This window comes from Roseibium sp. AS2 (assembly GCF_038900065.1).
In the GTDB taxonomy this organism is placed as follows: Bacteria; Pseudomonadota; Alphaproteobacteria; order Rhizobiales; family Stappiaceae; genus Roseibium.
Genome location: NZ_JBBMQN010000002.1, coordinates 57,012 through 113,306, shown reverse-complemented (window position 1 = coordinate 113,306; position 56,295 = coordinate 57,012). Strand labels below are relative to the sequence as shown.

Here is a 56,295-nt window from a genome sequence, read left to right as displayed (position 1 = left end):
CACCACCGCGCTGAAGGCCGAAGCCGACGGCTTCAAGGTCATGACCGTGGCGGACGCCGCGGCCTGGGCCGACCTGATGATGATGGCAACCCCGGACGAGCTCCAGGCCGACATCTACAAGGACCATATCGCCGACAACATCCGCGACGGCGCGGCGATCGCCTTCGCCCATGGCCTGAACATCCATTTCGGCCTGATCGAGGCGAAAGCCTCCGTCGACGTCCTGATGGTCGCGCCGAAAGGCCCGGGCCATACGGTGCGCAGCGAATACGAAAAGGGCGGCGGCGTGCCGTGCCTGATCGCCGTTCACCAGGACGCATCGGGCAATGCCCAGGATCTCGGCCTGTCCTACGCCTGCGGCGTCGGCGGCGGACGCTCCGGCATCATCGAAACCACCTTCAAGGAAGAGTGCGAAACCGACCTCTTCGGCGAACAGGCGGTTCTGTGCGGCGGTCTGGTCGAACTGATCCGCGCCGGTTTCGAAACCCTGGTCGAAGCCGGTTACGCACCGGAAATGGCCTATTTCGAGTGCCTGCACGAAGTCAAGCTGATCGTGGACCTGATCTACGAAGGCGGCATCGCCAACATGAACTACTCCATCTCCAATACCGCGGAATGGGGCGAATATGTCACCGGTCCGCGCATCGTGACCTCCGAGACCAAGGCGGAAATGAAGCGCGTCCTGACCGACATCCAGACCGGCAAGTTCACGTCCGACTGGATGCAGGAATACCGGGCCGGCGCCGCCAAGTTCAAGGCAACCCGCCGTCTCAACGACGCCCACCAGATCGAGGAAGTCGGCGAGAAGCTGCGCGGCATGATGCCGTGGATCAAGTCCAACGCACTGGTCGACAAGACCAAGAACTGATCGATCAGATCTGAACGAAAAAAGAGCCCCGCTGGCGACAGCGGGGCTTATTTGTTCGAGGCGAGACCTTCAGCCTTCGAGTTCCGATGTAACTGCGTCGACAATGTCGTCCAGCAGCGGTTTGGCGATACCCTTCAAGGCGTCATTTGCGGTTTTGGCGAGTTTCCCCGCATTCGCCGAACTTCCGGTTTCCACGACATTGACGGCGATCGCAAGAGCTGTGGCATTCGAGGGCGGATTGGCAATCAGCGCCGACGAATTGGCGCAAAGGGGCTTACCCTTGACAACCACACAGCCATTCGTGATGAGCTTGCCGAGCTCAAGAGCGCCACTGTCCATTGCAATCGCGCCGACATCGACAATACCGTGTCTACGGGTGCGCGCATTATAGCGGACAGCCTGAATGGCAAGGCCGACCCCGACCTTGATAAAGGCCGGTTTTTCAGATGTGCCTTTTCGGGTCAGGGCGACAGAGTTGTTTGCGATTGCGATCCTGGGAACAAGAACCGATGCCTCGCCATACTCCTCTTTCCGGAACATCAGGAGCAACCCGGTCTTTTCCGATCCTTCTTCATAGCGTCGCACGATCACGCATCTCACGTTCCGCCACCTGTCGGCCAGTTCCTCCTTGAACGCAAAACGCAGAGTTGTCGTGGCAACCGAGGCTTTCGCAATGCGCTTGGCCCGGGTTGAGATACTGTCCTGCACGTAAAGGTAGGCCGCACTCACCGCAGCTGAAATCAGGGGGCCTGCAACGGCGATTTCGGCAATGAACTTTTGGGAAGGAGGCTGGAAAAGTTCCGGAGGGCTGCCGGCGGTATTGTTGCAATACTGGATCTCGCTGCGGACCTGCGGGAAGGCGTCGTAAACGTCGCGCACATCCGCACCCTCGAAACGCCTGCCGGTACCTTTCCCGCCATCCTTGTTTTTCGAGATGAAAAGAACCTCGGTCTTTTGCTTCTTCAGCCCGCTGTTCGGATCGGGCTGGAATGAAAGAAGCTCATAACTCTCCTGAATACTTCCACAAGCGCCGACCGCAAGAATCAGCCAAACGCCCAGAAACATCTTTAAAAATCTCATCGCCCCTACCTGTTGAACAGGAATGACGCTTGGTTTTTATTTGCGCCATTCCGAGGAAAAGAATTTTGTCATATACAACCAGAGATAAAGCCTGATCGGAATAGCCTATCAATTTTTCGCATAATGAAAAATACCGAGGGCAGAAGCAGGGGCTGACGGAGACGCAATCGTCTTACGAATAGCTTTCGATCAGCCGCGTGACTTCCCGGTCCCGGGCCGCTTCGCTTTTCCCGCCCATCACGACGACGATCAACTGCCGGCCGCCGCGGTTGGCGGTCGCGACCAGATTGTAGCCGGACATGCGAATGTAGCCCGTCTTCAGGCCGTCGACGCCCGCGACCGTGCCGATGAGGTTGTTGGTGGCCCGGAACGAACGACCGTTGTAGGAAAACGACTTGGCCCTGTAGTAGCTGCCATATTGCGGAAAACGCCGTTTCAGCGCCAGGCCGACCCTGGCCATGTCCCGGGCCGTCGTCACCTGGCCCGGATCCGGCAGACCCGTGGCGTTGACGAAGCGTGTCCGGGTCAGGCCAAGCGCCCGTGCCTGCTGCGTCATCTGCCGGGCGAAGGCCGTTTCGCTTCCGGCCAGGTTTTCTGCGATCGCAACGGCAACATCGTTGGCCGACTTGACCGCAAGCGCCCGCGCGGCCTGCTCCACCGTGATGGTCGACCCCGCCTTGAGCCCGATCTTGGCCGGCGGCCGGGACGCGGCCCGAGCCGACACCGTCAGCGGCGAGGACAGGGAATAACGTCCGTCCGACACGGCCTCAAACAGGAGATACAGCGTCATCATCTTGCTGAGCGACGCCGGAAAGCGCGCACCATCCGCATCGACCGCGTAAAGCTCCTCGCCGCTCGCCGCATTGACAACAAGGGCAGAGAACCCGCGCTCAACGGCGGTTGCCGGTGCATGACTGACGACCGGAAGCGGCGTGCTCTCGATCGCCCCGGCGGCACCGGGACCGGATGGAGCCGTGGACGGCACCGTCTGGCAGGCGGCCAGCAGTCCGGCAACAACAAAGACAGCGGTGCGTTTCAGCAAGAAAGTCCAGCGCATTCCAAACCCATCCATCAGAGGCCGGTGCTCAAGGCTTCAGGCGGTAACCGGTCCTGAATATCCAGTGCACAATGGCCAGCGACCCTGCAAGAAAGATCAAGGTCGCCAGCAGCGACAGCCACAGGCTGACATCCGCCTGACCATAGAAACTCCAGCGGAAACCGGAGATCAGGTAGACGACCGGATTGACCAGGGTGATCTTCTGCCAGATTTCCGGCAGCATGTTGATGGAATAGAAGCTGCCGCCCAGGAAAGCCAGCGGCGTGACGATCAGAAGCGGCACAAATTGAAGTTTCTCGAAATTGTCCGCCCAGATACCGATGATAAAGCCGAGCAAGGCGAAGGTGACCGCGGTCAGCAGGAAAAACGCCGCCATCCAGAACGGGTGCTGGATTTCGAGCGGCACGAAGAAATTCGCCGTGATCAGGATGATCAGGCCGACGAGGATCGATTTGGTCGCCGCCGCGCCGACATAGGCGACGGTGATTTCGAGGAACGACACCGGAGCGGACAGGATCTCGAAGATGGTGCCGGTGAAGCGCGGAAAATAAATTCCGAAGGCAGCATTCGAGAGGCTCTGGGTCATCAGCGACAGCATGATCAGGCCGGGCACGATGAATGCACCGTAACTGACGCCGTCAACTTCCGATATGCGTGAGCCGATCGCAGCGCCGAACACCACGAAATAGAGCACGGTGGAGATCACCGGCGAAATGATGCTCTGCATGATGGTGCGCTGCGTGCGCGCCATCTCCGCCACGTAGATTGATTTGACCGCTTCGAAATTCATGTGCCCGCGTACCCCGCATCCAGGATCAGTTCCATCCGGGGCAAAGTGCGTCCCGGGATCGAGCCGGACGGAGTCCGGCCTGTGGTTTGAAAGCCCATGCGGGCATAAAACGGTTCGGCGAAGGGATCCGCATCCAGGCCGATCCGGGTCAGTTGAAGCTCTCGTGCCCGCTTCAGCAACACGTCGAACAGGCCCTGCCCCACACGCTTGCCCTGCCACTGCGGATCGACAAAACAGGTCTCGAGTTCACCCGAGACGCGGTCCGCGCCGGTCGACAGGCGGATGCATCCGACCGGTTTCCCGTCCGGCCCTTCCGCCAGCCAGAAGTCGTCGTCCTCGATCCAGCTGTCGCGTACCCGCAATTCGTCGGCGCATAGGGCCATGAAGGCATCGTCATAGCCATTGGACTGCTTGGACCGCATGCACAGGTCGCTGAGCGCGTCCCTGTCCGCCGGTTCCGCCTTGCGGATGGTGAATTGCCTGGTCATCGGCCCCTCATCCCTGCTTGACAAGGTCGACGAAAATGTCCTCGAGCGTGGACTGGTCCGTCTGCAGATCCTGAAAGCGCACCCCGGAAGCAGCAAGGTCGGTGAGCAGCGCCGTGATACCTGTCCGTTCGGCCTGACTGTCATAGGTGTAGACCAGACTGGAACCGCTGTCCTCGAGCCTCAGACCGTAGCTCGCCAGATTGTCCGGGACGGCTTCCAGAGGTTCGTTCAAGCTGAGGGTCAGAAGCTTGCGGCCGAGCTTGCGCATCAGTTCGGCCTTGTTCTCGACAAGGACGATCTCGCCATTGTTGATCACGCCGACCCGGTCGGCCATTTCCTCTGCTTCTTCGATATAATGCGTCGTCAGGATAATCGTGACACCCTTGTCGCGAAGGTCTCCGACGATGCGCCACATGTCGTGCCTGAGTTCAACATCGACCCCGGCCGTCGGCTCGTCCAGGAACAGGATCTTCGGCTCATGCGCCAGCGCCTTGGCGACCAGAAGCCGCCGCTTCATGCCGCCGGACAGCGCCATGATCGCGTTGTCGCGCTTGTCCCAGAGGGTCAGGTCCTTCAGAATCCTGTCGACCAGATCGCGGTCGGGCCGCAGGCCGAACAGGCCGCGACTGAAGGCCACCGTGTCGCCGACCAGTTCGAACGGGGCCGTCGGCATTTCCTGGGGCACCAGGCCGATCAGCTGACGCGCCTTCCGGTAGTCCTTCAGGGCGTCATGGCCACCGACATGAATGGTGCCCGAGGTCGGCTGCACCAGCCCGCAAATCGTGCTGATCAGGGTCGTCTTGCCGGCACCATTCGGTCCGAGCAACGCGAACACCTCGCCTTCGGCGATGTCCAGGGACACCGATTTGAGCGCCTGGAAACCACCGTCATAGGTCTTTTCCAGATCGCGTACGGACAGTATCGGAGCCATCAGTTTCAACCGGTTTGAATGTGGGATTTGACCAGATGGCCAACAGGCGAGCACACTTGCATGTGGGCAGGGCCGCCGCAAGATGCAAGGCCGCGCGGATCGGCCTGGAACGGTCGCCGGCCGGCTGCACCGCTCAGCCATTGTTTCGGCTCATGAAACACTGCGTTTGGCCGAACCGGTCTGGGTTTCACGGCCCCCGCCGCTATAGTGTTCTGTGTAACAACGCCCAGAGCAGGAACCCGTCATGTCCATCCGCCCCGTCACGCATATCGGCACCACGCAACCGACCATGGAAGGCGCGGGCGTCAAGTTGGAACGCGTGTTCGGTTTCCGGGACCCGGAGATGCTGGACCCGTTTCTCCTGCTCGACGACTTCCGCAACGAGCGTCCCGAAGACTATCTGAAGGGCTTTCCCTGGCATCCGCACCGGGGCATCGAGACGATCACCTATGTGCTTGCCGGCACGGTCGAACACGGCGACAGCCTGGGCAACACCGGAAACCTGAGCGCGGGCGACGTGCAATGGATGACCGCGGGCCGCGGTATCATGCATCAGGAAATGCCCAAGGGCGACGCAACCGGCCGCATGCACGGTTTCCAGCTCTGGGCCAACCTGCCGTCCTCCCTCAAGATGAGCGAACCGCGCTACCAGGACGTCACGGCCCCGGACATTCCCGTGGTCATCGACGACGACGGCAGCTCGGCCAGGGTCATCTGCGGCGAATTCTGGGGCAAACGCGGCCCCGTCGACGGCATCGCCGCCGACCCGCAATATCTCGACATCCATGTCCCGGCGGGAACAAAAAAGCGCTTCAAGGTGGACACCTACAAGCAGACCTTTGCCTATATCTTCGAAGGCTCAGGCACCTTCGAGGGCGCTTCCGACCCGTTCGGCGTGCTGACGGAGAAAGAATTCGGCGGCGAGGAGCTGAAATTCCGCGACCGAACAGGCAACCGCTCCCTGGTCATCTTCGGCTCCGGCGACGAGATCGTGGTCCAGGCAGGCGCGCAGGGCATCCGTTTCCTGCTGGTCTCCGGCGCCCCGATCCGTGAGCCGGTTGCCTGGCACGGCCCGATCGTGATGAACACCCGCCAGGAGCTGATGCAGGCCGTCAGCGAACTTCAGAACGGCACGTTCATCAAATAGGCCGACGTCGACATTGGACATTCCCGGTGCTTTCGGGCGGGACGACCGGTTGGCGGAAGCTCCGGGCAGGCGCATGTGTTTCCGCTTGCCTTTGAACCTTCACAATGACCGGTTACGCCTGCGCATCGCCCACCAAGCCGGACTGCCCATGCCCCTGAAACTCCGCCCTGCCACAATCGCCGATGCCCCCGCACTCACCGACATTCTCCGTTCCGCAAAGACCACCCGGGGCTTTGCGGAAGACCAGATGGCGGAATGCCGGAATTCCCGGAACATAACCGAAGCGACGATCCGGTCTCTTCATGTGACTGTGGCCGAGCAGGACGGTAAACCGGTTGCCTTTTCCGGCCTGAGCCAGCAAGGCGCGGACACCCTGCGCATCGACTTTCTGGTCGTCGCACCCGAGACCCGGCGCCTTGGCATAGGAAACCTGCTCCTGACGCGCGCAGAGGATGATGCCAGAAACCGGGGTCTGCTACGCCTCTTTCTGGAGACCGGCCCGCAGGCGGATCCATTTTATGAGACCCGGGGGTTTCGAACCATTGCCACAAGGCGAAGCGAATTGTCACCGGACACCGACATTTCGCTAATGGAAAAGCGGTTATCGCAAGGTGTGCACAAGGTCCGGGCCCTGGATATCGGTGTGTCGTCTACTCCATGGGCTTTCGAGATGGACAATGAACAGGAAATCCTGAGCCATTTCGAGGATGCCAAAAAACGCATCGCCCTCCTGTGGAACGGACGCACCTTGAAGCTGACAGGGTTCCGCTTCGAGGACGGTGTCTTCAGCGGGAGCTGTTGTGAAAGTTCATTCGCCGCCCATCTTGCCTGGCGCGACTGGGGAGCTCCGGACACGTCTGCCTTCAATCTCTTTGGGTCCGCGATCCTGAGATCCGGTGACGGAGCACTTCTCTATGGTGTCATGTCCGCGCGTACAGCCACCGGCGGTCTGATCTATCCGCCGGGCGGAAATCTGGATCTCTCCGATCTCACCCCGGATGGCAAGGTCGATGCGGTTGGGGCAATCTATCGTGAACTGGAAGAAGAAACCGGTCTCACCGACAAGGACGTTCGACCGCGCGAACTCCTGATTGCTTTCGACGGCCCGCGCATTTCAATTGCACAACTGTTCGACATTGACGGAAAAGCGGAGAACCTGCGGGAGCGTATCCTGCGCTTTTCCGAAGCGAGCGAAGAGCAGGAACTGGCCGATATCCGTATCATCCGCCACCGGAAAGACCTCGAAGACCCCTCGATGGTGCCTTTTGCCCGCGCCATCGGCGATTATCTGCTTCCGCACCCAAACTTCCCCCGGTGAACCGGTCCTGGGGACGCAGGCGGCGTGATCCGCTTCGGAATGCGTGGTCCCTGCGGCAAGCTTTTGTTCACCATGATAGACCGATAGGCACTGGCAGGACTTGCCCAGACATGCAAAAGTCCGCTCACCTCAGGAACCGTTGCCGGATCAATCGCCAGGGAGAACGTAAATATGGGCCGTCGCTACGCGATACTGGATGTCTTCACCAACACCAGCCTCGCCGGGAATCCCCTGGCCGTGGTTCTGGACTCCGAAGGCCTGAGCGACGAGCAGATGCTGAAGATCGCCGGCGAGTTCAATCTTTCCGAAACGGTCTTTGTCTTTCCTCCCGACAAACCCGGCCAGTCCGCCAGCATGCGCATTTTCACGCCGAAACTGGAATTGCCCTTTGCAGGGCATCCGACAGTGGGAACAGCCATACTGATTGCCATGGAACGCTTCGGCGATGTGTCCGGCGAACAGGACTCCGTGGTTGTTCTGAAGCAGGCAATCGGTCCCGTTCGCTGCGCGGTGATCCTGCGTGAAAACGCGGCTGCCTTCGCCGAATTCGATGTTCCGAGCCTGCCGGAGCCGGCCGGCCCCACGCACAATACCGAGTTGATCGCAGCCGCCCTCAACCTGGAGCCCACCGATATCGGCTTCGAGAACCATGCCCCGTCGCGCTTCCGGGTCGGCCCGCCCTTCACATTTGTGCCGGTGCGCGATCTCGATGCGCTGGCCCGGGCCAAGCCAGTGCCGTCCATGTGGAAGGCCGGGTTCGGCAAGAATGGCAACAACGACAACACCGGCGATCACAACGACGCCTATGTCTATTGCCGCGAGACCCGTTCCCACGACAGCGCGTTCCATGCACGCCTGTTTGCTCCGGACATGGGCATTCCGGAGGATCCGGCCACCGGGTCGGCTGCCGCAGCGTTTGCGGGCGTGGTCGACTATTACGACGACCTGCCCAACGGCACGCATCACATCCGGATCGAACAGGGCTTTGAAATGGGCCGGCCTTCCCTGATCGATCTGGAAATCGATATCGAGGGCGGTGCGATGCATGCCGTCCGCATCGGTGGCCAGGCCACCCTTGTCGCGCGTGGAGAACTGTTCCTCTGACCCTGTTGCCGGCGGCCCGGATGCGGGCCGCCGGCAAGGTCGCGTTCCGCCCGACTATTCCGCCGCTTCGGCGAGGGCCCGTGGTGCCGTGGCACTCCACGACGGCACGTCTTCCAGACGCTGATACCAAGCCTTGATGTTCGGATAATCGTCCAGGGGAACCTGCGATCCCGGATGCATCGCCAGTGCCGAGTGCGAGCCGACGGCGAAATCCGCCACCGTCAGCCTGTCCCCGAGAACGAAGTCGCGGCTCTCCAGGTGGCTTTCCAGGACGGCCGCAAACCGGTGGTAGTTTTCCAGGGCGGCATCGATCTTTTCCTGGTCGGGCGCGCCCAGGCCGAAACCCGCCTTGGCCACCGTTTCCCAGACGATTTCACCCAGCGCCTTGTTGTAGTGAAGGACCTCCCAGGACATCCAGCGCAGAACCTCGATCCGCCCGATCCGGTCCGTCGGACAGAACTCCCCGGCCCCCTGTCGCTCACACAGATAGATCATGATGGGATTGGATTCCCAGAGTTTCAGATCGCCATCGACCAGGACCGGAACTTTCTGGTTGGGGTTGAGAGCGCGAAACTCCTCGGTCCGGTGTTCTCCCTTCATCAGGTCGAATTTGCGGATCCGGGTTTCCCCTTCAAGTCCCAGATGACCAATGGCCGCCAGAACACGGCGGCTGTTGGGGGACACGTCGGTCACATAAAGCTGCATCATCATTCCCTCTCCTGCTTGGCACTTGCGCGGCATTGCCGCGGGCCGGTCGGTCAATGATCGAAAGTCGGTCATTTACTCAACCTTATGGTTGACTATAATGAAAGCAGATGTTAGTCAACCAAAAGGTTCACTTTATGACAGCGACGGACATGCCCCAACTCGACCAGACCTTTTCCGCCCTCAGCGACGGCACCCGCCGCGCCATCGTTGCCCGGCTGGCCGACGGAGAAACATCCCTGTCCGATCTGGCGGAACCGTTCGACATGTCCCTGACCGCGGTGTCCAAGCACCTTCGGGTCCTGTCCGATGCGGGTCTGGTCGACATCGAAAAACGCGGCCGCACCCGCCATTGCCGCCTGCGCGGCGCTCCGATCAAGGAGGCCGTCGACTGGCTCGGAAAATACGAAGCGTTCTGGATCGATCGCTTCGACGCCCTCGCCCGACATCTCGCCAATGAGGATCGTGAAAAATGACCGTTCAACAACCTGCCCGTGAATTTCTGAAATCGTCCCCCGGACTGGAGCCGATCATCGTGGAGGGCCTGTTCCGCGCTGCGCCTGCCCGGGTATTCCGGGCCTTCACCGAGCCGGAAGAGGTCCGCTGCTGGTTCGTGCCCAAGGGCGGCAACCTCGTTTCGGCGGAAATCGACCTGAAGGTTGGCGGCCGCTGGCGCTTCGTCATCGAAAGGACCGGGGAAAAGCAGATCCATTTCGAGGGCGAGTACCTGGCGATCGATGCCCCCAACCGGCTGGAATTCAGCTGGCGGCACGTCCAGGAATTCGCCAACGGCGAAAGGGACGCGACCGACAGCTCGAAGGTCATCGTCACATTCCTGGAGGCCGGCAAGGCAACGGAAGTGAAGCTGCGCCACGAAGCCATCAAGTCCGAGGATGCGCGCCGCGGTGTCGGCGGCGGCTGGAACGGCTGCTTCGGCCGCCTGGCGGACTTCGTCGCGGCGTGAGGCGCTGAGCGAAACGCACAACCGGTGGGCTTCGCAATCGACAAAACTTTGGTTCAACACGCTGAAATGCGAGTGGGCTCCGGATCTGCGCTGCGCTGGTCCGGGGTGACACCCGGGTTCAAACCAGGCAGGGAGAAAGCCATGACCACCCCGAAAATCGTCAGCCACGAGGACTGGCTGGAAGCACGCAAGGCATTTCTGAAAAAGGAAAAGGCCTTTACCAAGGAGCGCGACGCACTTTCCGCCGCGCGCCGGGATCTGCCCATGGTGATCGTCGAGAAGGACTATGTCTTCGACACGCCGGAAGGCAGCAAAACGCTTGCGGATCTGTTCGGCCCGCACCCGCAACTGCTGATCTATCATTTCATGTTCGGCGAAACCTGGCAGGAAGGCTGTCCGAGCTGTTCCTTCTGGGCGGATAACTTCGACCGGCTCGACGTGCATCTGGCCGCACGCGACACGGCTTTCGTCGCGGTCTCAAATGCTTCACTTGAGAAGCTCGAAAACTACAAGAAACGCCTGAACTGGAGCTTCAACTGGGTTTCGACCGCCCAGAACGGTCATGGCAACGGCTTTGGCGCCGATTTCGGCGTGACGTTTCCGGACAGGAAGGATCCTACAGGGCTCGGCTACAATTACACCGGCCGTGTCTTCGGTGAGGAAATGCCGGGCGTCAGCGCCTTCCTGAAGCTGCCTGACGGCCGTATCGCCCATACCTATTCCACCTATGGCCGTGGCGTCGACGGCCTGAACATGGCCTACAACTTCCTCGATCTCACCGCAATGGGCCGTCACGAGGGCGATCTGCCTCAACCGATGGCCTGGGTGCGCCGGCGGGACGTGTACGGGGCGGAAGGGTAAGACCCCGGCCGAAGGCCTCGGCTTGCTGAAACTCGCGACCGCCGCTTCCACAGCGCGCTCCGGCCAACAGCCGGAGCGCATGTCGCAGCACCGGAAATCACAGGCGGCACGCTCTGTCTCCGGGATCTGCCTGGCCAGACAAAAGCCGGTTGCATCGTTTTCCATCCTGACTTAAAAACAAGAACCGTTAACCGCCGGGTCACGCTTTTGCGTCACGCTCGACGGACTGCCGAAATACAGACAACCGATCTGAAGACGACCGAAGGCCCAAGACAGACCCATGATCGCGCCCCGCGACATCTCCGGTTTTTCTTACGACGCGCGAACCGAGCGCGGCGGCCTCATCCTACTTGGCGATCTCCTCCTTCTTAGATGCCCCTGAGCGTCGGCTGATCCGCGTTTTTGTTGCGGAACGGGCACTTGGGGGAGAGTTTTTCAAAAAAACCGCATCACGAACACCGGATCGCACCGCCCGCGCCAACACCGTTTACGGGACAGATCCAAGCCAGGACAAAACACCATGACCGCCACATCCCAGAAGGATCAGATACGGATCTTCGACACCACCTTGCGCGACGGCGAACAGTCGCCCGGCGCGTCGATGACACTGGAAGAAAAGCTGCAGATCGCCGAAATCCTCGACGACATGGGCGTCGACATCATCGAGGCCGGCTTCCCGATCGCGTCCAATGGCGACTTTGAAGCCGTCAGCGAGATCTCCAAACGCTCCAGAAATTCCGTGATCGCCGGGCTGGCGCGCGCCATCCACGCCGACATCGATCGCTGCGGCGACGCCGTCAAACATGCCGGCAAGGGCCGCATCCACACCTTTGTCTCGACCTCGCCGATCCATCTGAAGTTCCAGATGAACAAGACGGAAGAACAGGTTCTGGACATCATCACCGACACGGTGACCCGCTCGCGCAACCTGATCGACGACGTCGAATGGTCGGCGATGGACGCAACGCGCACCCCGATCGACTATCTGTGCCGCTGCGTGGAGGCCGCCATCAAGTGCGGCGCAACCACCATCAACCTGCCGGACACGGTCGGCTATGCCACGCCGGACGAATACAAGGCCATGTTCGAGCAGATCCGCGAACGGGTGCCGGACAGCGACAAGGCGATCTTCTCCGTCCATTGCCATGACGACCTGGGGCTCGCTGTGGCCAATTCCCTGGCCGGTGTGGCCGGCGGCGCCCGCCAGATCGAGTGCACCATCAACGGCCTCGGCGAGCGCGCGGGCAATGCGGCGCTGGAAGAGATCGTCATGGCAGTGCGGACCCGCGGCGACGCACTGCCCTTCGAGACCCGGATCGATCCGAAATTCCTGGTGCGCGCATCCAAGATGGTCGCCGGCGCGTCGGGCTTCGCGGTCCAGTACAACAAGGCCATCGTCGGCAAGAATGCCTTCGCCCACGAGAGCGGCATTCACCAGGACGGCATGTTGAAGAATGCGGAGACCTACGAAATCATGCGCCCGGAAGATGTCGGCGTGAAAGCCACATCGCTGGTCATGGGCAAGCATTCCGGACGTCATGCCTTCCGCGACAAGCTGAAGGAGCTGGGCTTCGATCTGGGCGACAATGCCCTGCAGGATGCCTTCCGCCGCTTCAAGGACCTCGCCGACCGCAAGAAGCATGTCTATGACGAGGACATCGAGGCCCTGGTCGAGGATGAAATCAGCGTCCTGGGCGAAAGCACCAAGGTGATCGCGCTGACGGTCATTGCGGGCACCGGCGGGCCGCAGAAGGCAATCCTGACCATGGATGTCAATGGCCAGCACATCACCAAGGAAGCCACCGGCGACGGCCCGGTCGACGCCACCTTCAACGCGATCAAGTCGATCGTGCCGCATGAGGCGACCCTGTCGCTCTATCAGGTTCATGCGGTGACCGAAGGCACGGACGCGCAGGCGGAAGTCTCCGTGCGCCTGGAAGCCGGCGGCCGGATCGCCACCGGCAAGGGCGCTGACACCGACACGCTGGTCGCCTCGGCCCGCGCCTATGTCTCGGCCATGAACAAGCTGGCCCTGCGCCAGCAGACCGGGAACCCGGGCGCCTTGCAGGCGGTGTAACAGCCGAACCGCAGACCGTCATCTGAAAGGGCCGCGCAAGCGGCCCTCAAACGGCTGACAAACCCCTGGCGTCATTCCGGCCGGTCTGCAGCGCAACTGCATGGCCAGAGCCGGAATCCAGCCCATACTTCGCGCTGCAGGCGCGTTATTGCTTCTTGTTTCAGATGTTTGACTTGCTCAGGTGCTCGCTTTCGCTCGCGCTGACACGCTGGATCCCGGATCAGCGCGCAGCGTCGTTGCGCTTGTCCGCGTTGTCCGACTGAGAACCTGTCCACATGCCGAGGGCCGCGCGAGCGGCCCTTTTCAGTATGTGTGGGTATGGGTGGGCAGTCCGTCTCAGGCGCTCAGAAGGTAGGACTGCATCGAGGGACTGAAAAGCTGGAAGACATCGGCCTGCATGCCTTCGATCACCTTGCTTTCCCGGTGACGGAATCCGCTGTCCTGAACCACTTCGCGCATCGACCGGTTGTCGGTGCGCACCACGGCGACCAGGTGAGAGAAATAGGTGTTCTCGAAAAACCATTCGGACAGCGACCGGCACAGGCGTTTGGGCAGGTCCTGATCGCGCTCAAGCAGATCGTGGCGCAGGCAATAGTTCAGGCTGATTTCAGAAGTCTCGCTGACCGGTGTGAACCCGGCCCAGCCCTGGAACGCCTCATCGGCCGAAATCGCCTTCCATTTCGCGAAGCCCAGATCGTCCTGTGTCTGCTGTGCGGACCGCACCAGTTCGGCGGCATCCACGACGGAGCAGTTGGTCGAAAACTCCGTACACCGGTTTCCAAAAGGATCGGAATGAAGGTCCTTGAGCAGATTGATATCGGCCGGAGCGAATGGGACAAGCCGCACCGAACCGCATTCGAGAAAGATCGTCTGCACAGTGTTCTCCCAGAATTGAAATCCACGCAGCGGGCACTGCCTCCGCAAAAGCGGCTCCGGCTGCGTACCGGATTTATGTAACCCTGAATTGTGCCATCCCCATGGCAGTCGCCAGCATACTGTCAAAAGAGGCAAAAATATATCCGCAGTACCAACAGGTTAAGGTGATACTCCCGCTGCACCGCACATCGTCGAAGTTGCCATTGTCATCTCATGAAAGGCGCTGAAATCGGTCCAGATTGATTTCGTCCGAAGGATCAACCCGTTGCCAGTCACCCATCTGATTCCGGAACCACGTCTCCTGACGTTTCGCGTATTGCCGCGTTGCAACAGTGAGCCTGTGGATCGTTTCCGCGCGATCGGCCTTGCCGGCCAGAAAGGCGCCGATTTCCGGAACGCCGATGGCGCGCATGGCCGGCAGCGTGGCCGGCAAGTGTCGTTCCAGCAAGGCCCGCACTTCCGCAATCCCCTCTTCGGAAAGCATCAGCTCCGCGCGCCGTGCAATCCGCTCATGCAGCCACGGCCGCGGCGGAGCCAGCACGACACGCTGGCACATCTCTGCCGCAAGCAGCGGCTCCGACTGATGCGCGCTCTGCCAGCGGGCCAGCGGCGTGCCGGTTGCCATCAGCACTTCCAGCGCCCGCGCAAGACGCTGTGGATCGCCAAGGCGTGCGGCCGTCTCCTCATCGCCCCGGGCGGCAAGCTCCCGGCGAAGCCCCTCGATTCCCTCCCTGTCGGCAAGGTCCCTGGCCTCCGCCCGAATGGCGTCAGGCACTTCGGGCATGTCGGCGAAGCCTTCCGTCAGACCCTTGAAATAGAGCCCCGTGCCGCCGATCAGGATCGGCAGGCGGCCCGCGTCACCGGCCGCCTGAAGCTCCCCGGCGGCAAGACGCAGCCAGGCGCCCGTGGAAAACGCGGTCGACGCCGGCAGCACCCCGTAGAGCCGGTGCGGAACCTCGGCCTCTTCTTCGGCAGAAGGCCGCGCGCTGACCACGCGCAGATCCCGATAGAGCTGCATGGAGTCGGCATTGATGATGACGCCATTCAACGATTTGGCCAGCGACAGCGCCAATGCGGACTTGCCGCTGGCCGTCGGCCCGGCTATCAGAATGGCGCGTTTGCCCAAAGCCTTTGTCCCGCTGCCTTTCAAGGAATCGTCCATGTCACTCGTCGCCACCTTGGTGTCCACACCAACAGCGCCCGCCGTCGATACGGACCTTGTCCGCAGGGCGTCCGACGCTCTTGGCGTATCGGGGACAACCACCGTTCTGAGCCCCGGACTTGCAGCCGATATCCGGTTTTCAGGACAAGATACAAGCTCCGCGGCAGCGGAACTGCGCTCCGTCGTCGGCCAGGCCCCCGTTGACGTCTTTGTGCAGCCTGAGAGCGGCCGCCGCAAGCGCTTGCTGATCGCGGACATGGATTCCACCATGATTCGCCAGGAATGCATTGACGAGCTGGCCGCCGAACTTGGTCTGAAAGACCGGATTTCGGCAATCACGGAGCGGGCCATGCGCGGCGAGATCGAATTCGAGCCAGCCCTGCGCGAACGCGTTGCCCTCCTGAAAGGCCTCCCGGTCTCGGCCATAGACACGGTTCTCAGCGAGCGCATCCAGCTTATGCCGGGCGGCCGCACCCTGGTACAGACCATGAAGGCGAACGGTGCCTATTGCGCGCTGGTCTCCGGCGGCTTCACCCATTTCACCAAGGTTGTCGCCAACATGATCGGCTTCGACGAGAACCAGGCCAACACGCTGCTGGAAGACACCGGCCTGCTGACCGGAGAGGTCCGGGAACCGATCCTGGGCAAGGAGGCCAAGCGCGCCCGTCTCGAATACCTGGTCGCGGACCGGGGCCTGTCCCTGGAGGAAACCCTCGCAGTGGGTGACGGCGCCAACGATCTTGCCATGATCGAGCGCGCGGGCGCCGGCGTCGCCTACCGCGCCAAGCCGGCCGTTGCCGAAGCCGCCGATTTCCGCATCGATCACGGCGACCTGACCGCCCTGCTCTACCTGCAGGGTTACGCGGAACACGATTTCGTCCTGAGCTGACACCTGTCGGTAATTGCGATTGCGAGCAAACTCCGGAGACAAAAAGGGCGCCACACCGGGCGCCCTTTTCAATTTCGTCGAGGTCAGGCTGCGGCCTATTCGTCCTCGATCCTGACAGGTACGAAGCGGACATCGCCGGACGGATTGGCCAGCAGCAGCAGCGCCGAACGCCGGCCGTCTTCCTTCAGCTTCTCGACCTGGGCTTCGACATCGGCCGGTGTCTCGACAGGTTCCTGCGCGACTTCCTTGATGACGTCGCCCGCAATGACCCGCTTTTCCTCGGCGGATGTGCCCGGCTCGACTTCGGTAACAACAACGCCGGTGACCCCCTCTTCGATGGAGAACTGCTTGCGCAGCGCATCGTCGAGCTCGGCCAGCATCATGCCCAGCACCTTGCTCTTTTCGGCGGGCTTGTCCTCCGGCTGGTCATCGGTGGTCGCGCTTGCTTCCTCAATCTCGTTCTCTTCCAGGCGTTCGAGCGTCACGCTGATGGTAACCTCTTCGCCCTTGCGCAGGACGATCACTTCGACGTCCTTGCCGATGGCCGTCTCGGCAACCATGCGCGGCAGTTCACGCATCGTCTCGACTTCGTTGCCGTCGAACCTGACGATGACATCACCCGGCTCGACCTTCGCCTTGGCGGCAGGTCCATCGTCGGTCACGCCGGCGACAAGCGCGCCCATGGCCTCGTCCATGCCGAGGCTTTCCGCGATTTCGTCAGTGACTTCCTGAATGCGCACGCCAAGCCAGCCGCGGCGGGTTTCGCCGAATTCGCGCAGTTGCTCGATCACCCGGGTGGCGGTCTTGGCCGGAATTGCGAAACCGATGCCGATGGAGCCGCCGGAAGGCGAGATGATCGCCGTGTTGATGCCGATCACGTTGCCGTCCATGTCGAACAGCGGTCCGCCGGAATTGCCCCGGTTGATGGAGGCGTCGGTCTGGATGAAGTTGTCGTAGGGTCCGGAATTGATGTCGCGGTTACGTGCGGACACGATACCGACCGTAACCGTTCCGCCGAGGCCGAACGGATTGCCGATGGCCATCACCCAGTCACCCACGCGGATGGAGTCCGAATCTCCGAGCGAGACGGCCTTCAAGGGGGCTTCCGGCTCGACTTTCAGAACCGCAAGGTCGGTCTTTTCATCGGTACCGATGATTTCCGCCTTGAGTTTGGTGCCGTCATTGAAATTCGCGGTGATTTCATCCGCCCCTTCAATGACATGGTTGTTGGTGATGATGATGCCTTCGGTCCCGTCGACGACAAAGCCGGATCCCAGGGATTGCACACGGCGCGCCTGGTCTTCTCCGGGGTTCTGCCGGTTGAAGAATTCCTCGAAGAATTCCTGGAACGGCGAGCCGTCCGGCACTTCCGGCATCGGCACCGAGCGCCGGCCCTGCACGGTCTGGGCTGTGGAAATATTCACAACCGCATCCCCCAGGTCTTCGGCAAGGTCCGCTACGGAAACCGGCCCCTGGGCCCGGGCTGTATCGGCAGGCTGAAAGGCAGCCATTCCGCCAAGCAGGATGACTGCTGCCGCCATCGCGCCCCGGATCATCCGGCGGCGAATAAATTCTGGAGCCATAGGGCTTTCTCCTCATCCCAGCCTTGGACGTGCTGCTCGATTTGTGTGCACCGAGCAGTCAGCCGATGGGTTTCTACTGGTTCTTGAACCAGAATATAGAACGGGCGGGACGTTTTTGCGCCTCCCGCCCGAAAACTTTTCGTTATCCGCGAATGATCCACACAAGAAATACGCCGATCACCGCCGCGACAAGGCCCGTCAGGCGCAAGGTCTGGTCAGGTGTCTCGAGCGCGCTGCGCATGATGGACTTCATGCCACCGGGCACGAGCGCGTAGAGAACACCTTCAAGCACCAGGACCAGGCCCAGCGCGGTCACCAGCTCGCTCATTGAGCGGCAAGTGACGGCGACCGGTCGGAGACCCCCTGACTGTCATTATCATTCTTGGCCGAAGGCAACACGCCCATCGGATCCTTGAAGAAGCGGAAGAAACTGGAGTCCGGAGACAGCACCAGGCTGGTGTCGCCCGACCGCAATCCGGCTTCATACGCCTGCATGGACCGGTAGAAGGCGAAGAACTCGGGATCGGCACCAAAGGCCTCGGCGAAGATCTGGTTCCGCTCCGCGTCACCCTCACCGCGCTTGATTTCCGAATCCCGCTTGGCTTCGGCCACCAGGACGGTTGCATCGCGGTCCGCGCGGGACCGGATCCGGCGGGCGGCTTCTTCGCCCTGTGCGCGGATTTCCGTGGCTTCCTGCTGACGTTCCGTCTGCATCCGGGCGTAGATGGCCTGGGAGTTGGCATCCGGCAGATCCGCACGGCGGATCTTCACGTCGATCACCTCGATGCCGAGTTCCTCGGCATTGGCATTGATGTCCCGGCGAATGTTTTCCATCACACCGGAACGGTCGTCCCGCACGAGGGCGGCGAAACTGGTACGGCCGATCTCGGAACGCAGGGAAGACTGAAGCAGGGTGGACAGACGCCGGTTGGCGGTCTGGACGTTGGCGACACGCTGGTAGAACAGGACCGGATCCGAGATCGTGTAGCGAGCGAACGCATCCACGATGAGGCGCTTCTTGTCCGAGGAAATCGGCTCGAGCGGCGGCATGTTCAGGTTCAGGACGCGCTTGTCCATGTAGACCACGTTCTGGATGAACGGATACTTGAAGTAGAAGCCCGGTGTGGTTTTCGGCTCTTCCACGATCCGCCCGAGCTGCAGGACCAGGGCCTGTTGGGTCGGGTTGACGATGAAGATCGACATGTAGCCGAGAACGGCGACGGCGATCAGGATGATTGCGAGAATTCCACTGCGCATGATCAGTTTCCTCCGGTCCGTGCCGACGTGGCGGAGTTGCCCCGTCCGTTCAGGTCATTGAGCGGCAGGAAAGGCAACACGCCAGATCCGGAGGAGTCGCTATCAATGATGATCTTGTTGTTGGACCCCAGAACCTTCTCCAGGGTTTCGAGATACATACGCTGGCGGGTGACACCCGGCGCCTTCACGTATTGTTCGTAGATCTTGGTGAAACGCTGGGACTGACCGGTCGCCTCGGCGATGGTCTGATCCTTGTAGGCGTTGGCCGCTTCCTCGACCCGGGCCGCTTCACCGCGCGCTTCCGGTACGATCCGATTGGCGTAGGCCGTGGCTTCGTTTCTGATCCGCTCTTCATCGGCGCGCGCCGCCTGAACGTCGCGGAAGGAGTCGATGACCTGTGCAGGCGGATCCACGCGCTGCATCTGCACCTCGGCGATCTCGATGCCCGCGCGGTACGAATCCAGCGTGGTCTGCATCAGGGTAACGACGTCATTCTGGATGGCGACACGGTTTTCGGTCAGGATCGAATCGATGTTCGAGCCGCCAACCGCCTCGCGCATTGCGCTCTCGGCGACCGCTTTCACGGTCAAGGCCGGGTCCTGGATGTTGAACAGGTAGTCGCTGATCCCCTCACGGGTGTTCTTGATGCGCCAGAGCGCCTTGAAGCCGACATCGATGATGTTCTCATCGCCGGTCAGCATCAGGCTTTCTTCCGGAACGTCCCGGGACCGGACCACGCCGGCGCTGCTGACGATTTCATCCACGCCAACGGTGGTTTCCCGCTGAAGCTCGACCTTGGGCCGGTAAACTTCCCCGACCGGATAAGGCCAGTTGTAGTTGAGGCCCGGAGGGGTCTGGTCGGTCACTTCACCGAGCACCAGTTCCACGCCCACTTCGCCTTCGTCGACGACATAGAAACCGGTCGCCAGCCAGCCGATCACGACCACGCCGATGACAATCAGGACACCGATGACACCGAGTCCGCCGCCACCGCCGCCCGGCAGCACATTCTTCATGCGGTCCTGCGTGCGTTTCAGGAGCTCTTCCAGATCGGGGGGATTACCGCCGCCTCCCCGGTTCGATCCTCCTCCCCAGGGGCCGTTGTTGTTTCCACCGCCGCCCCAGGGGCCGCCGCCGTTTCCGCCACCTTTCCAGGGACCACCGCCACCTGACTGATTGCTCCAAGGCATCAATATTTCCTTCTGTGATGCCCGGCAGGCGCTGCCGGGCATGGGGGTTCACCCCTTCTGACTCACCGTTGGTTATAGGGAGGTTGCCGTCAGCTTTCAACGGCAAGCCCATCTCCCGAACCTCGACAAAAGCCTTAAATTTCCCCGCGCCGGAGGTGGGACCTGAAACAGGCCGTGTCAAGCAGTCCGGCACAATTAGCCGCCCCAAGCAGTCGGAATCTACCCGAATATCAGGGCCGGATCATGTCGATATGCGGAATCCCGTCCTGGAGATAGGTCTCAGAGGCGCGCCTGAAGCCCAGCGACCCGTAGAATTTTTCCAGGTGAGCTTGCGCCGTCACGTGGATTTCGCAGTCCGGCGCCAGTTCCTCCGCCTTGAGGATTCCCGCCTGCATCATCGACCTGCCCAGGCCGTCGCCCCTTGCCTCCTGCGCGATCACCACACGGCCGATCCGCGCGGAGGTGCGCTCAGGGTCGACAAACAGCCGGATCGCCCCAAGGAACGCGCCTGTTTGCCCGGACCGGACCAGACAATGCAGCGCTTCGGGATCCTTGCCGTCGATATCCGCGTAAAGAGAGGCCTGTTCCACAATGAACACGTCCTGCCGAAGCTTGAGCAGGTCATGAAGATCAAGGCGTTCCAACTCGTCGAAGGCCGCCCACCTGAACTGGAGAGTGTCGTCTGGGGTCATCTGGTCTCTACCCGGCCTTGGCAATCCTGGCGGCGGTAGGTCACGAAGGTGAAATCCGCGCTGTCCCGGTCGGTGCGCTCGCCCTTCACACGGGCGGTCTCTTGCCACAGCGCCGGGTCGATTGCGGGAAAACAGGTATCGCCTTCGGGAGCCGCCTCCACCTCAGTGATCTCCAGCCGGTCGGCTGATGCCATCGCCTGCGCGTAGATCTGTCCGCCGCCGATGCACATGATCTCGTCAACGCCGAGGTCCACTGCCAGAGCGGCAGCCCGTGCGATCGCGGCCTCCAGCGACGTTGCGGTTTCCACGCCTGGAGGCGCATAATCCGGGTCGCGCGAGATGACCACATGCGGCCGCCCCGGCAGCGGTTTGCCGCCGAACGAAAGAAAGGTCTTGCGGCCAACGATCACCGGTTTGCCGAGCGTCAGCTTCTTGAAATGCTTCAGGTCGGACGACAGCTTCCAGGGCATGTCATTGTCCGCACCGATAATTCCGTTCCGTGCCACAACGGCGATAAGGACAAGCTCGGGCAACAGCCCCTCCGAATCCGGTTTTCTTTTCCCAATGCGCCTCCTAGCATGATTCAGAACGGTCTTGGCAAATCGCCCCTCTTTTCGGGCCGGTGTCGGTTTTGGCCCCGGCCAGCCGTCCTTGCCGGTAACCAGGGTCGAAAAGGGAGAAAACCGACCATGTCCGAGTTGATGGAAACCGTGCTCATCGAGCGCACCCGCGCGCTGATACCCGATACATCCGTCGAGCAGAAGCGCATGTTCGGCGGCACCTGCTTCATGGTCAACGGCAACATGCTTGTATGCGTCTCCAGACGCGGCCTGATGGCACGGGTCGGTAAGGAACAGGAGGCCGAGGCACTTGCGCGGCCCCATGCCGCACAATGCAGGCCGACCGGCCGGCCGATGCCGGGCTTCATCCGGATCGAACCGGAGGGGATCGAGACCGACGACGACCTGCGGCACTGGGTCGAGATGGCCAGGGCCTATGTCTGTGCTCTGCCGCCCAAGGCACCGAAGCCGAAAAGCATGAAATCCGGAAAGGGGGACCGATGACCGCCCCTGCATTTCAACCGGGTACCTTCCGGTTCCTGAAGGATCTCGCCACCAACAATTCCAGGGACTGGTTCGACAGGAACAAGGCTGACTATCAGCGGTTGGTCAAGATACCCGCGGACGCCTTCCGCGCCGGCCTTGCCGATGCGCTCGCCGACCTGACCGGCTGCACAATCGCCTCAAAACAATTCCGCATCAACCGGGACCTGAGGTTCTCCAGGGACAAGACACCCTACAACACCCATATCCGCATGGCTTTCTGGCCGGCAAGCGCCGCATTTGAAGGCAAGGACGCGCAGCCGCCGGGATTTTTCCTGTCGATCGAACCGGACCACATCCGGCTGGGTACCGGCTGCATGACATTTTCCAAACCGGTCCTTGGCGCCTATCTAGCTGCTCTGGAGGCCGGCCGGGGCGGCGAAGTCACCAAGGTGCTGAATGCGGCCGGAAGCTGCGGGTTCAAGGTTTCCGATCCCGATCTGGTCAAGGTGCCGCGCGGTTTCCCGAAGGATCATCCGCACGCGGATCTTGCCAGGCACAAGGGGCTCGCCGTCTGGCGGGATCTTCCGGACACGGGCACGGTTCAGGACGAAACCGCCATCGCCACACTCGTCAAGGTATGGACGCCGGCCCTGCCGGTCTGGAGATACTTGTATAACTTGCAGGAAAAAGCTTGATCCAAAGCGCTTTGGAAACTATCAACTCACCATGTTCATTTGACCATGAAACGAGATGAGATGGCTTCTCCCAAAGATCTGGCCCAGCGCTTTCCCGAGGATTTCCTGTTTGGCGTGGCGACCGCCGCATATCAGATCGAGGGCGCTGCCGCCGAGGACGGCCGCAAGCCGAGTATCTGGGACGCGTTTTCGAAAATGCCCGGCCGGGTCTTCCAGCGCCATTCCGGCGACGTCGCCTGCGATCACTATCACCTTTGGGAAAGCGATCTGGACCTGATCAAATCCCTTGGCGTCGACGGTTACCGGTTCTCCATCGCCTGGCCGCGGATCCTGCCGGAAGGACGCGGTCCGGTGAACGAAAAGGGACTGGACTTCTACGATCGCCTGATCGACGGCATGATCGAACGCGGCCTCAAGGTCTATCCGACGCTCTACCACTGGGACCTGCCGCTGCTTCTGGCCGGTGACGGCGGCTGGACCGCCCGCAGCACGGCCGAAGCTTTCGCCGATTACACGGATGTCGTCGTCAGGCGCCTCGGCGACCGGATGGACGCGTTGGCGACCGTCAACGAACCCTGGTGCATCTGCCATTTGAGCCATCTCTACGGCATTCACGCCCCGGGCGAGAAGAACGCAGAAGCCTTCGCCAAGGCCGTGCACACGCTGAACCTTGCCCATGGCCTCGCCACCCGGGCCGCCCGCGCCGTCCGCCCGGACCTGCCCATGGGCATCGTGATCAATGCCCACTCGATCTATCCGGCAACGCAGAAGCCGGAAGACAAGGCGGCCGCGGACCGTGCCTTCCTGTTCCACAACGACATCTTCTTCTCGCCGGTCTTTCAGGGAACCTATCACCCGGAGATCCTGTCAGCCTATGGCGACAGGATGGACATCCGCGATGGCGACCTGGAGACCATCGGCCAACCGCTCGACTGGTGGGGCCTGAACTATTACACGCCGATGCGCGTTTCCCACGTCCCTGAAGCGGTGGACTATCCGCAGGCCCGCGCCAATCCGCCGGAACCGGGCCCGGAGCTCACGGATATCGGTTGGGAAGTCCATGAAAAGGGTCTGTCGGACCTGCTGAAAGAGCTTTATGCGCGCTACCGGCTGCCGGAATGTTACATCACCGAAAATGGCGCCTGCTACAATGACGCTCTGGTGGACGGCATCGTCAGCGACCAGCGCCGCATCGACTATCTGGAACAGCATTTCGGCGCGGTGCTTGACGCCCGTGACGCAGGTGTTCCGGTCAAGGGCTATTTCCTCTGGAGCCTCATGGACAATTTCGAATGGGCCGAGGGCTACAGCATGCGCTTCGGGATCGTTCATGTCGATTACGACAGCCAGGTCCGCACGCCGAAGGCCAGCGCGCACTGGTACCGGGATCTGGTCGTGGCGCACAAGGCACCACGATAGATCCGGTGTTCGCACGCCGGAGCAAGGGCCCGTCCGTCATGACGGGCCGCCGGCCCTCCCCGGAATGAGGCTTGTTCGGCTGTTGCCCAGGCATCAATGCGCGAAAACCATGTCGGTGAGACAGGCTCAGGCTCAGGCTTCCCGCAGGTTCGCCAGGATGATCTCGCTCCACACCCGGGTCGGCGCAACCCAGGCGTTCCAGGCGTTGTAATTGCCCGAAAAGATCACCGCCGCCACATCCGCCTTTGGACAGAGCCAGAGCCGCTGACCGCCATTGCCGAAGCCCGCGAACCATGGTGTCGGCCCGCCGAGAGCAGGAACCGGTGCCTGGCCGCAGAACCAGAAGTAGCCGTAGTCGGGCCCCTCTCCGGTCGCGATAACCGGCGTCAGCGAGGCTGCAATCCAGGCTTCCGGAACGAGACGGCGGCCCGCGTGCAAGCCATTGTCCAGAACCAGCCGGCCGATCTTCAACAGATCGGGCGCATTCAACCGCAGACCCGAGGCGGGTGAATGGGTTCCGTCCGGACCAGCGCTCCATTCGAACCGCGTTATGTCCAGCGGACCGAACAGCACTTCGCGCGCAAGGTCGGGCAGCTTGCGGCCCGTTCCCGATTCAAGGATCGCGCCGATCAGAGCCGTCGCGCCGCCGCTGTAGATCCAGCGCGTTCCGGGATCCGCGACAAACGGGCGTTCCAGGATATAGCGGAGCCGGTCCGGGGCGCGTTCCATTGCGATTTCGCTGTTTTCCGGATCGGTATAGGGCCGGGTTTCGTCCCAGTCCATGCCAAGTGTCATGGTCAGCGCATGCTCGACAGTGAGACGGTTGCGCTGCGGGTCTTCGGCCAGGTCCTCATAACCCGGAAACAGCTCGAGCAGCGGCGTATCGAGCCGGGGGACGTCGCCGCGTTCGAGCGCAATGCCGTAGAGCAGGCTGACGATGCTCTTTGAAACGGAGCGCAGGTCATGCAGCGTCTGCGCGCCGAAACGCACCTCGCCCAGGGGCACGCCCCAATTCTCGTCCGGGCCGGTCCCGTAGCTTTCCAGCACGGTCTCGCCGCCCCGTTCCGCCAGCACCGCATGAAGATGCGGCAGAAGCCCGGAATCGACCCCCGCGCAGAGCTTGCGGCCAATTCCCGTGTCGAAGCCGCGGTTTTCAGCAGCAAGTGCGTGGGGAGACAGGGAAACACCGTTCGCGGAAACCATTGTGTGCAATTCCTTTCGTCAAATGCGGTCCACAATGAGGCTCCCAGACACGAAACGCGAGTATATTCTGGCCGCCGGCGGCGCCGTTTCCGGCCTTGGCCTTGACCTTCCAGCCGCTGGAACCACCATTGTTGCAGCGGGGTGGCATCAACGTGCAGTCCGGGAGGTTCGACAAGGTGAATCGCAGATCGTTTCTGAAGGCCTCCATGGCCGGGTGCACGAGCATGCTGACACCCGCGTTTTCCATGGCACAGTCGGATGACGGCTTTTTTGAGCTCACGGCGGAAAAAGGCCGGGCCCGGCTGTATGGCAAGCACGGCGGCCTTTCGGACCTGTGGCTCTATAACGGCCGGTTGCCCGGCCCGGACATCCGGGTAACGCGCGGGCAGCGTGTCCGGGTCCGCTTCATCAACAAACTGGACGAGCCGACCTCCGTGCACTGGCACGGCATCCGCATCGACAATGCGATGGACGGCGTCGCCGGACTGACGCAACCAGCGGTCAAACCCGGCGAGAGTTTCGATTACGACTTCGTGGTGCCCGATGCCGGCACCTACTGGTACCACGCCCACACCATGAGCTGGAACCAGGTGCCGCGCGGACTTGCGGGCCCCCTGATTGTCGAGGAGAACGAACCGACGTTCGATCCCGCGCTCGACATCACCATGATGCTGAACGATTGGCGGCTCGACGACAACGGTGTTCTGGAAACCGGAAGTTTTGGTGCCAGGCACGATTTATCCCACGCCGGCCGGCTCGGCAACTGGCTGACGATCAACGGGGCTTCCATGCCGCAGATCCCGCTGCAACAGGGACGCTGGCACCGGTTGCGCCTGATCAACAGTTCCGCCTCACGCGTACTGGATATCGCCCCGTCCCGCTTCGGTGCCAGGGTGATGGCCATGGACGGCCAGAGCTTCGACGCCCCCCGCGACATCGCCGGTACGGTCCGGCTGTCGCCGGCGCAGCGCATGGACCTGGTGATGCGGCCGGAAGAGACCGGAGACATTGCCTTCGAAACCATGACCGGCAAGCCGTTCACCTTCGCGACCTTCAAGGTGGGCGCTGCAACGGCGACTGACCGTCCCTTGAGCGTGCCGCCGGCAAATACCCTGCCGGAACCGGACCTCGAAACCGCCCGGATCCTGCCTCTGGACATGGCGGGCGGCGCCATGGGCGGCATGCGCGGCATGATGACGGGCAGAACGGAAGACGATCTGCGGAAAATGATGCAGGACGGGCTGTTCTGGGCCTTCAACGGCAAGGCCGGCATGGATGAAACGCCCATGTTCACCGCCGCGCGCGGCGAAACCATCGTTCTGGAAAGCCGCAACGACACAGCTTTTGCCCACGCGATCCATCTGCACGGCCATCATTTCCGGGTGCTGGAACGCAACGGTGAAAAGCTGGAAAATCCGGACTGGCGCGACACTTTCACGACCGAACCGGACGAGACCGTGAAGATCGCCTTCGTCGCCGACAATCCCGGCAAGTGGCTGATCCACTGCCACATGCTCGGTCACGCGGCCTCCGGCATGATGTCGTGGTTTGAGGTGGGCTGAACCCGTGAGCGTTACACCGCAATCGGCGCCGAGATATGCGGATGCGGATCGTAGCCGGTCAGTTCGAAGTCCTCGAATTTGAACGCGAACAGGTCTGTGACCGCCGGATTGATCTTCATCTGCGGCAGCGGCCTCGGCGACCGCGTGAGCTGTTCGCGCGCCTGATCGAAGTGGTTGGAATACAGATGCGCATCGCCGAGCGTGTGCACGAAGTCGCCCGGTTTCAGGCCCGTCACTTGGGCGACCATCATGGTCAGCAGCGCATAGGAGGCGATGTTGAAGGGAACGCCCAGAAACACGTCCGCGGAGCGCTGATAAAGCTGGCAGGAAAGCTTGCCGTCGGCCACGTAGAACTGGAACAGGGCGTGGCAGGGCGGCAGCGCCATTTCGTCGACCAGCGCCGGGTTCCAGGCCGACACGATCAGCCGGCGGCTTTCCGGATTGGTGCGGATCATTTCCAGCAGGTTGGCAATCTGGTCGATGGAACGGCCGTCCGGCGCCGGCCAGGAGCGCCACTGGTAGCCGTAGACAGGTCCGAGTTCACCGTTTTCGTCGGCCCAGTCGTCCCAGATCTTCACCCCGTTTTCCTTGAGGTAGCCGATATTCGTGTCGCCGGCGAGAAACCAGAGCAACTCGTGGATGATCGATTTCAGGTGCAGCTTCTTGGAGGTGACCAGCGGAAAGCCCGCGGACAGGTCGAACCGCATCTGGTGACCGAAGAGCGACCGCGTTCCGGTTCCCGTCCGGTCTCCCCGGTCGATGCCCTCGTCCAGGATTTTCTGCATGAGGTCGAGATACTGCTGCACGGGTCCGGCCTTTGATCATTTGCTCTTGAGACTGCTGGTAATGTCGCAGATTTTCGCGAAAACACAGCCCTTCACACGGACTTTCCCCAGGTTGCCTTGCGACGCTGCGGTTCCTGACCGATTGAGCCGGCGAACTGTCCGGCATGCGACATCCCCCTTTCATTTCAGCTCCAAAGCCCCTATATCAGGGATGCTGGTTCGCCAGCTACGGCAATAAACTGTCAGTGCAATAAACCTATCGGACCCGGGGGCGGTACCCGGCGCCTCCACCCAAGCCCATGCGGCCAACATACGGAAATGTTATGGGTTTCGGCGGGGGCGAAATAGGATCGACGAGGGCGTAAAGACTGGTCTTTTGCTCGGCATTGTACCACCGTTATCGGGCTATTCTAGTAGTTGCAAATGACAACTATGCTATGGACAACGCTGTCGCTGCGTAACGCAGTGCCGGTAGTCCACCAAGTCCCGTAGGGTAGCACCTTCAGGCGGGGTCCGGAGGCACCTGGCAACAGAAGCCTCCACTTTCTCTTCTCCAAAATTCCCGCGGCCGGTCCGCCAGTGCAGGCAGCGGCAATCCTGTGCGCGAACGCCACAATAATCTGGGTTCACCTGGAAAAGAGCCTTTTCTTTTTGACCCCGGACCGTCAAAGTGTTCGGGATAAACGACATTCCCAGCGAGATTCGACGAAACCTGATGTCTGAAGACCTTCTGCGATACGACATACTGATCCAGGACGCGCTGCGTGGCGCCGTCAAGAAAATACTTGCCGAAGTCGGACGCACCGGACTGCCCGGAGACCATCACTTCTACATCGCCTTCGACACCAATGCGCCCGGCGTGCGCATCTCGCAGCGTCTGAAAGAACGCTATCCGCAGGAAATGACCATCGTGCTTCAGCACCAGTTCTGGGACCTCGCCATCGGTGAGCATGCCTTCGAAGTCGGTCTTTCCTTCGGTGGCGTTCCGGAAAAACTGCTGGTGCCGTACTCGGCTATCAAGGGTTTCTTCGACCCGTCCGTGCAGTTCGCCCTCGAATTCGATCCGGGCAAGACGGCCGAAGAGCTTCCCGAAGAACTGCTGGAGGCCGTCGAGGAACTTGCCAAGGCCGAGCAGGAGCATGCCGACGGCCAGTCCAAGCCGGACGCGGCGAATGCCGGCAAGGAAGCCGCGGGCGAGCAATCCAACGACAAGGATGCCGTGGCCCTGCAGACGTCCGACAGCGAGGGCGGCGGCGAAGTCGTCTCTCTGGACGCGTTCCGCAAGAAACCCTAACGTCATGGGCTCATGAATGAGCGCGGATATCATCAATCTGCGCATGGCGCGCAAACACAAGAAGCGTGAGGCCGGCGACAAGGCGGCCGAAGACAACAGGCGCCTGTATGGCCGCTCTAAGGCCGATCGCGAGGCCGCGCGCCGCCGCCGCGAAGACCTTGAAACCCATATCGACAGTCACCGTCTCGAAAGCCCCGGTCCCTCCGGGGACAAGGACAGGGAGTGAACCGGCATGGCGTTGGTCAAACGCTCGCTATCCCTCCACGGTCACCGCACGAGTCTGGCGCTGGAACCTGAATTCTGGGATGTGGTGGACGGTTATGCCGACGCCCGGCACCGCTCTCTTGCAACCGTGATTGCTGAAATCGACGACAGCCGCGATCCGCAGGATCCGCTGTCCTCCGCCGTCAGGGTGTGGGCGCTCACTCTTGTAAAATCCACATGAACTGACTCCGAAGCAAGACCGGCCGCGCTCTCCGGGCCCACCGACTACTGCGGCGTGCCGGGCAACAGCAGAGGCCCGCCGACATCCCGGGTGATCAGATCTTCAATCGAAACGGGCGGCTCGAGCGGAGGCAGGCCGCTCGCCGGCTTGGCGGATGGCGACGAGGGGATCGATGCGGTGCTCGATGTATCCAGCAAGTCACGGATACGATCCGCGAACGGCACCGCCGGCAACACAACGCCGCTCTGCCGCTGCGGTGCCTTCGCCCGGGGCGTGCCCTGGGGAATATCCTGGGGAGTATTCTGGGGAGTATTCTGGGGCAGCAGACTGGTGTTGTCCTGTTCCGCCGGCTCCTGCCGGGCGTCCCCGGAGGAGCCTTGTTCAAGCCGCAGGCGGTCCTTTTCCGCCTCGTCCGCTGCAATGCGCGCACGGCGCGCCTCTGACTGCCTTTGCCGCTTCAGTTCGCGCACCAGACGATCCCTTTCCAGGATTTCGGCCTGAAGCTTTTCCACCCGCTCGACCTCCTGTTCGAAGGCGCGCAGGGTGAGATAGGCGGTGAACGGCGCGATATCGATGCGGCGGACCGGCTGCTCGACCGGCCCGGAGAACAGGAGACCGACCTGAGGTTCGGCTCCGGTGACGGCATCATCCCCCGGATCGACGGTCAGCGAGAAATCGGCATCGAGCTCATGGGTCCCGAGATCCAGTTCTGCCGAACCGAAAATCTCGGCCCGCTGCGCGTCCACCACCACGTTGCGGGCGCTCAACCGGCCGCCCACCAGTGTCAGCGTGCCGTCGACACGCTGGAACGGCAGGCTGCCCGCAGCCATGTGACTGACAAAGACCTCGCGGATCCGTTCGTCTTCAAGATCAAGACCTGAATCCACTGCCCGCGTCACCAGCGGGAAAGCATTGGGATTGAGGCCCCGGACCTCGCCGTTTTCCAGCGCGAAGGTGCCACCGCCGCTGAGCCCGGTGGCAATGGCGGAGATCGACCGGCCGGCCCCCTCGAATTCAAGGAAGAGGTCGAGCGTTCCCGAAGCGACGGCCCTGCCCTCGCGCCTCCAGAACAACTGCCGCATGTCGGCGGCATCCAGCTTGACCCTTCCGGACATGGCGGCCTCCGCCTCCGTCCTGCGGATAGAAAGACTGCCATTGAGTTCCCCGCCCGCAAACGCACCGGTCAGACCGTCCAGACGCATGCGCGAGGGCGACAGGCGCAGCTCGCCGCGCGGCGCGGTCACCGCGCTCTCCCCGTCCAAGAGCAGCCGCTCCGCCTGGAAATCGAGCGTCACGTCGAAGCCATCCAGAAGCGGCGCCCCGAACGGTGCTGACGGCCATACACTCGATCCGTCGCCAGCGGCAAACCACTGGTCCGGGCCCAGAACGAGTTCCGACAAGCCGCGCAAGTCGGCCTGGCTTACTTCAAGCTCGCCGGTGAAGCGTCGGTTGCGTTCACCCGGAGCCGGTTCCAGATCGCCTTCCAGCCTCGCCTTGAATTGGGTCTCGCCGAACGCTCCCTCGGCTTTGCCGATGGTCAGGGCGCTGCCGATGCCGTCCAGATCCACGGCAAGTCTTGCCGGGATCGTCCCCGTCATCACCGGCAGAACACGTCCGGCCATCAGTGCCAAGGGAGCAAGGTCGTCCGTTTCGGCCGCCAGCGACAGCCGGTATTCCGGCCTGGCATCCTCTTCAAGCGTGAGGCTGCCGTTCGCATCGAACTGCGAGGCCCCCACGGCCGCCGTCAGATCCACCGACAGACCCTGTTCCGGAACACCGCTCGCGGTGATGGCAAGCCGGCCGGTGCCCGCAGCCTCCACGGGGATGATGTCGAAACCGAGCTGTTGCAGCATCCTGCCGCCATCCGGTCCGCTCAATCCAAGCGAAAGGTCTATCTCTGCGGCGTGCCAGTCATCGACACGGCCCTTGAGTGCCGCTTGCAGCGACGCCTCGGCGTCACCGGCCGTGCCATCAAGGCTGAGCGTCATATCGGTCGCATCGTTGACGGCGGCGGCCGTCAGGCTGGCATCGAACCTGGCCGGGACAAGACTTGCCGCGGCCCGTTCGAGACGCTCCACAAAAACCGTTCCTGGAAAGACGCTGGCCGCAAGGGCCACCAGCCCAGAAAGGTCCCGGGCATCGAGCGTTCCGGCAACGGCGCCCTCCGGCGCGGACAGCAGGTTGCGGATTTCGCCATCGACATCGATGCGTGCTCCCGCCAGGTCCTCTGCGAACAGGCGGTCGATGCGCAGGCCGCCGTCGGAATATTCCGCCTCGAGTGAAAGGCCCTCCCCTTCCACGCCGCGGGCAACCACTTGCCGGGCACGCAGCCGCACCGACACGTCCAGGCCCGTGGTATCGCCGGAGCCGCCTGCCTCTGCCTGCCGGGGCCGGACCAGGGCTGCGAGGCCTTCGATCTGGTCGAGATCGAGACGGTCGGCATCGAGGCTGAGCGAAAACACCGAATTGACGCTGCGCTGCTTGCGATAGGCAAGCCCGCCGCGCGCCTCCGCTCCGGCGAGCGTCAGCCGCAGATTGTCAAGTGCCGCGCCTTCCGGAACGAGGTTCAGACGCCCTTCCAGGGATACCGGATCTATGGCACTGACACCAAGGTCCTCCTGGCGCCACCAGCTCAGCAGGGACCCGGGCTGGTCGGAACTGACCGACACGGCGCCGCGATAGGTCAGCGCGGGCTCGAGGCCGAGATCCCCCTGGGTCGCGACCATGGTGCGTCCCGGCAGACGCCCGGCGAGGCGGGCAATCCGCCAGCCGCCCAGCATGGTCTCAAGATCGAGCCGCACATTCTGGATGATACCGCCCCCGGCGACCAGGGCCGGCACATCCATGGAAATCACGCCATCGACAGGCGGCAGCGGCACGGCCCGCAACGCGGCGATCAACTGATTTCCGGCCGCGTCGATCTGTACCGGTGCCTGTGGCCCGCCGCCGAGCAGCCGGTCGAGGTCGATCTGCTTGGACTTGGCACGAATTTCAAACCGCTTGTCGCCGGCATAAACCAGATCCGCGTTTCCCGTCATGCTGAGCCGGCGGTCTTCCGGTCCATAGCGGAATTCGAAGTCCGGCACCGCAACCTCGGCAATATCGGCCGTGAACTGCCCTTCGGCACGCCATTCGTTGCGGTCGTCCTCGTCCAGGTCCACGGAGGCGATGGTGAACCGCCCGTCGAAGGCGGGCGCGGCATCAGCTTCCTGCAGCATGCCGTCAAAGGCGAAATTGACCGGCCTGTCGGTGGGGGTCACCTCCCCCTTGATCCGTATGCCGGCATCGTCCTGGGCCTTGCCCGTCGCCAGACTGACGGTATAGGGCGCACCATTCAGGGTCAGGCTTCCAGATGCCTTGAACGGACCGGCCAGCGTGCGGGCCGATACGGACAGATTGCCGTTGTCGATGCGATGGGTTTCCCCCGAACGAGCATCGACGATCGACAGGGCACCGTCGCGGATCGTGACCTTGTCGAAGGCCAGGTCCTGCGGTGCGAATTTGGCGAGGGCCCCGTCGGAGGTCATCGCGGTGAGCCAGTCCAGACGGCCGTCCTCGTCCAGGGCAAGGGACAGGTGCGGGCGGTCCAGCTCCATGTCGACGACGCGGATTTCCCCCTTGAGCAAAGGCGGCAGTTCGACGCGCATGTCGAATTTCGACACCACCAGAAGCGGGTCCTCCGCTTCGCCGACCCGGACGTCGGAAAAGCTGATAGAAGGCGCGGGCAGAAGCCTGAGGTCCGCCTCGCCCAGCACCGTCACCCGGTGCCCGAGCGCGCGCTCCGCATAGGTTTCGAACGTGGACCGGTAATTGGTCCAGTCGACAAAGAACGGCCCCACCAGTGCTGCAACCAGCACCAGGATCACGGTAATTCCCAAAGTGATGTAGAAGGAGTTCAGGCCATGTCTCCTTGTTCTGCGATGTCACCGGAAACCATACCGGACAGGTTTACCCCATCGCCGCTGCACTGCAAACACGGTTTCACCATCACCGGCCCGCAACGGCCATTCCGGCGGGCGGCACTCCGGTTCGAGCATCGTGAGCTGATTCGATACAATATCATGACTGCGGCAGGATCTTGCCCGGATTCATGATATTGTCCGGGTCCAGCGCCCGCTTCAGGGACCGCATCACATCCAGGGCTTCGCCGTGCTCGTGGGCCATGTATTTCTGCTTGCCCTGACCGACACCATGTTCGCCCGTGCAGGTGCCCCCCATATCGATCGCCCTGAACGCCAGCCGCCCGACGAAGGCCTCGGTTCTGCGCCGTTCCTCGGCATCGTCGAGGTTGACCAGTATCTGGACATGAAAATTGCCGTCACCGACATGCCCCACGATCGGCGCCAGAAACCCTTCGGTGCGAATATCCTCGGCCGTTTCCGCGACACAATCGGCAAGCCGCGAGATCGGCACGCAGACATCCGTCACCATGATATCGGCCTCCGGGTTCAAGGTCTTGCCGGCCCAGTAGGCGTCGTGCCGGGCCGCCCAGAGTCTGGTCCGGTCCTCGGCGGCGGTCGCCCATTTGAACGGGCCGCCGCCGAATTCCCCGGCAATTTCCGAAAATGTTTCCGACTGTTCGCGGACACCGGCTTCCGAACCGTGAAATTCAAGAAACAAGGTCGGCGTCTCGGCCAGATCCAGCTTGGAATAGGTGTTGCAGGCCCGGATCTGCATCGCATCCAGGAGTTCGATACGGGCGACCGGAAGCCCCATCTGGATGGTCGTGATGACCGCGTTGCAGGCAGCGGCGATGTCCGGAAACGTGCAGATGCCTCCTGAAATGGCTTCCGGCTGGCCATGCAGGCGCAGGGTCAGTTCGGTTATCACGCCGAGTGTGCCTTCCGAGCCCACATAAAGCCGCGTGAGATCATACCCGGCCGACGATTTCCTGGCCCGGCCGCCGGTCTTGATAATGCGTCCGTCGGCGGTCACCACGGTCAGCCCGAGCACGGCGTCCTTCATCGTCCCGTAACGCACGGCGTTGGTCCCGGAGGCACGGGTCGCGGCCATGCCGCCGACCGTCGCATCGGCGCCCGGATCGATCGGGAAAAACAGCCCCGTGTCCCTGATGTAGCTGTTCAACTGCTTGCGCGTCACTCCGGCCTGTACCCGGCAGTCGAGATCCTGATCGTTCACTTCCAGAACCGCGTTCATGCGCGACAGATCGATCGAGATGCCACCGAAAGGCGCGTTGAGATGTCCTTCAAGGGAAGACCCGGCACCAAACGGAATAACCGGAACCTTGTGCTCCGCGCAAAGCCGCACCACGTCCGCCACTTCCTGCGTGGATTCGGCGAAAACCACAGCGTCGGGCGGCTGGTTCTCAAGCCAGGTGGTGGTGTGTCCGTGCTGCTGCCTCAGCGCAGGCGACGTGGCACAGCGGTCCTGAAACCGGTCCTTGAGTTTCGAAATGACCGCTGCGGTCGCCCCATGTGTGTCCACCGCCAGCGCTTCGTCCGGCGCCTTTGCCAAATCCGGCATGTTCACTCCTCCCATGCACGGCATTGGCCGTGCGGTAACAACCTGAATATGTTAGCCCAAATCCGATTGGTCAAAGCCGTAACGGCCTTTGTGTCCTGAAACCTGATACCACCGGGAGAAGATCGATGACAGTACGTTGGAAGACGGAACCGGTCGAAAGTGAAATCATGACGGTCCGGGAGGACTGGATCGACTACAACGGTCATCTGAACATGGCCTATTACAACGTGCTCTTCGATACTGCTGTCGACAATGTCTTTCAGCGCATCGGTCTGGGTCCCGATTATGTCAAAACCCGTGGTGCATCGTTTTTCACGGCGGAAGTTCATGTGTGCTACGTGCGCGAACTGGAGGCGGGCGCGCCGGTGGTGGTGACGTTGCAGTTGATCGATTTTGACGAAAAGCGCGCCCATTTCTATCAGGAACTGCGTCACGCCGAAGACGGCTGGCTGTCGGCGACCTCCGAGCAGATGAGCCTGCACGTCGACATGAACGCCCGCAAGGTCAGCCCCTGGCCCGAAGACATTCATGCGGGCCTGACCGCGCTCGCCGAAGCCCATGCCGGCTTGCCCCGTCCGGAACGCGCCGGACGGCATATCGAAATCCGGAAAAAGCCCTGATTGTCCACATTCCCAGGGTCAAAACCCCACAAACTACGTAAACAGGGCAGCGCATTCGATTGCAGACCTGTTCTTTCGGGCTGGCTCTGTCACAATGCAGGCTCGAAAGAACGCGACGCCCCATCGATCGAGTCTGATGCGCAAGATACTGGAAACAGCCGGTCAGCTTCCCGAAATCCTCACCGGCTGGATAACGCCGAACCTGCGTCAGTACCGGGCAAGCCGGATGCACGTCGTCTGGATCCTGGCTGTCTTCGTCGGCGCGTTGGTTGCGCTCGCGGCGATTGCCTTCCGAACGGCGATCGGGCTGTTCCAGTGGCCGTGGCTGGGCACAACGACCGAATTGACCTGGCAGGCCGCCGCCGGCCAGCCCTGGTGGGTCATCGTGCTGGCACCCGCAGCGGGCGGACTGGTGGTTGGCTGGATCCTGCAGAGATTTCATCCGCAAAAACGAGCCGGTGCCGTCGCCGATGTCATCGAGGCGCGCGCCAATGGCGGACGGGGTCTGCCGCTGAAATCAGGCCTCTGGTCGGCACTTGTGACCACGATTTCGCTCGGAAGCGGGGCCAGCGCCGGGCGTGAAGGCCCCGTCGTCCATCTCGGAGCGACCCTGGGCACCGCCGTCTGCAGCTATTTCAGCCTGCCGGATTCCGCAAGGCGCGTTATTCTGGGCTGCGCGGTCGCAAGCGCGGTCTCCGCCTCGTTCAACGCACCTATCGCAGGTGTGCTCTTTGCCCATGAAGTTGTGCTCGGTCATTATGCGGTGTCCGCTTTCGTGCCGATCGTTCTGGCATCGGTCATGGGCACCCTGCTGTCCCGGCTCTGGTTCGGCGATATCGCCGCCTTCGAGATCCCGGCCTACGAAATCACATCCTATCTGGAAATCCCCGCCTTCGCCCTGCTCGGCCTTGCTTGCGCGGCCGTTGCAATCATTTTCCAGTTTGCGCTCATCGGGACAGACTGGATCGCCCGCAACATCACCATGCCGCTGTGGCTGCGCCCGGCCATCGGCGGCCTGATGGTCGGAACCCTCGGCGTATTCTTTCCAGGCATCCTGGGCGTCGGCTACGAGGCGACCGATCTCGCCCTGAAGCATTCCCTGTCCATCACCACCCTGCTGGCACTGCTTGTTGTGAAGACGGCGGCGACGGCCATCACGCTGGCATCGCGATTCGGCGGCGGCATATTCTCGCCTTCCCTCTACCTTGGGGCCATGACCGGGGGCGCCTTCGGCCTGATTGCCGCTGCGGTTTTCCCGGAGATGGCGTCAAGCCACGGTCTCTACGCCATTCTCGGAATGGGCGCCGTTGCCGCAGCCGTGCTCGGGGCCCCCTTCTCGACCACGGTGATCGTGTTCGAACTGACCGGCGGCTACGCCCTGTCGATCGCCCTGCTCCTGTCGGTGTCGATCGCCACCGGACTGACGCAGGCGGTTCACGGCAAGTCCTATTTCCATTGGCAGCTCGGTATGCGCGGCTGCTTCGTGAACGAAGGTGTCCACCAGTTCCTGAGCGAAAAGGTCAAGGTCCGCGATTTCATGGATCCGCCGCCGGAGACCGAGGAGGAGCGCACTTTCAATCCGGGCGAGGACGGACCTTACCTGCACGAGACGGACACTTTGGAAAGCGCCCTGAAGAGCTTCGATTCCTGTGGCTTGTCCGCCCTGCCCGTGGTCCGCAAAGGCGATGCGACCCGCATCATAGGCATCGCCAGACATGTGCGGGGACTGCGCTATTTCAATGCGGCCCTGATCAATGCGACCCGCGAAGAGCACAGTTGATCCGCTCCGGACGTTTCGAGGTGTTTCAGAACCTGGACGGATCGGTCGCCAGCACCTTGCCCGCGTAACGATGGGAGGTGCGCCCCTTCAGGCGCATTTGCAGATCTTTCTGCGCCATGTGGATCTGGGCCTGGCGCCCTTTCAGACCCGGCAGGCTGAACAGGTCCGGCCCGGTCCACGGCACGAAGGGATTGCGGCGCAGAGATCCGTAAAGCCCGATCCTGACCGAAGGCCTGTCGCTTGCGGCGCGGGCGTGGAAGCCATGCGTATCGGCAACCACCAGCGAGTTTCCCGGCACCGCGAACCGCACGGGCTCGCCATACTTCAGCCGGCCGAATTCTTGGGAAGTCAGGCGGAAGGAACCGCCCGCGTGGTTCCCGTTTTTCGCCGAAGCGGCCGCCAGGCTCTGTTCGCGCTCCCATTCCAGCCGTTCGGGCGTCATGCGGTGCGATCCCGGGACGTAGCAGAAGGGCCCTTCGCGATCGTCTATGTCGTAAAGAAAGAACCAGGCTTTCGCGGTCGGATGGAACGTGTCTGAATGGAATGCCGTCTGCGGATCCGCCTTGCGTTTTCCGTCCGGGTTCGTCATCACGATGTGCAGATAGACCAGCGGGTCACTGTTGGTGGCCCCCACATAGCGCAAGCCGTTCTGGAAAGGATGGCTCCACACCGCCGACTTCAGATACGGCAAATCCTCGAGTACCTTCGGCGGCAGCGGAATGAAGCGCGTGACGGCGTTGCCCTGGCGCATGTCCCAGGCATCGAACGGCGTTGTCTCGATTTCCCGGCGCAGCCCGGCAATATCCGCATCCGGCAGAAGATCGTGTGTCACGATGAAACCGTCGCGCTGGTAAGCTGCGCGCTCTTCCTCGCTCACCAGGGACGCCAGCCTTGCCCGCCTGGCATCCGCCATCTGCTCGGCCAGTCTGACGCGTTTCACATGCAACCCGGCCTCGTTGAGCCGGCGGCTGCCAATGAGGGGATTGTCACGAAAGGACTTGGCCCCCGTGGCCAGCTCGGCTGCGTAAAGGGGCATCTTGAGAACGTCTGCCGCGCGCATTCGGAACCTCGGATATCAATTTTCAGCTGCAACATGGACCATGGCCGGGGTCGCCTGACCGGAATGGCCAGCCCCACGCGCTGTTCTAGATCGCTTTGGTCGCCTGTTCCAGCCAGATCCGTTCCCTGGCGCCGACCAGCGGCCCGATTTCGGACCGGACCCGCTCGTGATACCGGTTCAGCCAGGCCCGTTCGTCATGGGTCAGCAGCGCCGTTTCCACCAGCCGGAGATCCATCGGCACCAGGGTGATCGTTTCGAAACCGAGCATCGCCCGCTCGCCGCCTGCAATGTCGACAGGACCCGTGACGATCTCGAGATTCTCCAGGCGGATTCCGTATTCTCCCGCCGGGTAGTATCCCGGTTCATTGGACAGGATCATCCCCGGCTTCAACGGCACCGTTCCTGTCTTGGATATGCGTTGCGGGCCCTCGTGGACACTGAGATAGGCGCCCACGCCATGGCCGGTGCCGTGGTCGAAATCGAGGCCTGCCTTCCACAGGTCGATCCGGGCGAGCGTGTCGAGCTGTGCCCCTGTCGTGCCTTCGGGAAACTTCGCCGTCGAGATGGCGATATGCCCTTTCAGCACCAGCGTGTAGTGGCGCTTCATTTCCGCGCTCACGTCGCCAACCGCGATCGTGCGGGTGATGTCGGTGGTGCCGTCCTCGTACTGGGCACCCGAATCGATCAGAAACGGCTTGCCGAGCGGGATCTTGAGATTACTGGACCGGCCGACACGATAGTGGCAGATCGCTCCGTTGGGGCCCGCACCTGATATGGTATCGAAGGAAATGTCTTTCAGAACGCCGGTCTCCCGGCGGAATTCCTCCAGTTTCTCCGCAGCGCCGATTTCGTCGAGCGCGCCTTTGGGCGCAACCTCGTCGAACCACGCGAGAAAATTCACATAGGCGGCCGCATCGCGCACATGGGCGGTCCGCGCCCCGTTCAGTTCGGCTTCATTCTTGATTGCCTTGGGCAGCAGCACCGGATCCTGGGCTTCCACCAGCGTGCCGCCGGCCCCGGTGATCGCATCCGCGATACCGATCCCGGCCAGGGCCGGATCGATCAGGACCCGTGCTCCCTTGCCGCCAAGAGCTTCCAGTCCCGGCAGAAACGCCCCCGGTTCGGCGAGGTCCGTCAGGCCTGACAGGGCATCTCGAACCGAATTGGACAGTTTGCGGCCATCGATATAGAGCGCCGGCCGCCCCTCGGACGGGACCGTCGCGAAGGACAGCGGAATCGGCGAGTGCGTTACATCCGAGCCACGGATATTGAACAGCCAGGCAATGGAATCAGGTTGCGTCAGCACGCAGGCATCGGCTTTCTTCTCAAGAAGTGCTGCCTGGATCTCGGCGAGCTTGTCTGTCGCCTCCCGTCCGGCCAGTACGGCCGGAAAGAGCGACACGTTTCCAACCGGCGGCTCCGGACGATCGTCCCAGACAGTGTCGACCGGATTGTCTTCGAGCCGCACCAGTTCCGCTCCGGCCTGCTCGCAGACTGCACTCAGGCGGCGCACTTCCTGCACCGTGTGCAACAGCGCGTCTATGCCCAGTTTCTGACCCGGTTTCAGGCGCTGTGCCAGCCAGTCCGTTACCGGCTCGGTGACCAGATGACGGGCGGGGAAGACCTCCATGTCGACCTGCTCGCGCACCTGAATGGTGTATCGGCCATCGACGAAAATCGCCGCTTCCTCGCCGAGGATCGCTGCAACCCCGGCAGAACCGGTGAACCCGGTAAGCCACTGCAGGCGGCAGTCGTGCGGCGGCACATATTCACCCTGGTGGGCGTCGGCACGCGGAATCAGAAACCCGTCAAGGCCACGGCGGGCGAGTTCGGCTCTGAGAAGCGCTGCATGCGGCGCTCCGCAGGAGGGATCGCTGAGATCGTCAAATGTCTGGTACATGCGGGACACGGTAATTTGGCCGTTGCAACGGATCAAGCGGGATAATTCATTCCGGTCTGGCCAATCCGAAGAAAGTTCCACCCCCTTTATCGCAACGCAACAAATCATTTCGCATATGCGAAGAGCGCAGGGCAGTCATGCGTCTTCAGGCCTACCTGAATCAGCCAGGAAGGAGCATATAAGGATCAGAAAATAAAAAGACGTTTCTCCCTAGGGAAGCTCTTGTACCTCCATAAAGGGAATGATCACGATGACCATCAAGACAACCACTTCGACCCGCGCCGGCGGCAGCTTCATGCGCCGCGCTTTCGATCGCATGATCGAAGCCCGTTCGGTTCAGGCCCGCCGCTATGTCAACGGCTACCTGCTGTCTCTGGACGACGCAACTCTGGCAGCCCACGGTTACGACCGTGACAGGCTCGAGCGTGAAGGCGCTTCGACCAGCGCATTCTGAGGCCTTCGGTCTCCGCAAACACCACTGTGCACCCGTAAAGGCCCGCCGGATTTTCCGGCGGGCCTTTTTCCTTGCGATTCTGCTCGCGCCTGATTCAGGCCGTTTTGCGGCCGCGCACCAGTGTCAGGGTCAGCCAACCGTCCTTCTGGCGGCGCCTGTCCAGGACAAATCCCTGACACCGGTAGGCGAACAGGATCCTGGGACCGTCCTCGATGCGCAGGCCCGACAGGACCAGCGTCGCGGTGCGGGTCATGCGTTCGCCGATGGATCTGGACATCTTCATCAGCGGCCGCGCCAGAATGTTGGCGATCACGAGGTCGAAGGGCCCATGGAGGCGAAATCGCCGGTCTTCCATGCCATTGGCCGTGAAGCCGCTGATCAGATGCGACGCCCCGTTGAGACGGGCGTTCTGAAGCGCCGTACGTGTGGCCACCGGGTCGATATCCGTCGCCAGAACACCCTGACGGCCCTTGAGCGCGGCCGCGATGGCCAGCACGCCCGTTCCCGTCCCCAGATCGAGAATCCGGTCGTATTCGCGTAAGGACAGCAGCCTGTCGATTTCCTCCAGGCACCCCGCAGTCGTGCCGTGATGGCCGGTCCCGAAGGCAAGCGCTGCCTCGATTTCTAGGCCGATGGCACCCGGCGGCACCTTGTCCCGGTCATGCCCGCCATGCACGACGAACCGGCCGGCCCGGACCGGCTTCAATCCCTCGAGGCTTTTTTCCACCCAGTTGATATCCGGCAGTTGCTCCGCTTCAAGCGGCGCGGCGAAGGCATCGGCGCCGACCCGGTCGCGCACCGTCGCGGCAGCTTCATCCGGCTCCATTCCGAAAAGAAGGATTTCCGCGGCCCATGTCCGCCCATCCGCAGTGACCTCGTAAATGGTCACAGGATTGCCGTCGTCTTCAAATGCGCGTTCCAGGATCTCCGAAATCCGCTTGGCTTCGAGTTCTTCGGCAGTGATCCGTACCCGGATGGTTTTCATGTCCGCAATTGCCTTCGGTGATTGGCTTCAAGGCGAGCGGTATACCGGCAAGCCGCGCCCTAAACCAGCGAATCAGGTCCGAAACACTGGTCAATCCGGTGCAATGCCCCATTTTTCGCTTGAATGGAGAGGAATTGAGCCATGCAGGGCGCCACCGAGATTATCCGCCTGGTCACACTCTTGCGCGTTTTGGCAATGATGCTCCTGAGCGCCGCCTTGATGACGCCGGCCGCGTCGGCAGCTTCCCGAAAGGAGGCCCTGTTCGAAGCGTTGAAAAACGCGCCGAGCGAGATCGAAGCCGAGAAGATCGAAAACGAAATCTGGAAATCCTGGTTCGAGGCGGCGCCGAATCCCGAGATACAGGCCAGGCTCGAAGAGGCCATGAGCCGCCGTCACGCCTATGACCTGGCCGGTGCACGCGCGCTGCTGGACAAGATCATCACCGAAGCACCGGACTATGCCGAGGGCTGGAACCAGCGCGCCTTCGTCCTGTTTTTACAGGGAAATTACGAAGCCAGCCTGGAGGATATCGCACGCGCGCTCGCGCTGGAACCACGCCACTTCGGTGCCCTTTCGGGAAAAGCCATGATCTTCATGACCCTTGGACGTGTTAAACTCGGCCAACAGGCCTTGCGTGAAGCCGTCGAGATCCATCCCTACCTCAAGGAACGCACCCTGCTGGTCCAGCCCGGTGGCGTGGATCTTTAGCCTCAGCCATCTTCCGGAGCGGGTTTTGGCCCGGCTTTGTCCTGCCTGGGACCTTCGGCGACGGGCAGGGTGAGGCGCACCGTAAGACCGCCACCGGCGGTGTCCAGCAGGTCGAGACGGCCCGAAGCCGCTTCCGCGACCGCCCTTGCCGTCGGCAGCCCCAGACCGAAGCCCGTGCCGTCGCGAAGCTGGCGTGCCGCGTCACCGCGTTCGAAAGGCTCAAGCAGGCGCACCCGGTCGGCCTCGGCAATCCCCGGTCCATGATCGATGACGTCGATCCGCACGGTGTCGTCCTTGCGAGAAGCACGGATCTCGACATCGCGGGCGTAATGCGTGGCATTGTCGATCAGATTGCACAAGGCTCGCGTCAGCTCGGTGGTGCGCGCGTCAACGGCCAGACCGGCCTCGAAGGCGAGCGTGACCGCATGGCCGATATCGGCATACTGGTCGGCCAGGGACTGAAGAAAGCTGGGCAGATCGATCCGCTGGACAGGTTCCGAGGTGGCGCCGTCGCGCAGGAATGTCAGCGCGGAATCGAGCTGTTGCTCCATCTGCTGGAGATCCTGGAGGCTGCGGTCGCGAATCTCGCCCTCTTCCAGAAGATCCAGGCGCAGCCCCAGCCGGGTCAGTGGTGTCCTCAGGTCGTGGCTGATGGCGGCGAGCATGCGTGTCCGCTTGTTCAGAAATTCGTCGATCCGGAGCTGCATCCGGTTGAACGCGTGAGCAGCCGCACGCACCTCGCGCGGGCCGGCTTCGCGGATCGGCACCGGCGCGGTGGAGCTTTCCCCGAAATTCCTGGCGGCAGACGCAAGGTCCGACAGCGGGCCGACCAGTCCCCGGACAGCCCAGATCATCAGGCCGCAAAATGTCAGTGCCATGAACCCGAAAAACAGGAAGAAAGGCATGCCCAGAATTGAAGGTGGCGGTCCCCGTCCGCCCCATTCGGCGGCGATAAGCGCGCCATCCCTGAGCCTGACATAAATCAGCGGTCCGGAATTCTTACCGCGCAAGCCGGGAGCGACGACGTGTTCAAGGCGCATGCCGAGCAGCGTTTCTCCGGTCCGGAATGGACCGAACCGGGTGCCTTCGCCTCTAACGTCGGGACCGGCGAGTACTTCTTCGCCAACCAGTTCGATCGAAATGTCGGGAAGATCGGTCCGGAGCCCCTCGAGAACCGCCGGCCGGTCCTCCGCCGCGGTTTCGTTCAGCTTCCCGATAACGACGCTGATGAAATGGCTGTTCATGATCGAGTGATTTTGGTCGCGGCTCTGCTGCAGGATGTAACTGACCGCGGCGCCGACGATGATCATGAACAGCCCGGAAACGCCCAGCAGCACCAGTATCTGGTGCAGCATGCTGTCCGGCCAGAGCCGGTTAAGCAACCGCTTCATCCCGCGCCACCGGAGCAACGAATTCGTACCCTCCGGCACGCACCGTACGAATGAACTGGTAGGGCGCTCCGCCCGCCTCGAGCTTTGAACGCAACCTGCTGATCAGGATGTCGATATTGCGCCCGTTGGTCGCGCCGAACTGGCCGTATGTCAGCTCGACGAGCTGTTCCCGGCTCAGAACCCTACCTCCGCGTTCCACCAGAACCTGAAGCAGGTTGAATTCCGCAGGGGTCACGGACACGAGTGCTCCCCCGCAATTGTGCAGGGTCCTCAGCCGGCAATCCATCTGCCACGACTCGAAATGCAGCATCCCCACAGCGGCCGGAGCCGCGACGGACCCGAGTTCGACACGGCGAAACAGCGCGCGCACCCGGGCGATCAGTTCCCTCGGACTGAACGGCTTGGGCACATAGTCGTCCGCCCCCACCTCCAGCCCGACCACACGGTCGATATCCTCGTTCTTGGCCGAGACGATGATGATCGGCACCGAGCTGGTCGCGCGCAGGCGCCGGCAGATGCTGATGCCGTCCTCGCCGGGAAGCATCAGGTCAAGCAGAACGAGATCGACCCGGTTGCTGGCCAGCAAACGGTCCATCTCGGCTCCGTCACGCGCCAGCGTGACCTTGAAATCACTTGACACCAGATGCCGCTTGATCAGCAATCCGATTTCGGAGTCGTCCTCGACGACAAGGATGTGTGACGGTCTGTGCATGGCGGGACCATATCCCTTTTCAGGCCGGAATTTCAGCCGCTTCGCGCGGCCTGTATTCCGGAAAAGTGTTTCTGTTTGTTTCTCGTAAAATCAACGGAAACAAACCGAAAACTGCGGCCCGCGAGAGTTAAGATGCCATTAACCTTTCCGGCGCCACCGTTCCCGAAGTATAGGCGTATCAACCCTTTCACGGAGTGAACGAACATGCAAATCGGTTCAATGCCAATGATGCCGCCGGGTGGCTCGCCCCGGGATCAGGCGGTCAACAGCCTGAGTGCGCAGGTCGAAGCGGGCGAGATTTCCGCAGACGATCAGGATGCGATGCTGGAAGCGCTGGACGCGATCCATGCCGAACGGATGGAATCCGGCCCGCCGGAGCAAGGCAGCACGCCACCGACCCAGGAAGAGATGCAGGCGAATTTCGACTCCATGCTGTCAGAACAGGTCGAGGCCGGAACCCTCGATCAGGAACAGGCCGACAAACTGGCGGACCTGTTCGAGGAAGGTGAGCTCGGCGGACCTCCTCCCGGCGGACAGAGACCGCCTCCCGGCGGCGAGACAGAAGACCTGATGAGCGCGATCCTGTCCCAGCTTCAGAGCGGATCGGCCTATGACGGCTCAGGCGAACAGTCCGTCTCCAGCGTCGCGTCCCTGTTGGCTGATTACACAGCCTGACATGCTGCGGAACGCCCCGGCCCCGGCTCAAGTCGGGCCGGCAGGAGACAAGGGTCCCGCCATCCGGTGACAGCAGCACTTCCACTGTCACCCGACTGCCGTTTTCGGGAAGCCGGCCGCCATCTGGCGGCCGATTCTGTTTTATTTCGGGGACTTTTGCTTCGGGGAACGGGCACCCGAAACGACGCCGGTTTCCGGCTCAGTGCCGCTCGACAAAACTGTCGATGACCTTCTTCACGCCCGCCTTTTCGAAATCGATGGTCAGCTTGTTGCCTTCGATCAGTCTGATGGCGCCGTAGCCGAACTTGATGTGGAACACCCGCTCGCCGACAGAATACTCCGACGGCGTGTCGCTGACGGATTTGGCGACCAGTTCGCCCTCGATGGTCAGCGGCCCCTGACGTTTCGTGCGCGCGGATTGCTGACCGCGCCCCCCGCTGTCGGAGAACCCGTCGGAGGCCTGCCGGGCGCGCTGTGCCCGTTTCCAGCCCGGCGTCGAATAGCTGCCCTTCTCGAAAGGATCGTGACTGTCGAAACGGGACGGACCATAGCCACCGCCGGCATACCCGCCATAGTTCGAGGACGGTTCGCCGATCTCGACATGGTCCGGTGGCAATTCATCCAGAAAGCGCGACGGCACGGTCGATTGCCAAAGGCCGTGAATGCGCCGGTTGGAGGCAAAATAGAGTTTCGCCCGTTTTTTCGCGCGCGTGATGCCGACATAGGCCAGCCGGCGCTCTTCTTCCAGCCCGGCGCGCCCGCTTTCGTCCAGCGCGCGCTGATGCGGAAACAGCCCCTCTTCCCATCCGGGCAGAAACACCGTGTCGAACTCAAGACCCTTGGCGGAATGCAGCGTCATGATGGAAACCGCATCGGACGCATCGGCACTGTCCCGGTCCATCACGAGGGAAATGTGTTCCAGGAACCCCGCCAGGGACTCGAACTCCTCCATGGAGCGGATCAGCTCCTTGAGGTTGTCCAGCCGCCCGGGAGCCTCCGCAGACCGGTCCTGCCGCCACATCTGGGTATAGCCGCTTTCATCGAGAATGATTTCGGCAAGCTCGGTATGCCTGATCTGATCGAGCTGACGCCGCCAGCGCTCGAAGTTGTCGAGCACGGTCTTCAGGGCATTGCGCGGCTTGGGCTTCAGCTCTTCCGTATCGATCAATTGACTGGCGGCCTGCATCAGCGGAATACGCTCGGCACGGGCGAGGCCATGCACCAGTTTCAGCGTCGCGTCGCCGAGGCCGCGCTTCGGCGTGTTGACGATCCTCTCGAACGCCAGATCGTCCGCCGGCTGCGCAACACAGCGGAGATAGGCCATGGCGTCCCGGATTTCCATGCGCTCATAGAAACGCGGCCCACCGATGACCCTGTAGTTCAGCCCGAGTGTGACGAAACGGTCCTCGAACTCGCGCATCTGGAACGAGGCCCGCACCAGCACCGCCATTTCGTTCAATGCATGCCCTTTTGCCTGCAGGGCCTCGATTTCGTCGCCGATGCTGCGCGCCTCTTCCTCGGAATCCCAGACCGAGGCAACGGCCACCAGGTCGTGGTCAGGTTCGTCGAAATCGGTGAACAGCGTCTTGCCGAGACGGCCTTCGTTGAAGGAGATCAGATGAGATGCGGTTGCCAGAATATGGCTGGTCGAGCGGTAATTGCGTTCCAGACGGATCACTTCCGCGCCCTTGAAGTCGTGCTCGAAGCGCAGGATGTTGTCGACCTCGGCCCCGCGCCAACCGTAGATCGACTGATCGTCATCGCCGACGCAGCAGACATTCGGGTTGCCCTGGGCCAACAGGCGCAGCCACAGATACTGGGCAATGTTGGTGTCCTGGTATTCGTCGACCAGCATGTAGCGGAAGCGCCGCTGATACTCCGCAAGGACGTCCGGACGGCTCTTGAACAGGGTGATCACGTGCAGAAGCAGATCCCCGAAATCGGCCGCGTTCAAGATCGAAAGACGTTCCTGGTATTGCTCGTAAAGCTTGCGGCCCTTGCCGTTGGCGAACGCGCGCGCCTCTCCCTCGGGCACTTGATCCGGGGTCAGGGCACGGTTCTTCCAGCCGTCGAGCATCCCGGCGAAGGCCTTGGCGGTCCAGCGCTTGTCGTCCAGCCCCTCGGCCTGGATGATCTGCTTGATCAGGCGGATCTGGTCGTCCGTGTCGAGAATGGAGAAACTGGATTGCAGGCCCACCAGTTCGGCATGCTTGCGCAGGATCTTCACACAGATGGAATGGAAGGTGCCGAGCCAGGCCATGCCCTCGACATTGCCGCCGACAAAGCCCGCGATGCGTTCCTTCATCTCCCGCGCGGCCTTGTTGGTGAAGGTGACGGCAAGGATCTCGAAAGGGCGCGCCAGACCTGACGCCAGAATATGCGCAATCCGGGTGGTCAGAACGCGGGTCTTGCCCGTTCCCGCGCCGGCCAGCACAAGCAGCGGACCCTCCGTTGTTTCCACGGCAAGCCGCTGCTCCGGGTTCAGTCCGGTCAGATAATCAGGCGCCCGCCGGGCTGCCATCGCCCGGGCGGCGATCCCCCCTTGCGGGCGCACAGGTGCGGGAGCCGGCTCCGCCCTGGTTCCGACGGGCTGAAAAGGATCGTCAAATGGATCGTCATACCCGTCCGGGTCTGCCATGGTTTACTGGTCCGGTTGCCAAGAGGTCTTTGCGAGAACATTATAGCAACAAAGCGGCGCTGGCGAGGCGCAGATCAGGGAATTGATGGGGACAAGACGTGGTGGCCGTACCGGAAACCTGAAGCCATTGACCGGCGATACTTGCTCGCCGCACAGATCGGCAAGAAAAGTCTTTGGGGGACTGAACTGGGTGCCGTCGTTTGAGCAGGTTTCGGAAAGGCCGTGACGCCGCTTGTCCCTCCCGGTCGAGTTCCGCCTTGTCGAGGCGGGTGTCAACGGGCGGCCAGTCCAGGACCAACACATTCAGCACCGCCTTTGATGCATACCGTAATTTATGCGGCCACGGCAAAGGCCGGCGTCCTGATGACGCCGGCCTCTGGTTTGTCTGCAATGCTATGGCAGGCACGGCCTGGTTCAGGCCACCTGTTCGCGCACCTCTCCAAGGAACTGATTGACGGCCTGGGAAAGATCCGCAGCCACCAGGCCCAGTTGTTCGGCGGACTGGCTCATCACTTGCGACTGGTCCCGGGTCTGATCGATCGAACTGGACACTTCGGCAACATTCGAGGCCGCCGAGGTGGCACCGTCCGACGCGAAGGTGATGCTCTGGGTGATCTCGCTCGTTGCCGCGCTCTGCTCGTCGACGGACGTCGAAATGGTTTCCGACACCGACTGGACTTCCTGGATCCGCTCGACAATCGACCGGATGGCAGCAACCGACTTCTGTGTCGAATTCTGAACCCCGGTGATCTGGCTCGCGATCTCGTCGGTTGCCTTCGCCGTCTGCGTGGACAGTTCCTTGACTTCCGCGGCAACCACCGCGAAGCCCTTGCCGGCTTCACCCGCACGCGCGGCCTCGATCGTCGCGTTCAGGGCCAGGAGGTTGGTCTGTTCCGCGATTGCCCGGATGATTTCGACAACTTCGCCGATCTTGTCCGCAGTTTCCGCGAGAAGCGAAATATCCCGGTCCGCCGAGATTGCGGTTTCGGACGCATCTGCAGAGATTTCCGTGGCTGAGTTCGCCTGCCGCGAAATTTCGCCGATGGAGGCGGACAGCTCGGCGGCGGCTGACGCAACGGTCTGAACGTTTGCGGTCGCCTGACCGGTGGCCGCGTCGGCAGCCTTGGCGCTTTCGTCGGCATGCATGGCGATCTTGATCATCTCGCCGACACTGGACCTCATGCCTTCGGTCTCCGTGGAAAGCTGTTCCTGGATCGTCGACACCGAAGTCTCGAAATGGTGAATGGCGTTTTCCAACTGCTCGGCGCGCTTCTGGCGCGCTTCCCGCCTTGCCGCTGTCTCTTCCTCCATCTCGCGCTGATGGCGCAGATTGTCTCGGAAAACAGCAGACGCACGGGCGATATCGCCAATTTCGTCAGGCCTGTCCGTGTCCATGATCACGACATCCAGATCGCCGTCGACAAGGCTGGTGACACTGTCCCGCTGCCGGACCAGGGTATTTGTGATCGAACGGACCTGCCAGATAACCAGGGCAAGCGTGGCAACAACAAAGACAACTGCAAGGACCGAAAGCCAGAAAACCTGCTGTGAAAGCCTGGCGACATCCGCATCGGCGGCCGCTTCCGCCCTGTGAATGAGTTCATCGGAGAACTTCTTCATGAGGTTCAGCCGTTTGGTTGCCATGGCAAACCATACCGCCCCCTCAAGACCTTCGGCATCCTGCGTCTGAGGCAGAGTGTGGATCAGATCGCGCCAGGCCAGTGCCTGATCGAGATCGGCTCCCGTAACCATCTTCTTCCAGAGTTCTTTCTGTTCGGGAATGGCAACCGATTTGAACTCCTTCAAAAAGGCACTTTCCCCGCCGTAGTTGGTGATGACCGATCTGTAGATCGTTGAATCGATCTTGCCGGTGGCGTTGAACTCGTTCAGCAGGGCCGCACCCGTCGCCCGTTCCAGCCCGCCGGACTCCATCGCTTCGACAATCGTCAGGTAAGGCAGAAGTTCAGCGGTTATTTCTTTGGAAGGGCTCACCTCCGTTGTAATCCCCACGACATGGATCAGCTCTTCCACTTCGTGCGAATAATGCTTGAGAACATCCTTCACCTGAAGTTTCTTCCCATCCACTTCCTTGCGAACTGTCGTGATCTTGTGCACTTCCTCGGCGACATGATGCAGATCCTTCATGAGGTCGTCGTCGCTGAGTTCCAGTGATGCCAGATGGTCGTCGAATATCTTGAGCGCGGCATCCGTGCTGGAGCGTTGCGCTTTCAGCTTGCCACCGAGGCCGGTGTCGTAGTCGCTCTTGATCAAGCTGACAGTCATGCCGCGTTCTTTTTGCAGCTCGTGCACCAGATTGCCGGAATCTTCGGCAATTCTCGTCATCGGCCGCATAAACGAATGATGCGACAGCTCGACAGCTTTTTCATAGACACTGAACGCTGCGAAACCCATTAGGGCAATCATCGGTACACACGCAAGAACCGTGACTTGTAGCCTGATACGTTTCATGGACATCGCCCTCCGGGAATAAATAACTCTCCCGAAACTGTACGGAACCCATTACTCAATCTTTAAATCACCGTGTGAAATAATTAAAAATCGAATTTTTTGGGGCGCACATCAAGTTAAATCAATGCACGATTGAAGATATACGCAATAAAAACATTGTAGTTTTTACTAGTTTCAATTTACTGAGATTATCGTGACGCCAAACGTTCAAAATATCGACCTGCTTCCGGGACAAAATACAGGCTCAACAGCAAGCGGCAGCCTCATGCGCCGACCAGATCGAACCAGTCATCCTCGGAAATCACGTCGACCTCCAGCTCCGCGGCCTTTTTCAGCTTTGAGCCCGCGCCGGGCCCTGCCACGACGAGATCGGTTTTCTTCGACACGGAGCCGGACACCTTGGCGCCGAAACGCTCGGCCATGGCCTTGGCCTCGTCCCGGGTCATCTGTTCCAGTGACCCGGTGAAAACGACGGTCTTGCCGGCGACGGGAGATCCGGACGCCTCGATCTTTTCCGCATCCTTCGGGCTCACCTGCGCCAGCAGCTTGTCCAACTGCTCGCGGTTATGGGCTTCAGCGAAAAATTCCACCAGCGCCTCGGCAACGATATGGCCGACCCCGTCGATGTCGTTCAGCTCCGCCCAGGCCTCCCCGTTCGGATCACGCGCCGCCTGCATGGCCTGATAAAAGGCATCCCAGGATCCATAAGCCCGCGCGAGCAGCTTGGCATTGCCCTCGCCGACATGACGGATACCCAGCGCGAAGATGAACCGGTTGAGATCGATGGACCGGCGTGCATTGATGGCTCCGAACAGGTTCTTTGCCGAGACGGCCCCCCAGCCTTCACGATTGCGCAACTTGGTCAGGGACTGCTTGTCGCGCTCTTCCAGAGTGAAGATCTCTGCCGGCGTCGTCACAAGTTTTTCCTGGTAAAACGCATCGACCTGCTTGTCGCCGAGGCCTTCGATGTCGAAGGCATTGCGCGAAACGAAGTGCTTCAGCTTTTCCGTGGCCTGCGCCGGGCAGATCAGACCGCCGGTGCAGCGACGTATCGCGTCCACCCGGCCGGTCTTCTCGTTTTCCTCACGCACGGCATGGCTGCCGCAGGCGGGACACACCGTCGGGAACTCGTAGGGCTTCGCGTCCGCAGGGCGCTTTTCAAGGTCGATATCGACGATCTGCGGGATGACATCCCCTGCCCGCTGGATCCTGACCGTATCGCCGACGCGCAGGTCCTTGCCTTCCCGCAAAGGTTCGCCGTCCTGGCCGATGCCCTTGATATAGTCCTCGTTGTGAAGCGTCGCATTGGAGACCACGACACCGCCGACGGTAATCGGCTCCAGCTTCGCGACGGGCGTCAGCGCGCCGGTGCGGCCGACCTGGATCTCGATGTCGTTCAGGATCGTGTAGGCCTGTTCGGCGGGAAACTTGTGCGCGATCGCCCAGCGGGGCGAGCGCGAAACGAAGCCGAGCCGTTCCTGCAGGTCCAGCCTGTCGACCTTGTAGACAACACCGTCGATGTCATAGTCGAGCTGCGCCCGGCTTTCCTCGATGCGGTGATAGACGGCCAGAAGCTCCTCGACGCTTTCACAGCGCTTCATCAACGGGTTGATCTGGAAACCCCACCTGCCGAGACATTCAGCCATGGCGAACTGGGTGTCTTCCGGCAGCGCGCTCATCTCGCCCCAGGCATAGGCAAAGAACCGCAGCGGCCGCGAGGCCGTGATTTCGGACTTGAGCTGGCGCAGCGACCCGGCGGCCGCGTTGCGCGGGTTGGCGAAGACCTTGCCGCCATTGGCCTCCATACGCTCATTGAGCGCCTGAAAGTCCTTGTGGGCCATATAGACTTCGCCGCGCACTTCGACCACATCCGGCACATCGCCGCTGAGCCGGGCAGGAATATCGCCGATGGTCCGGGCATTGACGGTGACGTTCTCACCGGTGGTGCCGTCACCGCGGGTGGCGGCATAGACCAGCACGCCCCCCTCATAGCGCAGCGACAGGGACAGCCCGTCGATCTTCGGTTCCGCCGTCACCGCCAGAACACCCTGCAAGGGATCGAATTTCAGGAACCGGCGGACGCGGCCGACAAATTCCCGGACGTCGTCATCGCTGAAGGCATTGTCCAGCGACAGCATCGGCACCCGGTGGGTGATCTTGCCGAATCCGGAAGCTGGCGCCGCCCCGACCTGGCTGGACGGGCTCTCTCCAAGCACCAGCGCAGGAAACCGGGCCTCGATCCGCGCGTTGCGCTGCCGCAGGGCATCGTAGTCCGCATCGGAAATGACGGGGTCATCTTCCTGATGATAGCGCCTGTCGTGTTCGGCGATTTCCGCCGCCAGCCGCTTCAGCTCCCCCCGGGCTTCCTCTTCGGTGAGGCTGTCAACATCGGTTTGGGCAACTGGGGTGTCAATCATGATGTCTTCACGGATTCTGCCGGCGCATGGGAACGGATGGTTTCATGTATCATCCGGATACCGGAACCATAAGGCATGCTCAAGCGTTCTTGTCACAACCCCGCGGCAATTCTGCCGCCGGACAGAGTTCGAACGACAGGAGACTGAAATGGCTTTCCAGGACCGTGACACGCGTGGTGCAGCGACATCTACCGGCAGCAGCGCAGGCTGGTTCTTAGCGGGAGCCCTTGTCGTGGCGCTCATCGCCGGCGGCCTGTTCTACTTCAACGGCTATTTCACTGAAGACGACGACCTCAGCATCGAGCTGAGCCTGCCGAAGCTGGACACGAACTGAAATCATCCGCATCGGACTTGAAACATGTGCCGGTTGGCTTGAACACCCAACCGGCAGTGTTGCGCGGCGTGTCAAACGCCCCTATCGCGCTTGGCGATGCTCCGGTTAAGCCGTATTCCGCAACCTCCAGGCCGGGGCAATCAGGCGCGTCGCTGTCACTCACCGACCGTCAGCAGCCTGCGCGCCGCCGCCCGCGCTTCTTCCGTTATGACGCTTCCCGCCAGCATCCTCGCGATTTCCTCGCTGCGGTGATCGGCGTCGATACGCTGGACCCGTGTCGCCACGCGATCCGGCTTCAGAGCTTCCTTGGCGATCAGGAAATGGCCCTCCGCCCGGGCTGCAACCTGCGGCGCATGCGTCACCGTCAGCACCTGAACACTGCGTGCCAGGCGCGCCAGCCTCAGGCCGATGGCTTCCGCCACCGCCCCGCCGACCCCGGTATCGATTTCGTCGAACACCAGCGTCGGCGCTGATCCCTTGTCCGCCAGTGAAACCTTGAGAGCCAGCAGGAACCTGGAGAGTTCACCTCCGGAAGCAACCTTCATCATCGCACCGGGCCGGGTGCCCGGGTTGGTCTGGACGTGAAATTCCAGCTGGTCGATGCCGCTGCGGCCCCGGTTGCCCGGGTCGCTGGTGAATTCCACGATGAATTTCGCGCGCTCCAGCTTCAGGTCCGGGAGTTCGGCCTCGACGGATTTCTCCAGCGCCCTGGCAGCACGCGCGCGTCTGGAAGACAGTGCGGCCGCCTTCTTGTCGTAGTCCGCGCAGGCCTTGGCCGCCGCGTCCACCAGCGCCGCCAGCCGGTCCTCCCCCGCGTCGAGATCGGCCAGATCGGTGGCCATGCCCGCGCACAGCGCGGCCAGACCATCTACCGGAACGGAGTATTTCCGCGAGGCGGCGCGCAGCGCGAACAGCCGCTCCTCGACACTCTCGAGTTCCCTGGGATCGAATTCCGTCTGCCGCAGCGCATTTTCCAGACCGCCCCGGGTTTCCTCCAACAGGTCCAGCCCCTCCGCGAGCGTGCGGACAGGCTGCGCCAGCAGGTGCGGCACCTGGTCGGACTTGCGCTCCAGACGGCGCAACAGGCTGGCAAGCTCGGGTATCGGGGACGCCGAGCCATTGAGGGTCTCGAACGCCTCGTTCAGATCGCCTGCGATCTTTTCAACCTGCATCATGTCCGTCCGGCGGGCGGCGAGCTGGTCTTCTTCTCCGGCCTCCGGCTTCAGTCCGGACAGTTCCTCGACGGACGACTTGAGATAATCGGCTTCATTGCGTGCCGCCGCGATCCGGCGCTCATGGTCCGTCACGGCTTTTTCGGCGGCCTTGTATGCGGCGAACGCACGCGAGACCGCCTCCACATCGCCGCTCAGCCCCCCGAACACATCGATCAGCGCCCGGTGGCTCTCCGGATCGACCAGGGCCCTGTCGTCGTGCTGACCGTGGATTTCGACGAGCAGACCACCTGCCTGGCGCAACAGGCCGGCACTGACCGGCTGGTCGTTGATGAAGGCACGGGTGCGGCCATCGGCGGTCTGTATCCGGCGCAGAATGATGTCGCCGTCATCGTCGACGTCGTTTTCCTTGAGGAAGGCCCGCACCGCATGGTTCGCTGCCACGTCGAACACCGCCGTCACCTGTCCCTGGGCCTCGCCGTGCCGGACAAGGTCCGCATCGCCGCGCGCACCGAGCGCCAGCGAAAGCGAATCCAGAAGGATGGATTTTCCGGCGCCGGTTTCGCCTGTCAGAACCGACATGCCCGCGGCAAAATCAAGATCAAGGCGGTCAATCAGGACGATGTCACGAATAGACAGCGTGACCAGCATGAAAGGAAGCTCCCTTAAGTTCTGCGCGGCCCACCATATAGGAGGTCCGAGCAGTCTTGCCAGAGACCGTCAGGGCATTTCAACGTCTATCGTGATCCGAGGGGCTAAATACTTTTAAAGGCACGGCTGATCCAGCTGCCGCTGTCCTCTGTCGGCTGAAGGCCACCCTTGTTCAAAAGAGCGTAGGCATCCTTGTACCACTGGCTGTCGGGATAGTTGTGCCCCAGCACGGCAGCTGCCGTTTGCGCCTCGTTGACCACTCCCAGCGCGTAATAGGCTTCCGTCAGGCGGAACAGGGCCTCTTCCACATGCCGTGTGGTCTGGTAGTCGACCACAACCGTCTTGAACCGGTTGATCCCGGCGATGTAGTTGCGTTTTTCCAGGTAGTACCGCCCGACCTGCATTTCCTTGCCGCCGAGCTGGTCCTTGACGACCCGCAGTTTCTGTTCCGCGTCCGGCACATATTCGGACTCCGGAAATCGCTGGATCAGCTCGTTGAAAGCAGCAGCTGATTTGCGCGTCACGCCCTGATCGCGCGTGATGTCCGGCATCTGGCGGAAATAGGCCTGGCCGGCCAGATACAGCATGTAGGCGGAATCCTCGTCACCCGGGTAAAGCGTGACGAAACGCTTCGCCGCAGTCACGGTCTCCGTGTACTTGCCGCGCGTGTAGTTGAGATACGCCAGGTTCACCAGCGACTTCTTGGAATACTCGGAATAGGGATAGAGCTTGTCGAGCTCTTCGAACTTCTGGGTCGAGTCGCGCAGCTTGCCCTGGGCACGCAATGCCAGTCCCTCATTGAAAAGGACTTCAGGAGGCGTGTCGTTGAGCGCAAGCTCATCCAGATCATCCTTGCCACCACAGCCCACAAGCGCGATCGGCACGGCCAGAACGGCCATTTTCAGGAAAATCCTGATGCGTCGGGTTCTGCTGACTTCAGAACCGGTTTCCATTCCGTTCACGCCTATGCTCCCGGGCAGTAGCAGCCCATCGACCGCGAATACCGCAGCCTTCCAATTTCATCGACAGGAGTGTTTACCGGAGTTTGCCTGCCCCCGCCACGTCCTGATCGGCCATGTGACGGTTTTTTTAAGCAATTTTATGGCAAGAAGGCCGAATTCCGCTGAATTGAAATGGGCCAACTCCGACGCCCGGCCGGAAAACGGCCGTCAGGAAACGTCCGGACCGAAGGCCGCCGCGGCAGCCAGACCGCCCTTGTCCACCTGTCCAACCTTGCGGAAACCCGGAGATTCAACCAGCTCGAACGCGCTGGGATCCTCGAAAAGCTTCACCAGAATGGCATGATTCATCTTGTGCCCGCCCTTGTAGGAGCGGTAGAGGCCCAGGATCGGCAGTC

Annotated in this window: 51 protein-coding genes and 1 other RNA gene (2 of these 52 running past the window's edge); 23 read left to right on the top strand and 29 right to left on the bottom strand. The window is 61.9% G+C overall.

Annotated features, from left to right (window positions below; translation table 11 throughout):
- Nucleotides 1–868 carry the 3' portion of a ketol-acid reductoisomerase gene (ilvC, locus tag WNZ15_RS05530; protein WP_342891957.1) on the top strand. The gene continues 152 nt to the left of window position 1, outside the view, so the window shows 868 of its 1,020 coding nt (coding positions 153–1,020); the start codon falls outside the window, past its left edge; it ends in the stop codon at nt 866–868.
- A 69-nt stretch (nt 869–937) separates the two neighbouring features.
- Here the strand turns inward: ilvC and WNZ15_RS05525 are convergent, their stop codons facing one another.
- From WNZ15_RS05525 to WNZ15_RS05505, 5 genes are all read right to left on the bottom strand, one after another.
- The gene (locus WNZ15_RS05525; RefSeq protein WP_342891956.1) at nt 938–1,933 is read right to left on the bottom strand and encodes a hypothetical protein; all 996 of its coding nucleotides are present in this window, start codon (nt 1,931–1,933) and stop codon (nt 938–940) included.
- Between the two features lie 187 nt (nt 1,934–2,120).
- On the bottom strand, nt 2,121–3,005 hold the full coding sequence (locus WNZ15_RS05520; RefSeq protein WP_342891955.1) for a D-alanyl-D-alanine carboxypeptidase family protein: 885 nt from the start codon (nt 3,003–3,005) through the stop codon (nt 2,121–2,123).
- Nucleotides 3,006–3,033: 28 nt separating this feature from the next.
- Nucleotides 3,034–3,795 carry an ABC transporter permease gene (locus WNZ15_RS05515; protein ID WP_342891954.1) on the bottom strand — a complete coding sequence of 254 codons (762 nt, stop codon included), beginning with the start codon at nt 3,793–3,795 and terminating at the stop codon, nt 3,034–3,036.
- Nucleotides 3,792–4,283 (bottom strand): GNAT family N-acetyltransferase, encoded by a 492-nt coding sequence (locus tag WNZ15_RS05510; RefSeq protein ID WP_342891953.1) that lies wholly within the window; start codon nt 4,281–4,283, stop codon nt 3,792–3,794. Before WNZ15_RS05510 ends, WNZ15_RS05515 begins: the two co-directional genes overlap by 4 nt.
- A 7-nt stretch (nt 4,284–4,290) precedes the next feature.
- Nucleotides 4,291–5,214: an ABC transporter ATP-binding protein gene (locus WNZ15_RS05505; protein ID WP_342891952.1), complete on the bottom strand. Its 924-nt coding sequence runs from the start codon at nt 5,212–5,214 to the stop codon at nt 4,291–4,293.
- A gap of 244 nt (nt 5,215–5,458) precedes the next feature.
- Here WNZ15_RS05505 and WNZ15_RS05500 point away from each other — a divergent pair, with 244 nt between their 5' ends.
- The 3 genes from WNZ15_RS05500 to WNZ15_RS05490 all read left to right on the top strand — a co-directional run bounded on the left by WNZ15_RS05500 (nt 5,459) and on the right by WNZ15_RS05490 (nt 8,783).
- Nucleotides 5,459–6,361, top strand: coding sequence for a pirin family protein (locus WNZ15_RS05500; RefSeq protein WP_342891951.1), 903 nt, complete (start codon nt 5,459–5,461; stop codon nt 6,359–6,361).
- Nucleotides 6,362–6,509: 148 nt separating this feature from the next.
- On the top strand, nt 6,510–7,679 hold the full coding sequence (locus tag WNZ15_RS05495) for a GNAT family N-acetyltransferase (protein ID WP_342891950.1): 1,170 nt from the start codon (nt 6,510–6,512) through the stop codon (nt 7,677–7,679).
- Between the two features lie 171 nt (nt 7,680–7,850).
- Nucleotides 7,851–8,783: a PhzF family phenazine biosynthesis protein gene (locus WNZ15_RS05490; protein ID WP_342891949.1), complete on the top strand. Its 933-nt coding sequence runs from the start codon at nt 7,851–7,853 to the stop codon at nt 8,781–8,783.
- Between the two features lie 54 nt (nt 8,784–8,837).
- Here the strand turns inward: WNZ15_RS05490 and WNZ15_RS05485 are convergent, their stop codons facing one another.
- On the bottom strand, nt 8,838–9,494 hold the full coding sequence (locus WNZ15_RS05485; RefSeq protein WP_342891948.1) for a glutathione S-transferase family protein: 657 nt from the start codon (nt 9,492–9,494) through the stop codon (nt 8,838–8,840).
- A gap of 131 nt (nt 9,495–9,625) precedes the next feature.
- Between WNZ15_RS05485 and WNZ15_RS05480 the strand changes: the two genes are divergently transcribed.
- The 4 genes from WNZ15_RS05480 (at nt 9,626) to WNZ15_RS05465 (ending at nt 13,390) form a co-directional block, all read left to right on the top strand.
- Nucleotides 9,626–9,964: a metalloregulator ArsR/SmtB family transcription factor gene (locus WNZ15_RS05480; protein WP_342891947.1), complete on the top strand. Its 339-nt coding sequence runs from the start codon at nt 9,626–9,628 to the stop codon at nt 9,962–9,964.
- The gene (locus WNZ15_RS05475) at nt 9,961–10,452 is read left to right on the top strand and encodes an SRPBCC domain-containing protein (protein WP_342891946.1); all 492 of its coding nucleotides are present in this window, start codon (nt 9,961–9,963) and stop codon (nt 10,450–10,452) included. Before WNZ15_RS05480 ends, WNZ15_RS05475 begins: the two co-directional genes overlap by 4 nt.
- 141 nt (nt 10,453–10,593) lie before the next feature.
- Nucleotides 10,594–11,313 carry a DUF899 domain-containing protein gene (locus tag WNZ15_RS05470; RefSeq protein ID WP_342891945.1) on the top strand — a complete coding sequence of 240 codons (720 nt, stop codon included), beginning with the start codon at nt 10,594–10,596 and terminating at the stop codon, nt 11,311–11,313.
- A gap of 520 nt (nt 11,314–11,833) precedes the next feature.
- Nucleotides 11,834–13,390, top strand: coding sequence for a 2-isopropylmalate synthase (locus WNZ15_RS05465; RefSeq protein WP_342891944.1), 1,557 nt, complete (start codon nt 11,834–11,836; stop codon nt 13,388–13,390).
- A gap of 336 nt (nt 13,391–13,726) precedes the next feature.
- Here the strand turns inward: WNZ15_RS05465 and WNZ15_RS05460 are convergent, their stop codons facing one another.
- Both WNZ15_RS05460 and miaA read right to left on the bottom strand, forming a co-directional pair.
- Nucleotides 13,727–14,266: a GNAT family N-acetyltransferase gene (locus WNZ15_RS05460; RefSeq protein ID WP_342891943.1), complete on the bottom strand. Its 540-nt coding sequence runs from the start codon at nt 14,264–14,266 to the stop codon at nt 13,727–13,729.
- 211 nt (nt 14,267–14,477) lie between these two features.
- Nucleotides 14,478–15,428: a tRNA (adenosine(37)-N6)-dimethylallyltransferase MiaA gene (miaA, locus tag WNZ15_RS05455; protein WP_342892607.1), complete on the bottom strand. Its 951-nt coding sequence runs from the start codon at nt 15,426–15,428 to the stop codon at nt 14,478–14,480.
- Between miaA and serB the strand changes: the two genes are divergently transcribed.
- A complete protein-coding gene (gene serB / locus WNZ15_RS05450) occupies nt 15,427–16,317 on the top strand; it encodes a phosphoserine phosphatase SerB (protein WP_342891942.1) in 891 nt (296 codons plus the stop codon). The genes miaA and serB overlap by 2 nt on opposite strands.
- Nucleotides 16,318–16,412: 95 nt before the next feature.
- Here the strand turns inward: serB and WNZ15_RS05445 are convergent, their stop codons facing one another.
- The 6 genes from WNZ15_RS05445 to WNZ15_RS05420 all read right to left on the bottom strand — a co-directional run bounded on the left by WNZ15_RS05445 (nt 16,413) and on the right by WNZ15_RS05420 (nt 21,572).
- A complete protein-coding gene (locus tag WNZ15_RS05445) occupies nt 16,413–17,828 on the bottom strand; it encodes a Do family serine endopeptidase (RefSeq protein WP_342892606.1) in 1,416 nt (471 codons plus the stop codon).
- 214 nt (nt 17,829–18,042) lie between these two features.
- On the bottom strand, nt 18,043–18,228 hold the full coding sequence (locus tag WNZ15_RS05440; protein ID WP_342891941.1) for a DUF2065 domain-containing protein: 186 nt from the start codon (nt 18,226–18,228) through the stop codon (nt 18,043–18,045).
- Nucleotides 18,225–19,157, bottom strand: coding sequence for a protease modulator HflC (locus WNZ15_RS05435; protein ID WP_342891940.1), 933 nt, complete (start codon nt 19,155–19,157; stop codon nt 18,225–18,227). Before WNZ15_RS05435 ends, WNZ15_RS05440 begins: the two co-directional genes overlap by 4 nt.
- Before the next feature lie 2 nt (nt 19,158–19,159).
- Nucleotides 19,160–20,347, bottom strand: a complete 1,188-nt coding sequence (hflK, locus tag WNZ15_RS05430; RefSeq protein ID WP_342891939.1) for an FtsH protease activity modulator HflK — start codon at nt 20,345–20,347, stop codon at nt 19,160–19,162.
- Nucleotides 20,348–20,577: 230 nt separating this feature from the next.
- Nucleotides 20,578–21,039, bottom strand: a complete 462-nt coding sequence (locus tag WNZ15_RS05425; protein ID WP_342891938.1) for a GNAT family N-acetyltransferase — start codon at nt 21,037–21,039, stop codon at nt 20,578–20,580.
- Nucleotides 21,036–21,572: a dihydrofolate reductase gene (locus WNZ15_RS05420; RefSeq protein WP_342891937.1), complete on the bottom strand. Its 537-nt coding sequence runs from the start codon at nt 21,570–21,572 to the stop codon at nt 21,036–21,038. Before WNZ15_RS05420 ends, WNZ15_RS05425 begins: the two co-directional genes overlap by 4 nt.
- Nucleotides 21,573–21,728: 156 nt before the next feature.
- Here WNZ15_RS05420 and WNZ15_RS05415 point away from each other — a divergent pair, with 156 nt between their 5' ends.
- From WNZ15_RS05415 to WNZ15_RS05405, 3 genes are read left to right on the top strand one after another with little or no spacing between them, the layout of a single operon-like run.
- Complete coding sequence (locus WNZ15_RS05415) at nt 21,729–22,103, top strand: TfoX/Sxy family protein (RefSeq protein WP_342891936.1); 375 nt, start codon at nt 21,729–21,731, stop codon at nt 22,101–22,103.
- Nucleotides 22,100–22,780 carry a DUF2461 domain-containing protein gene (locus tag WNZ15_RS05410; protein WP_342891935.1) on the top strand — a complete coding sequence of 227 codons (681 nt, stop codon included), beginning with the start codon at nt 22,100–22,102 and terminating at the stop codon, nt 22,778–22,780. The genes WNZ15_RS05415 and WNZ15_RS05410 overlap by 4 nt, the downstream gene beginning before the upstream one ends.
- Nucleotides 22,781–22,840: 60 nt before the next feature.
- On the top strand, nt 22,841–24,199 hold the full coding sequence (locus WNZ15_RS05405) for a GH1 family beta-glucosidase (RefSeq protein ID WP_342891934.1): 1,359 nt from the start codon (nt 22,841–22,843) through the stop codon (nt 24,197–24,199).
- Nucleotides 24,200–24,331: 132 nt separating this feature from the next.
- On the opposite strand, the gene WNZ15_RS05400 is transcribed toward WNZ15_RS05405, so the two are convergent.
- Nucleotides 24,332–25,402, bottom strand: a complete 1,071-nt coding sequence (locus tag WNZ15_RS05400) for a serine hydrolase (protein ID WP_342891933.1) — start codon at nt 25,400–25,402, stop codon at nt 24,332–24,334.
- 176 nt (nt 25,403–25,578) lie between these two features.
- On the opposite strand from WNZ15_RS05400, the gene WNZ15_RS05395 reads away from it, so the two are divergent.
- Nucleotides 25,579–26,964: a multicopper oxidase family protein gene (locus tag WNZ15_RS05395; protein ID WP_342891932.1), complete on the top strand. Its 1,386-nt coding sequence runs from the start codon at nt 25,579–25,581 to the stop codon at nt 26,962–26,964.
- 11 nt (nt 26,965–26,975) lie between these two features.
- Here the strand turns inward: WNZ15_RS05395 and WNZ15_RS05390 are convergent, their stop codons facing one another.
- The gene (locus WNZ15_RS05390) at nt 26,976–27,770 is read right to left on the bottom strand and encodes a thymidylate synthase (RefSeq protein WP_342891931.1); all 795 of its coding nucleotides are present in this window, start codon (nt 27,768–27,770) and stop codon (nt 26,976–26,978) included.
- 153 nt (nt 27,771–27,923) lie between these two features.
- Here WNZ15_RS05390 and ssrA point away from each other — a divergent pair.
- The 4 genes from ssrA (at nt 27,924) to WNZ15_RS05370 (ending at nt 29,488) form a co-directional block, all read left to right on the top strand.
- Nucleotides 27,924–28,293, top strand: a transfer-messenger RNA (tmRNA) gene (gene ssrA, locus WNZ15_RS05385).
- 171 nt (nt 28,294–28,464) lie between these two features.
- Complete coding sequence (locus tag WNZ15_RS05380) at nt 28,465–29,043, top strand: SspB family protein (RefSeq protein ID WP_342891930.1); 579 nt, start codon at nt 28,465–28,467, stop codon at nt 29,041–29,043.
- A gap of 16 nt (nt 29,044–29,059) precedes the next feature.
- Nucleotides 29,060–29,269: a DUF4169 family protein gene (locus WNZ15_RS05375; protein WP_342891929.1), complete on the top strand. Its 210-nt coding sequence runs from the start codon at nt 29,060–29,062 to the stop codon at nt 29,267–29,269.
- Between the two features lie 6 nt (nt 29,270–29,275).
- Nucleotides 29,276–29,488 (top strand): ribbon-helix-helix domain-containing protein, encoded by a 213-nt coding sequence (locus tag WNZ15_RS05370; protein ID WP_342891928.1) that lies wholly within the window; start codon nt 29,276–29,278, stop codon nt 29,486–29,488.
- 44 nt (nt 29,489–29,532) lie between these two features.
- Here the strand turns inward: WNZ15_RS05370 and WNZ15_RS05365 are convergent, their stop codons facing one another.
- Complete coding sequence (locus tag WNZ15_RS05365) at nt 29,533–33,366, bottom strand: AsmA family protein (RefSeq protein ID WP_342891927.1); 3,834 nt, start codon at nt 33,364–33,366, stop codon at nt 29,533–29,535.
- Between the two features lie 181 nt (nt 33,367–33,547).
- Nucleotides 33,548–34,972: an FAD-linked oxidase C-terminal domain-containing protein gene (locus tag WNZ15_RS05360; RefSeq protein WP_342891926.1), complete on the bottom strand. Its 1,425-nt coding sequence runs from the start codon at nt 34,970–34,972 to the stop codon at nt 33,548–33,550.
- Between the two features lie 125 nt (nt 34,973–35,097).
- On the opposite strand from WNZ15_RS05360, the gene WNZ15_RS05355 reads away from it, so the two are divergent.
- Entirely contained in the window at nt 35,098–35,592 is a 495-nt protein-coding gene (locus WNZ15_RS05355) for a thioesterase family protein (RefSeq protein WP_342891925.1), read from the top strand.
- A 136-nt stretch (nt 35,593–35,728) separates the two neighbouring features.
- Nucleotides 35,729–37,372 carry a chloride channel protein gene (locus WNZ15_RS05350; protein ID WP_342891924.1) on the top strand — a complete coding sequence of 548 codons (1,644 nt, stop codon included), beginning with the start codon at nt 35,729–35,731 and terminating at the stop codon, nt 37,370–37,372.
- A 25-nt stretch (nt 37,373–37,397) separates the two neighbouring features.
- Here the strand turns inward: WNZ15_RS05350 and WNZ15_RS05345 are convergent, their stop codons facing one another.
- Together WNZ15_RS05345 and WNZ15_RS05340 are read right to left on the bottom strand one after the other, a co-directional pair.
- Nucleotides 37,398–38,432 (bottom strand): phytanoyl-CoA dioxygenase family protein, encoded by a 1,035-nt coding sequence (locus tag WNZ15_RS05345; protein ID WP_342891923.1) that lies wholly within the window; start codon nt 38,430–38,432, stop codon nt 37,398–37,400.
- An 85-nt stretch (nt 38,433–38,517) separates the two neighbouring features.
- A complete protein-coding gene (locus WNZ15_RS05340; protein WP_342891922.1) occupies nt 38,518–40,332 on the bottom strand; it encodes an aminopeptidase P family protein in 1,815 nt (604 codons plus the stop codon).
- Nucleotides 40,333–40,582: 250 nt separating this feature from the next.
- Between WNZ15_RS05340 and WNZ15_RS05335 the strand changes: the two genes are divergently transcribed.
- On the top strand, nt 40,583–40,786 hold the full coding sequence (locus WNZ15_RS05335) for a hypothetical protein (protein ID WP_342891921.1): 204 nt from the start codon (nt 40,583–40,585) through the stop codon (nt 40,784–40,786).
- A gap of 94 nt (nt 40,787–40,880) precedes the next feature.
- Here WNZ15_RS05335 and WNZ15_RS05330 read toward each other — a convergent pair whose 3' ends face one another.
- On the bottom strand, nt 40,881–41,771 hold the full coding sequence (locus WNZ15_RS05330; RefSeq protein WP_342891920.1) for a 50S ribosomal protein L11 methyltransferase: 891 nt from the start codon (nt 41,769–41,771) through the stop codon (nt 40,881–40,883).
- Nucleotides 41,772–41,912: 141 nt separating this feature from the next.
- Between WNZ15_RS05330 and WNZ15_RS05325 the strand changes: the two genes are divergently transcribed.
- The gene (locus WNZ15_RS05325) at nt 41,913–42,479 is read left to right on the top strand and encodes a tetratricopeptide repeat protein (protein ID WP_342891919.1); all 567 of its coding nucleotides are present in this window, start codon (nt 41,913–41,915) and stop codon (nt 42,477–42,479) included.
- A 2-nt stretch (nt 42,480–42,481) separates the two neighbouring features.
- Here the strand turns inward: WNZ15_RS05325 and WNZ15_RS05320 are convergent, their stop codons facing one another.
- Nucleotides 42,482–43,870, bottom strand: coding sequence for a HAMP domain-containing sensor histidine kinase (locus WNZ15_RS05320; RefSeq protein ID WP_342891918.1), 1,389 nt, complete (start codon nt 43,868–43,870; stop codon nt 42,482–42,484).
- On the bottom strand, nt 43,854–44,582 hold the full coding sequence (locus tag WNZ15_RS05315) for a response regulator transcription factor (RefSeq protein WP_342891917.1): 729 nt from the start codon (nt 44,580–44,582) through the stop codon (nt 43,854–43,856). The genes WNZ15_RS05320 and WNZ15_RS05315 overlap by 17 nt, the downstream gene beginning before the upstream one ends.
- Before the next feature lie 204 nt (nt 44,583–44,786).
- Here WNZ15_RS05315 and WNZ15_RS05310 point away from each other — a divergent pair, with 204 nt between their 5' ends.
- Nucleotides 44,787–45,257 (top strand): hypothetical protein, encoded by a 471-nt coding sequence (locus WNZ15_RS05310; RefSeq protein ID WP_342891916.1) that lies wholly within the window; start codon nt 44,787–44,789, stop codon nt 45,255–45,257.
- A 199-nt stretch (nt 45,258–45,456) separates the two neighbouring features.
- Here WNZ15_RS05310 and WNZ15_RS05305 read toward each other — a convergent pair whose 3' ends face one another.
- The 3 genes from WNZ15_RS05305 to ligA all read right to left on the bottom strand — a co-directional run bounded on the left by WNZ15_RS05305 (nt 45,457) and on the right by ligA (nt 52,781).
- The gene (locus WNZ15_RS05305) at nt 45,457–47,895 is read right to left on the bottom strand and encodes a UvrD-helicase domain-containing protein (RefSeq protein WP_342891915.1); all 2,439 of its coding nucleotides are present in this window, start codon (nt 47,893–47,895) and stop codon (nt 45,457–45,459) included.
- 414 nt (nt 47,896–48,309) lie between these two features.
- The gene (locus WNZ15_RS05300; RefSeq protein WP_342892605.1) at nt 48,310–50,307 is read right to left on the bottom strand and encodes a nitrate- and nitrite sensing domain-containing protein; all 1,998 of its coding nucleotides are present in this window, start codon (nt 50,305–50,307) and stop codon (nt 48,310–48,312) included.
- 320 nt (nt 50,308–50,627) lie between these two features.
- Entirely contained in the window at nt 50,628–52,781 is a 2,154-nt protein-coding gene (gene ligA / locus WNZ15_RS05295) for an NAD-dependent DNA ligase LigA (RefSeq protein WP_342891914.1), read from the bottom strand.
- Between the two features lie 148 nt (nt 52,782–52,929).
- Between ligA and WNZ15_RS05290 the strand changes: the two genes are divergently transcribed.
- A complete protein-coding gene (locus tag WNZ15_RS05290) occupies nt 52,930–53,115 on the top strand; it encodes a hypothetical protein (RefSeq protein ID WP_342891913.1) in 186 nt (61 codons plus the stop codon).
- Nucleotides 53,116–53,270: 155 nt separating this feature from the next.
- On the opposite strand, the gene recN is transcribed toward WNZ15_RS05290, so the two are convergent.
- The 3 genes from recN to lpxC all read right to left on the bottom strand — a co-directional run.
- Nucleotides 53,271–54,938 carry a DNA repair protein RecN gene (gene recN, locus WNZ15_RS05285; RefSeq protein ID WP_342891912.1) on the bottom strand — a complete coding sequence of 556 codons (1,668 nt, stop codon included), beginning with the start codon at nt 54,936–54,938 and terminating at the stop codon, nt 53,271–53,273.
- A gap of 104 nt (nt 54,939–55,042) precedes the next feature.
- A complete protein-coding gene (locus WNZ15_RS05280) occupies nt 55,043–55,891 on the bottom strand; it encodes an outer membrane protein assembly factor BamD (RefSeq protein ID WP_342892604.1) in 849 nt (282 codons plus the stop codon).
- A gap of 216 nt (nt 55,892–56,107) precedes the next feature.
- Nucleotides 56,108–56,295 carry the 3' end of a UDP-3-O-acyl-N-acetylglucosamine deacetylase gene (gene lpxC, locus WNZ15_RS05275; RefSeq protein WP_342891911.1) on the bottom strand. The gene runs 757 nt beyond the window's last position, so 188 of the gene's 945 nt are visible here — the last part of the coding sequence; its start codon lies off the right edge, out of view; it ends in the stop codon at nt 56,108–56,110.

What these genes read in the sequence shown, in the direction of transcription:
- WNZ15_RS05350 (WP_342891924.1), top strand. Translation starts at nt 35,729, where the DNA reads ATGCGCAAGATACTGGAAACAGCCGGTCAGCTTCCCGAAATCCTCACC.
- WNZ15_RS05335 (WP_342891921.1), top strand. Translation starts at nt 40,583, where the DNA reads ATGACCATCAAGACAACCACTTCGACCCGCGCCGGCGGCAGCTTCATG.
- WNZ15_RS05465 (WP_342891944.1), top strand. Translation starts at nt 11,834, where the DNA reads ATGACCGCCACATCCCAGAAGGATCAGATACGGATCTTCGACACCACC.
- WNZ15_RS05320 (WP_342891918.1), bottom strand. Translation starts at nt 43,870, where the DNA reads ATGAAGCGGTTGCTTAACCGGCTCTGGCCGGACAGCATGCTGCACCAG.
- WNZ15_RS05360 (WP_342891926.1), bottom strand. Translation starts at nt 34,972, where the DNA reads ATGCCGGATTTGGCAAAGGCGCCGGACGAAGCGCTGGCGGTGGACACA.
- WNZ15_RS05325 (WP_342891919.1), top strand. Translation starts at nt 41,913, where the DNA reads ATGCAGGGCGCCACCGAGATTATCCGCCTGGTCACACTCTTGCGCGTT.
- WNZ15_RS05475 (WP_342891946.1), top strand. Translation starts at nt 9,961, where the DNA reads ATGACCGTTCAACAACCTGCCCGTGAATTTCTGAAATCGTCCCCCGGA.
- WNZ15_RS05410 (WP_342891935.1), top strand. Translation starts at nt 22,100, where the DNA reads ATGACCGCCCCTGCATTTCAACCGGGTACCTTCCGGTTCCTGAAGGAT.
- WNZ15_RS05330 (WP_342891920.1), bottom strand. Translation starts at nt 41,771, where the DNA reads ATGAAAACCATCCGGGTACGGATCACTGCCGAAGAACTCGAAGCCAAG.
- WNZ15_RS05310 (WP_342891916.1), top strand. Translation starts at nt 44,787, where the DNA reads ATGCAAATCGGTTCAATGCCAATGATGCCGCCGGGTGGCTCGCCCCGG.
- WNZ15_RS05370 (WP_342891928.1), top strand. Translation starts at nt 29,276, where the DNA reads ATGGCGTTGGTCAAACGCTCGCTATCCCTCCACGGTCACCGCACGAGT.
- WNZ15_RS05345 (WP_342891923.1), bottom strand. Translation starts at nt 38,432, where the DNA reads ATGCGCGCGGCAGACGTTCTCAAGATGCCCCTTTACGCAGCCGAGCTG.
- WNZ15_RS05500 (WP_342891951.1), top strand. Translation starts at nt 5,459, where the DNA reads ATGTCCATCCGCCCCGTCACGCATATCGGCACCACGCAACCGACCATG.
- WNZ15_RS05435 (WP_342891940.1), bottom strand. Translation starts at nt 19,157, where the DNA reads ATGCGCAGTGGAATTCTCGCAATCATCCTGATCGCCGTCGCCGTTCTC.
- WNZ15_RS05425 (WP_342891938.1), bottom strand. Translation starts at nt 21,039, where the DNA reads ATGACCCCAGACGACACTCTCCAGTTCAGGTGGGCGGCCTTCGACGAG.
- WNZ15_RS05355 (WP_342891925.1), top strand. Translation starts at nt 35,098, where the DNA reads ATGACAGTACGTTGGAAGACGGAACCGGTCGAAAGTGAAATCATGACG.
- WNZ15_RS05405 (WP_342891934.1), top strand. Translation starts at nt 22,841, where the DNA reads ATGGCTTCTCCCAAAGATCTGGCCCAGCGCTTTCCCGAGGATTTCCTG.
- WNZ15_RS05280 (WP_342892604.1), bottom strand. Translation starts at nt 55,891, where the DNA reads ATGGAAACCGGTTCTGAAGTCAGCAGAACCCGACGCATCAGGATTTTC.
- WNZ15_RS05485 (WP_342891948.1), bottom strand. Translation starts at nt 9,494, where the DNA reads ATGATGATGCAGCTTTATGTGACCGACGTGTCCCCCAACAGCCGCCGT.
- recN (WP_342891912.1), bottom strand. Translation starts at nt 54,938, where the DNA reads ATGCTGGTCACGCTGTCTATTCGTGACATCGTCCTGATTGACCGCCTT.
- miaA (WP_342892607.1), bottom strand. Translation starts at nt 15,428, where the DNA reads ATGGACGATTCCTTGAAAGGCAGCGGGACAAAGGCTTTGGGCAAACGC.
- WNZ15_RS05315 (WP_342891917.1), bottom strand. Translation starts at nt 44,582, where the DNA reads ATGCACAGACCGTCACACATCCTTGTCGTCGAGGACGACTCCGAAATC.
- WNZ15_RS05380 (WP_342891930.1), top strand. Translation starts at nt 28,465, where the DNA reads ATGTCTGAAGACCTTCTGCGATACGACATACTGATCCAGGACGCGCTG.
- WNZ15_RS05400 (WP_342891933.1), bottom strand. Translation starts at nt 25,402, where the DNA reads ATGGTTTCCGCGAACGGTGTTTCCCTGTCTCCCCACGCACTTGCTGCT.
- WNZ15_RS05525 (WP_342891956.1), bottom strand. Translation starts at nt 1,933, where the DNA reads ATGTTTCTGGGCGTTTGGCTGATTCTTGCGGTCGGCGCTTGTGGAAGT.
- WNZ15_RS05440 (WP_342891941.1), bottom strand. Translation starts at nt 18,228, where the DNA reads ATGAGCGAGCTGGTGACCGCGCTGGGCCTGGTCCTGGTGCTTGAAGGT.
- hflK (WP_342891939.1), bottom strand. Translation starts at nt 20,347, where the DNA reads ATGCCTTGGAGCAATCAGTCAGGTGGCGGTGGTCCCTGGAAAGGTGGC.
- WNZ15_RS05305 (WP_342891915.1), bottom strand. Translation starts at nt 47,895, where the DNA reads ATGGCAGACCCGGACGGGTATGACGATCCATTTGACGATCCTTTTCAG.
- WNZ15_RS05510 (WP_342891953.1), bottom strand. Translation starts at nt 4,283, where the DNA reads ATGACCAGGCAATTCACCATCCGCAAGGCGGAACCGGCGGACAGGGAC.
- WNZ15_RS05495 (WP_342891950.1), top strand. Translation starts at nt 6,510, where the DNA reads ATGCCCCTGAAACTCCGCCCTGCCACAATCGCCGATGCCCCCGCACTC.
- WNZ15_RS05505 (WP_342891952.1), bottom strand. Translation starts at nt 5,214, where the DNA reads ATGGCTCCGATACTGTCCGTACGCGATCTGGAAAAGACCTATGACGGT.
- WNZ15_RS05480 (WP_342891947.1), top strand. Translation starts at nt 9,626, where the DNA reads ATGACAGCGACGGACATGCCCCAACTCGACCAGACCTTTTCCGCCCTC.
- ligA (WP_342891914.1), bottom strand. Translation starts at nt 52,781, where the DNA reads ATGATTGACACCCCAGTTGCCCAAACCGATGTTGACAGCCTCACCGAA.
- WNZ15_RS05300 (WP_342892605.1), bottom strand. Translation starts at nt 50,307, where the DNA reads ATGGGTTTCGCAGCGTTCAGTGTCTATGAAAAAGCTGTCGAGCTGTCG.
- WNZ15_RS05290 (WP_342891913.1), top strand. Translation starts at nt 52,930, where the DNA reads ATGGCTTTCCAGGACCGTGACACGCGTGGTGCAGCGACATCTACCGGC.
- WNZ15_RS05445 (WP_342892606.1), bottom strand. Translation starts at nt 17,828, where the DNA reads ATGGCTGCCTTTCAGCCTGCCGATACAGCCCGGGCCCAGGGGCCGGTT.
- WNZ15_RS05520 (WP_342891955.1), bottom strand. Translation starts at nt 3,005, where the DNA reads ATGCGCTGGACTTTCTTGCTGAAACGCACCGCTGTCTTTGTTGTTGCC.
- WNZ15_RS05375 (WP_342891929.1), top strand. Translation starts at nt 29,060, where the DNA reads ATGAGCGCGGATATCATCAATCTGCGCATGGCGCGCAAACACAAGAAG.
- WNZ15_RS05470 (WP_342891945.1), top strand. Translation starts at nt 10,594, where the DNA reads ATGACCACCCCGAAAATCGTCAGCCACGAGGACTGGCTGGAAGCACGC.
- WNZ15_RS05415 (WP_342891936.1), top strand. Translation starts at nt 21,729, where the DNA reads ATGTCCGAGTTGATGGAAACCGTGCTCATCGAGCGCACCCGCGCGCTG.
- serB (WP_342891942.1), top strand. Translation starts at nt 15,427, where the DNA reads ATGTCACTCGTCGCCACCTTGGTGTCCACACCAACAGCGCCCGCCGTC.
- WNZ15_RS05490 (WP_342891949.1), top strand. Translation starts at nt 7,851, where the DNA reads ATGGGCCGTCGCTACGCGATACTGGATGTCTTCACCAACACCAGCCTC.
- WNZ15_RS05515 (WP_342891954.1), bottom strand. Translation starts at nt 3,795, where the DNA reads ATGAATTTCGAAGCGGTCAAATCAATCTACGTGGCGGAGATGGCGCGC.
- WNZ15_RS05340 (WP_342891922.1), bottom strand. Translation starts at nt 40,332, where the DNA reads ATGTACCAGACATTTGACGATCTCAGCGATCCCTCCTGCGGAGCGCCG.